General features: G+C 65.0%; 24 protein-coding genes. 9 read left to right on the top strand and 15 right to left on the bottom strand.

Translation table 11 applies throughout. From position 1 onward, the window contains the following. Window positions 1-104: 104 nt before the first annotated feature. The 4 genes from EYS42_RS16565 to EYS42_RS16550 all read right to left on the bottom strand — a co-directional run bounded on the left by EYS42_RS16565 (window position 105) and on the right by EYS42_RS16550 (window position 14353). On the bottom strand, window positions 105-698 hold the full coding sequence (locus EYS42_RS16565) for a hemagglutinin repeat-containing protein (protein ID WP_165456837.1): 594 nt from the start codon (window positions 696-698) through the stop codon (window positions 105-107). 541 nt (window positions 699-1239) lie between these two features. Further along, window positions 1240-2058 carry an Imm49 family immunity protein gene (locus EYS42_RS16560; RefSeq protein WP_130969314.1) on the bottom strand — a complete coding sequence of 273 codons (819 nt, stop codon included), beginning with the start codon at window positions 2056-2058 and terminating at the stop codon, window positions 1240-1242. Between the two features lie 4 nt (window positions 2059-2062). Beyond that, the gene (locus tag EYS42_RS16555) at window positions 2063-12565 is read right to left on the bottom strand and encodes a hemagglutinin repeat-containing protein (RefSeq protein ID WP_130969313.1); all 10503 of its coding nucleotides are present in this window, start codon (window positions 12563-12565) and stop codon (window positions 2063-2065) included. Window positions 12566-12616: 51 nt separating this feature from the next. Further along, a complete protein-coding gene (locus tag EYS42_RS16550; protein WP_245503687.1) occupies window positions 12617-14353 on the bottom strand; it encodes a ShlB/FhaC/HecB family hemolysin secretion/activation protein in 1737 nt (578 codons plus the stop codon). Between the two features lie 515 nt (window positions 14354-14868). Here EYS42_RS16550 and rpoB point away from each other — a divergent pair. From rpoB to EYS42_RS16535, 3 genes are all read left to right on the top strand, one after another. Beyond that, window positions 14869-18996 (top strand): DNA-directed RNA polymerase subunit beta, encoded by a 4128-nt coding sequence (gene rpoB / locus EYS42_RS16545; RefSeq protein WP_130969311.1) that lies wholly within the window; start codon window positions 14869-14871, stop codon window positions 18994-18996. 21 nt (window positions 18997-19017) lie between these two features. After that, a complete protein-coding gene (rpoC, locus tag EYS42_RS16540; protein ID WP_130969310.1) occupies window positions 19018-23256 on the top strand; it encodes a DNA-directed RNA polymerase subunit beta' in 4239 nt (1412 codons plus the stop codon). 76 nt (window positions 23257-23332) lie between these two features. Continuing rightward, window positions 23333-24166: a hypothetical protein gene (locus EYS42_RS16535; RefSeq protein WP_130969309.1), complete on the top strand. Its 834-nt coding sequence runs from the start codon at window positions 23333-23335 to the stop codon at window positions 24164-24166. On the opposite strand, the gene EYS42_RS16530 is transcribed toward EYS42_RS16535, so the two are convergent. The 10 genes from EYS42_RS16530 to EYS42_RS16490 all read right to left on the bottom strand — a co-directional run bounded on the left by EYS42_RS16530 (window position 24138) and on the right by EYS42_RS16490 (window position 35183). Continuing rightward, a complete protein-coding gene (locus EYS42_RS16530) occupies window positions 24138-24803 on the bottom strand; it encodes a hypothetical protein (RefSeq protein ID WP_130969308.1) in 666 nt (221 codons plus the stop codon). The genes EYS42_RS16535 and EYS42_RS16530 overlap by 29 nt on opposite strands. 118 nt (window positions 24804-24921) lie before the next feature. Beyond that, window positions 24922-26307 carry a multicopper oxidase family protein gene (locus tag EYS42_RS16525; RefSeq protein WP_130969307.1) on the bottom strand — a complete coding sequence of 462 codons (1386 nt, stop codon included), beginning with the start codon at window positions 26305-26307 and terminating at the stop codon, window positions 24922-24924. A gap of 15 nt (window positions 26308-26322) precedes the next feature. Continuing rightward, complete coding sequence (locus EYS42_RS16520; RefSeq protein WP_165456835.1) at window positions 26323-27750, bottom strand: TolC family protein; 1428 nt, start codon at window positions 27748-27750, stop codon at window positions 26323-26325. A gap of 242 nt (window positions 27751-27992) precedes the next feature. Next, window positions 27993-28799, bottom strand: coding sequence for a DODA-type extradiol aromatic ring-opening family dioxygenase (locus tag EYS42_RS16515; RefSeq protein ID WP_130969305.1), 807 nt, complete (start codon window positions 28797-28799; stop codon window positions 27993-27995). A gap of 48 nt (window positions 28800-28847) precedes the next feature. Next, window positions 28848-30338 carry a glutamate--cysteine ligase gene (gene gshA, locus EYS42_RS16510; RefSeq protein WP_130969322.1) on the bottom strand — a complete coding sequence of 497 codons (1491 nt, stop codon included), beginning with the start codon at window positions 30336-30338 and terminating at the stop codon, window positions 28848-28850. A 174-nt stretch (window positions 30339-30512) separates the two neighbouring features. Beyond that, window positions 30513-30665 carry a hypothetical protein gene (locus tag EYS42_RS17115; protein ID WP_165456834.1) on the bottom strand — a complete coding sequence of 51 codons (153 nt, stop codon included), beginning with the start codon at window positions 30663-30665 and terminating at the stop codon, window positions 30513-30515. Window positions 30666-30908: 243 nt separating this feature from the next. Then, a complete protein-coding gene (locus EYS42_RS16505) occupies window positions 30909-32243 on the bottom strand; it encodes an NAD(P)/FAD-dependent oxidoreductase (protein WP_130969304.1) in 1335 nt (444 codons plus the stop codon). A gap of 94 nt (window positions 32244-32337) precedes the next feature. After that, entirely contained in the window at window positions 32338-33087 is a 750-nt protein-coding gene (locus EYS42_RS16500) for a DUF6748 domain-containing protein (RefSeq protein WP_130969303.1), read from the bottom strand. A 78-nt stretch (window positions 33088-33165) separates the two neighbouring features. Further along, entirely contained in the window at window positions 33166-33897 is a 732-nt protein-coding gene (locus EYS42_RS16495) for a 5'-methylthioadenosine/adenosylhomocysteine nucleosidase (RefSeq protein WP_130969302.1), read from the bottom strand. Further along, window positions 33894-35183: an MFS transporter gene (locus EYS42_RS16490; RefSeq protein ID WP_130969301.1), complete on the bottom strand. Its 1290-nt coding sequence runs from the start codon at window positions 35181-35183 to the stop codon at window positions 33894-33896. The genes EYS42_RS16495 and EYS42_RS16490 overlap by 4 nt, the downstream gene beginning before the upstream one ends. A gap of 46 nt (window positions 35184-35229) precedes the next feature. Here EYS42_RS16490 and EYS42_RS16485 point away from each other — a divergent pair, with 46 nt between their 5' ends. From EYS42_RS16485 to EYS42_RS16470, 4 genes are all read left to right on the top strand, one after another. Next, window positions 35230-35865, top strand: a complete 636-nt coding sequence (locus EYS42_RS16485) for an LON peptidase substrate-binding domain-containing protein (RefSeq protein ID WP_130969300.1) — start codon at window positions 35230-35232, stop codon at window positions 35863-35865. A gap of 180 nt (window positions 35866-36045) precedes the next feature. Next, a complete protein-coding gene (locus EYS42_RS16480; RefSeq protein WP_130969299.1) occupies window positions 36046-37293 on the top strand; it encodes a glycosyltransferase family 4 protein in 1248 nt (415 codons plus the stop codon). Next, the gene (locus EYS42_RS16475; protein ID WP_245503685.1) at window positions 37290-38558 is read left to right on the top strand and encodes a glycosyltransferase; all 1269 of its coding nucleotides are present in this window, start codon (window positions 37290-37292) and stop codon (window positions 38556-38558) included. Before EYS42_RS16480 ends, EYS42_RS16475 begins: the two co-directional genes overlap by 4 nt. A gap of 81 nt (window positions 38559-38639) precedes the next feature. Beyond that, complete coding sequence (locus EYS42_RS16470) at window positions 38640-39455, top strand: UDP-2,3-diacylglucosamine diphosphatase (RefSeq protein WP_130969298.1); 816 nt, start codon at window positions 38640-38642, stop codon at window positions 39453-39455. On the opposite strand, the gene EYS42_RS16465 is transcribed toward EYS42_RS16470, so the two are convergent. Then, complete coding sequence (locus EYS42_RS16465; RefSeq protein WP_130969297.1) at window positions 39394-39861, bottom strand: acyl-CoA thioesterase; 468 nt, start codon at window positions 39859-39861, stop codon at window positions 39394-39396. The genes EYS42_RS16470 and EYS42_RS16465 overlap by 62 nt on opposite strands. Before the next feature lie 105 nt (window positions 39862-39966). Between EYS42_RS16465 and EYS42_RS16460 the strand changes: the two genes are divergently transcribed. Further along, window positions 39967-40326 (top strand): HNH endonuclease, encoded by a 360-nt coding sequence (locus EYS42_RS16460; protein WP_130969296.1) that lies wholly within the window; start codon window positions 39967-39969, stop codon window positions 40324-40326. Window positions 40327-40346: 20 nt separating this feature from the next. Then, complete coding sequence (locus EYS42_RS16455; RefSeq protein ID WP_130969295.1) at window positions 40347-41309, top strand: alpha/beta fold hydrolase; 963 nt, start codon at window positions 40347-40349, stop codon at window positions 41307-41309. Window positions 41310-41324 lie beyond the last annotated feature (15 nt).

Genomic DNA, 41324 nt, shown 5'->3' with positions numbered 1-41324 from the left:
TAGCAAAACACCCAAAGGAGCCGACCAGACAGTAGACTTATCCACATCCGAGCAGTCCGCTTCTTCGTCAACCTAGTGGCTCAGTTTTGGACGTGACGCCTGGCTCAGTTTTGCTCGTGATTCAACACCTGCGCCTTGCAGGCCGCTTCATTGAGCAGGTCTTGCGTGCTCAGGCCCTGGGTGTTGAACTGGTTCGCGCCGTCTTGCACAGCCTTGTCGGTGCTGGCGACAACAGCGCCGATGAGCTCGGTGCTGCCGGCCACGTTCACCTGGAAGCCCTGGTCACCGGCCTCGATGGCGGTGCGCTGGCCCACGCTGGTGAAGGTGCTGTCGATGCGCGTTTGGCCGTGGCTGGCGTTCACGCTGGAGGTGCCCTTACACAGCGGCGGGACGCACACCGTCAGCCCAGCGCCCATGCGGGTTGACTTGCTGTCGTAAGTGCTGGTGTCTTGCAGGCTTTGCAGGCTGAGCTGGCCACCGGTGTTGACCACCACCTGCTGGCCCTGGGCCACGGCGCCTTGCAGCGTGGTGTCCAGCCCGGAGGTGATGCTGAGCTGCTGGCCGGCCAGCACCTGGCTGTTGGCCCAGGTGGTGTCGGTGCCGTCGCCCCGGCCCCAGCCTTTGTGGGCCGACGCGCTGAAGGTCAGCCCCGTACATTCGCTGTTGAATTGGATGCCCACCGTGTGGGTGGGTGCCACGCCGGCAGCGATTTGGATGTCGTTGTCGTGCTTCTTACTATTGGCGGCGATATCCGTTCGACTGGTTCTTCACAGTCCGATGTTCTTGTGTACCACGTGTCGGCTGATGCTTGGATTTGCTTGGCGGCTTTGATGCGAACGACAACACCAGCTTGCGGAAGTGTGAGGCGAGAGTTCAGTTGCGGCGTTTGCGACGGTTACGCACATACAGCGCGATACTAACTAAAATGCCAGGCAGGCAAATACTCGTTGACCACATTCGTCGCCAACTGATTTTGCCCATTGAATCGATGTCGTGCGGCCCCCATCCCATGACGCTGTCCACCCACGGACCAATGATATGTGCGTACCAGGCAAAAGCCCAGCATGCACCGAACAAACAGATGCTAAAAATCAGGGAGCCGAAAGTATCTACATTTGCTATGCGCTCCATAAATCTACTGTATCCATCATTCGCACGGCTCATCCGCTCGTAAATTAGACGAAACATGATCAGTCCTTCTGGGGTATTGGCCGTGAGGCCTGTACCCATCGCCACAAATTACACAATGCTCCATGAACGCATAAATTCGTATGGATCCAAGTAGGCAGGCAGCGGGCTGACGGGAAGCCATTCCTTCGGGATCAACGCGGTGTCGACGTCCAACTCGAAGCCATAACGGCGAGCTGCCTTGGCATATAGACAGGCGAAGGGCGAGACAAACTGGCTGGGCACCACCAGTTCAAACACCTCGTTGCGCACCTTTGCAACCTTGGGGCTGGTGAGTTCGGCCAACGCAGACTCCATCCCTGCTTTGTCCTGCTGCGCTAAGGCCAGGTAAAAGCGCATGTCGGGTGCGTACTTTTTCATCTTGGCTGGCACGTCCTGCAGGAACATCTCCGCTCTGCTCCCCAGATCGTTCCATTGGCCATTTAGCGCCAGGGTCAACTGGTAGTAGCGGTATTCGTTCTGGGTTGGGTTGACCATTCTTTGCTTGAACAGCGTGGAATGTGGGGACTGTTGCATCATCCAGCGGATGACAGGTTCGTGGTCGCTGAGCAATGCGTAGAAATATTCAGCTTCACGCATCACACCTTCTTCACTTGTGGCCTTCGCGATCATGTACAAAAACTTAGCCGACAGATAACTCTGCAGCTTGAAGGTTGCCAAATCTCGATTGCCGAACCATGCGTAATTAGCGATATCTTCATGGAGTCGCTTTAAATTGCTGAGGCAGCCATCGAAGCTGCCTTCTCCTCGATCAATCATGGCAACTTGACGAGGTAAATGCCCTATATATTCCCAGTCATTGATGCGTTCCTTGCGTTCCTTAAGGAAGCGAATTTGCTCAGGGGAGTAATGTGACAACACGATTGTCATTCCTTTATCTCGTAGGCACGGTGATGGGCAACACGACCAACTCACCAGATGCTCTGTTGACGCCACCTACAGCGGTCACCAAGGTGTTGCTTTCTCGCGCAGCCTCAACCGCCTTGTATGCTGCGGAGGTCTTATCGAGCCTGTTAAGCACCGCTTCTACCCAGGCCATGGAATTCTGCGTAGCCCCGCCAGCGGAGTTTGCGCTGAGCGAGAACGCCCCCGAAGGCAACATCTGCTTGCCATCCATCACCACTGTCACCGTGCCATCGGCATTTTTAAGCACCAGATCAAAGCCATTGTTGGCGCCATATTTTCCACCAGTCAGCACTGTTGAGCCGGTGCGCGTGGCCACTGACTCCAGCAATTGCTCAGTAAGTTTCCCGCCCTTGTCTTGCCCCGCTTGAATCTGGACCAAGATTGCTTGCTCGCTCTTGCTCAGACCAACGACGGCGCAGCCTGACTCACACACCTTGGCGGCATTGACGAAGCCTCCAGCGGTGGCCTTGGCTGCCTGACCGCTCACCGCTTCGCTCATCGTTGTGACCGCTTTCATGCCACCAGCGCTGAGCATGGGCGCCAAGGTCGCTGGGGTGACGGCACCACTTGTAATGGCCGCAGCTGTCTCTGCCGTGATGATGCCCGTACTGCTGGCCGCAAGAGGGTTGGTCAGGGCCCAACTCAAAGCGGCGGGGGCCAAGGCTGTGAGGTTTAACGTTGCCGATGCTGCCAGGGCCGTCTTCGTGGCCAATCCTAGATTGGCACGAATGCCTGCATCACGTTGTGCTGCAGTCTGCAATTCGTTCAAGGTAGGCTGTTTGAGGCCGTTCTTGGCGTAAAAGTCTGCGTTCTTGATTGCAGAATCGAGATACATCGTCGCATCGGCCCTTTGATCCGGTCTGGCATAGAAGAGGTATCCGCCATTGGGCAAGCTTTGTGTACCAGCAGTCTTTAGAAATGCTTGAGCATCTGCATCCCAGGCTATTGCACCGCCTTCCGCACCAAACTGCACTTGTCTGAAAGCCTGTTCAGCCAGAAGTTTTTCTGCTGCCTGTGGACTGATACCTCTCAGGGCTGCATAGCGTTTGGCATTTTCTTTGATCCATTGAATTTCGGTCGGATGCAACTGCCGATTGTTCATGTCCTGGTTGAACCCCGCAGCGGCGCCTGCGCTGCCTCCCACCGCAGCACCAAGCGAGGCGGCGGTCAGCCCGGTGGTCACGCTGGCGATGCCCTTGGCTGCAGTTTCAGGAAGCCCGGCTTGTTGCAGGCTGCTTTGCAGTTGGGTTTGCAGCGCTTGCAGGTCAGGGGCCGCGGCTGCGCTCACGCCTGCGCCCAGTGCGCCAGCGGCATCGCCGCTCAAGCCTCCCACCAAGGCATGCAGGGCCACACGATAGCCACCGCCTTCGCCCCACTGCTTGGCCTCGTCCTGCAAGGCCTTTTGCTTGTCGGGGTCTGTTTCTGCCATGGCCTGCGCTGTCAGGGTCTCGGCCTTGCCTTGTGCGTAATCCCCCACCGCCTTGGCCGCCGCCTGCCCAAACGCCTGCGTGATGGCCACTTGCGCCCCCACGTCTTGCTTGACGCGTTCGGCATCGAACACCTGCCCGATGCCTTGCTGCGTGTCGCCGGTGCGCACGGCGGCATCGCCCGCCAGGCCCGACACCCCGGCGGTGGTGGTGCTGGTGGCATGGCCGCTGTCGCGCCCAAAGCCTGCGCTGCTTTGGCCCTGGCCAGTGCCCACGCTCACGCTGAAAGCCTGGGCCTTGTAGGCCGCTTCATTGAGCAGGTCTTGCGTGCTCAGGCCCTGGGTGTTGAACTGGTTCGTGCCGTCTTGCACAGCCTTGTCGGTGCTGGCGACCACGGCGCCGATGAGCTCGGTGCTGCCGGCCACGTTCACCTGGAAGCCCTGGTCACCGGCCTCGATGGCGGTGCGCTGGCCCACGCTGGTGAAGGTGCTGTCGATGCGCGTTTGGCCGTAGCTGGCGTTCATGCTGGAGGTGCCACCACACAGCGGCGGGACGCACACCGTCAGCCCAGCGCCCATGCGGGTTGACTTGCTGTCGTAGGTGCTGGTGTCTTGCAGGCTTTGCAGGCTGAGCTGGCCACCGGTGTTGACCACCACCTGCTGGCCCTGGGCCACGGCGCCTTGCAGCGTGGTATCCAGCCCGGAGGTGATGCTGAGCTGCTGGCCGGCCAGCACCTGGCTGTTGGCCCAGGTGGTGTCGGTGCCGTCGCCCCGGCCCCAGCCTTTGTTGGCCGAGGCGTTGAAGGTCAGGCCCCATGTGTCGCCTTTGAACTGAATGCCCACCCCCAGCGAGGCACTGCTGCTGCTGTCGCTGCTGTGCAGGGTGCTGGTTTGCTGGGCTGCGCGCAGGCTGAGGTCGCCCTCGGCCTGCAAGGCCACGTTGCCCACCGCCTGCAGCTGGCTGCCCACCACCGTGAGGGTGGAGTCTTGCTGGGCTCCGGTGGCCTGCAGCACGATGTTCTGGCCCGCTTGCACAGTGCTGGCGCGCGCGGTGGTGCTGCTTTGCGTGGTCTGGCTCTGGTTGCGGCTGTTGCCCACCGACACGCTGATGTTGACCCCGCCAGCGGTGGCCGGGTCTTTCATGACCTCGTTGTAGGCGTTGGCGGTGGCCAGGGCCGTGGTCATGGCCGCCAGGGCCTTCATGCGGCTGTCTTGGGTCTGGCTGGCCGCCTTTTGCATCTGGTCGGCCTTTTGCACGGCGTCAACCACCGGGTTGCTCAGGCTGACGGTCAGGCCGCTTTGCTTGAACTGGCTGGTCTGCTGGCTGCTGTGGGTGTCTTGCGCCGCTTCAATCTGCAGTTGCTGGGCGGTCACCAACACGCTGCCTTGCGGGGTGAGCACGTCGCTGCCGCTTTGGCGGTATTGCTGGCCCGCGCTGATGGTCACATCGCCCAGCAGGCTGGCCACAGTGCTGGCGGCGGCGGTGGTGCTGCTTTGCTCGACCGTGCTGGACTGGCTGCGTTTGCCAACCGTGAAGCCCACGCCACCGCTGCCCATCAGGCCGCTGCGCCGTGTGCTGCTGCTCTGGCTGCTGGTGTCGGTGTTTTGGGCGGCTTCGAGCACCACGTTCTGCCCAGCGGTCAGGGTGGTCTGGGTGTCGCTGATCGCCTGGCTGCCTTGCAGCTTGATGTCCTGGCCGGCCGTGACCTGAACGGCTGCGCCGCTCAGGGTGCTGCCTTGGGCCGTGGTGCTGGTGGCTTCACTGCGCGAGGTGGTGGTCTTGCTGCTGAAGGTGCTCTTTTTCTTGCGGTATTCCTCTTGCAGTTGTTGGCTGGCCAGTGTCACGGTGGTCAATTGCACCTGCCCTTGGGCCGTCACGTTCACGTTGCCATTGGCGCTTTGTACCAACATGCCTTGCAGCAGCACGTCACCCAAAGTGCCTTGCGCCAACACCCGAACGCCTTGATCGCCACTCAGCAGCCCTCCGGTGGTGTGCTGCTCACTGCTTTGGCTGCTGCGGCTCCAGCGTTTGCCTGAAGCGATGTCCATGCGGGTGTCGGTGTCCACTGCGGCCGTCAGGTCGACGCTGTTGGCCACCAGCAGTGCTTCGCCGCTGGCTTGCAGTGTGGCCCCCACGCCGCTGAGTTCGTTGCCAGCGATCACGGTCACGTTTTGCCCAGTCAGCTGCACCCCTTGGCTGGTCTCATCGGTGCTTTCGGTCTGGCTGCGATTGCGCAGTTTTCGGCCCGACGCGCGTGAGGTGCTTTCCTTGTCAACTTCTGTCACCGCCAGCAGTTGCACATTGTTTTGTGCCTGCACCAGCACTTGGCCCTGCTCGGCGGAGGCCTGTACACCCGTCAAAGCCACGTTGTGAGTGGCTTGAACCGACAGGTTCTGACCGGCAGACAAGGTGCCGCCGACCGTGTCCTGGTCTTGCGTCGTGCGGGCTTCCTGCAACCGGCGCGCTGAGACAGTGCTGACGCTGCTGTCGGTGGCCATTTGTGTGCTCACCGACACGCTTGCCCCGCTGAGCAAGAGGTCTTGCTCGGCGCGGATGTCGGTGCCTTGCAGGCTGATGTCACCGCCCCCCGATCGAATGCTGACGTTGGCGCCGCTCAAGCTGCCGGCTTCGATCTGCTGGTCGGTGCCTGCCTCCGTTTCAGTGCGGTTGTGCTTGGCCTTTCTGCCTACGAATTCGGCCACACGGCCCAGGCTGTCCACGGCCATCAGTGCGCCCAACTCCACGCCGTCATGCCCCAAGATGCTCAGGTCGCCAGCCTGCGCATTGAGCTGGGCGCTTTGGCCTGTCACTTTGCCTTCATCTGAACTGATCGCGATGCCGTCTGCCGTGATGGCCGTCGAGGTCACGCTTTGATCCACCGTGTGCAAGGTGGTGGTCCATCCCCCGGCCTGTTGGGTGGTGCGCGTTTCGGTCTGCACAAGATTGGCCTTCAGGTCCACTCCTTGCCTGCCATACAGGGTGGCGCTGCCGCCGGCTTCCATCAGGGTGCTGTTGGCCTGCACCTTGCCTGCGGCGCCCAGGATCAGGTCGCCTTGTGCTTGCAGGTGCCCTCGTTCCAGTGAAATGTTGCCGCCATTGACCACTTGTTGAGCCAGCAGGTTGATGTTGCCGCCCGATGAGAACAAGGCCAGGTCACCGCCGCTGACGATGTGCTGTGCTGCCACATCCAGATCGCCTTGGCTGCGCAGTGTCAGGCCACCGTCTGCTGCATTCAGGGCGCCAGCAAGGCTGCGGTCCAGTGTCAGGTTACCGGCCGACTGAACCAGCACGCTGTGCCCACTCAGCCGCGTGCCACTGAGCAGCAGGCTGTTGCTGGGGTCAGCAGGTGAGCCTGTGCTCAGCACGCTCAAGGCGCCACTGGCCTGGATCTGGTTGGTCACTTCGCGCTCCATCACGGTCGATGCGCGCACGGTGCGACGGCTGCGATCCAGTGTGCTGACCAGTTCGCTTTCCATTCGACGGGTCTCTTTGCCGGCTTGCAGGTTCACCGCATCGCCTTGCAGTGTCACATCACCTGACGAAGCCAGTTGGGTGCCCTGGACCGACAGCTTGCCTCCGGTCAGCAGCTGCACGCCGGCACCACTCAAGTCATTGAGCACAGCCGTTTCTTCAATGGTTTGCCGCGTGAGCTGATGCGTCAATTCTCGGCGCTGTGCCTGCGAGGTTGGATCGCCGACCCAGTCGCTGCCTTGTGCGGTCTCAGTGCGTGCGGTCTCAGTGCGTGCGGTGCGTTGTGCCTGCGTGCTCAGCGTGAGCCCCTGTTTGCCTTGCAGCAACAGGACTCCACTTTGGGCAGACAAGGCCACACCGCTGGCTTCAAGCGCGCCTTCCGTGGCCACCAGTGAGATGCCTTGCCCGTCGATCTGCGTGCGCGCACCGTCTGCGCCTGAGCGGGTTTGCAGGCTCACTTGAGCCCCTTGCATGTGCACCGAACCATCGGCATGGGTGCGTGCGCCCTCGAGTTGCAGGCGCTGCCCGGCGCGCACATCGACCGTGTTGGCGACCGATGAGCCGCCTTGAAGCATGACGTTCTGATCGGCCTCGACGCGCAGTTGCCGTGCCTGCAGGGTGCTGTCGCGTGTCACCACGGAGCCCGCAGCCGTCTGAATGTCAAGTGCTCCGCGACCCTTGAGGAGGTTGTCTTCCAGCGTGATGTCTGACTTTGCACTCAGCCACAGGTTGTGGCCTTCGAGCTGACTGTGCCCAATGGACAGTTGCCGGCCTGCCATCAGCATCAGGTCGTTCTGGCTGCTGAGCACTGCGTTGTTCAGCCGGATGTCTTGTTGGGCCAGCAGAGCCATCTGGCGCGCCATGAAACTGCCATGGTCTGCGCTGATGCCATCGGCTTGGAGTGCCATGACATCGGCCATCAGCGTGCCGCTGTTGCTGATCTGGCCTTGCGTGTCGAGGTCAATCACCTTGGCCGACACCAACGCCCCGTTGCGCTGGACGCTGTTGCCGTCAAGTTTCGCGTACACCTGAGGCACCAGCACCTTGACCCGACGCATGGTGTGGCGTGCGTCGGGTAGGTCGATGGTGCGCTCCACCAGCCAGACGATGTCCGTGGTGAGCATGGCCACTTGTTCGGCGGTCAGGGCAAGGCCGACGCGCAAGTTCAGCGGTGATGCCACCGAGGCGGCTGCCTCCATCAGGTGCTTGAACTGTGCTTCGTCGTTCGTGAAGTCGCCAAGGAACCGACGCCCGGTCAACTGGGCCACCTGCTCTCGCACCAGTTGCTGCTCGTAGAAGCCGTCGCCCAGCCGTTTGGCAATGGCCGATGGATCGAAGGTGGTGGCCGAGGCCTGGCTGGATGCGACGGGTGTTGGAGTCCCGGTCGCAGGTGGGGTGCCGAGCTGCCCCAAGAGGTAATCGGACGACAGCCAAGGCTTGCCGTTCAGGAACCGAGGGTCGGTTTCGACCAGGTAGGGGCGGCCTGCGTCCGGCACGGCTTGGTACAGGCCGCCGCTGGGCCATTGGAGCCCGGGTGTTCCAATGCCGACTGACGTGCCCCCAGGGCCAGGCAAACTGCGCGATGGCTCGCTGTAGCCTGCGACCGACTGTGCCGGCTCTGGCTGAGGCAGGGGGGCAGGGGAGGGGATGCTGGTGACAGGCAGCGTACTGCCGGCTTGTGTGGTCACAGTTGGCCGCACCAATTCGCGCGCTGTGGTGGAGAACGATTGCGTCAGGCCTGTCACGTCCAGCGCCACCTGGCCCACGACGATGTCCCCCAGCTGCCACTGACTGGTTTGCTCGATCAATGGGTAACTCTGGTTGTTCAGGCTGGCATCACTGAACAGGAAGTTGCCCACGACGATGCTGGCCATCGTGTTGGTGATGGCCTGTCCACGCAAGGTCAGATCGCCGCCCACACTGATGGTGGCGGCCGTGCGAGGGGTCAGTCGGGCAATCTGGTCGTACCCCACTTGCCACTGGTCTGTGCTTGAACCGTCGGGCAGGGTCAGCGTGATCGCGCTGCCCCGAGGCATGTCGTACAGGGTGTGCCATTGCATGTGGTTGATCGGCGTGCGGGTGCCATCGACCACCGTGCTCAGGCTGACCTGGTCGGCGCTGTGACGCACACCGTCTGACAGCGCAGCAAACCACCAGATGTTTTGCTCCGATCGGGTGGCTGCTGAAGGCTGCCATTCACCGTTGAACCAGTGACCACTCTGGTTGTGTGTCTGATTCACTTGCATCGACAAGCTGCCTGACACCAGGATCTGGCTGTCATGGTTCACCAGCTTTTGAGCTGCGTCGCCAACGTGGTAGCCCTGCAGCACAGCATCTCCCAGGCTGATGATCTGCGAGCCTTCCTGATTGCTCAGGTGGTCGAACCCCATGTGCAGGTGCTGCCGGGCAGCGATCAGGCCAGCCCCAGGCAAGCGGGCGATGTTGTCTTCCACCATGTCGCCAGGCAAGCCGTTGACCACTTCGCTCGCGCGAATACTCACCCGGTCACCGTACACCCGGCCACGCGCATTCACGAAAGATGATCCAGGGAAGTCCCCGTAGCCCGCCGAGGCCTGTGCCAGATCGACCTGACCCTCGGTCAGGTCAATGCGCACCTCGGGTGCCTCCAGGGTGCCGGAGTTTCTGAACCAGTGGCCCGTGATGTCGATGCGTTCTCCGGCAGTGATGTCTGCCGAGCTGGAGAAGCCTTTGTCCACCACGTCTTCTGCCCGAAGGAAGGGGTTGACTTCAGCGCTGAGCGAAGCGGGACTGAGTGCCCCGATCGACACGGTGATGCGTCGGTTGGCTTTCAATGTGCCTTCCAGATTGGTGCCCCAACCTTGCGCATCTGCGGCGGTCTCGCCGATCCCCAGTGGGTCATGCGGTGCGAACGTGAAGGGCCGACGCCATGCTTGTCCTTCTCCAATGGTGAAATCAGCGCGATGGCTCATGGCGCCACGCCCCACTGAATCCAGCAGCTCCAGGGTGATGTCACCCAGGCTCAGCATCGTGGCACCAGAATCCATCGAGCCTGTTTTGACCCACAGGTGGTGACCGGCCATGAATCGCCCTTCCAGCGTCAAGTGCGTGCTGGCATCCGTATGCACCTTCAGGTCACGACCCGCCTTGACTTGTCCGTTCTGGTTGTCGATGGCACCGATGGTCAGGTCGCGTCCTGCCAGCAGCAGCCCCCCCGCTTGGTTCTGCACGGTCCATCCGTCGATGTGCAGGTCGTGGGTGGTGCTGTAGACAATGCCAGCGTCTCGGTTGTCAAATACATCGTGCCTTGGCGAATCCCATGCCAGGGGTTGCAACCCTCGCATGCGTTCGGATTGCACCTCAAAAAAATAAGGGGAGCCGACCGACTGCCGCGTGATGCTGACAGGACCTTCTGCCGTGATGAGCCCTTGGTGGTTGATCAGGCTGGCGGTGCGGATACCCAGGCCCCCCCCCGCCACGATGCCTGTGGTTTTGGCCGAAACCGCTGATGCTTCCCCGGAAGTGCGTGGCGCCTGCTGTGCCGCGAGGCGCAATGCCTGACGTTGGGCAGGTGACAGGCGCATCAACTCGCGCCATGTCAGCGATGCGTAGGCACCACTGGCATTCATCAGCATGCCCCCTTGTGTGTCGAGGTCTATCTGGCCGCCGGCCTGGATCAGGCCTTGGTTGTTGTCGATCGAGCCGCTGCGCACTTGAAGGTCTTGCGTCGCAGAGATCAGGCCGCCTTGGCTGTTGTCGAGGTTGGCCGTCGCGGGTTTGGGCACGAACACCCACAAGCGACCTTCCTTGTCGATCACGCTGTGGTTGCCGCTGACTGTGGGCAACCCCATGGACGGCTGCACCCACTGACCGTTGGGCGTGTCAAAGACCGACGCGTCGATGAATGCCGAAGAAATCAGCTCGGCAGGGGGGGCATCGGTTGCGATGCCATCGCCTGGCAGGGTCAACTTCACAGTCCCACCCAGCAGCTCTCCGCCATGGCTGTTGTCGAGCTGGCGTGCCGTGACTGCCAGAGCTCCAGCGGCCGAGATCAAACCGCCGCGGTTGTCTACCGCCTGCTGAGTGTTCAGATTCACTGCGCCCGACAGCGCACCGATGGTGCCTTCACGGTTGTTCAGCGAGCCTGCGGAGATCTCCAGGCCTTGGGCTGCCACCAGCTTGGCGCCGTGGGTGCTCAAGTGCCCGGGTGTCTGCAGCACCACATGGGCCGCCGAGAGGTCAGTGCCGGCCAGTTGCAGTGACTGTGCCGAGGCGCGCATTTGGCCACTGGCACGCAGATGTCCTCGGTCAAGCCATTCATCGGCTGCGGCCAGGGTCAGGTTGGCGGCCCCAGACAGCACCCCTGAAACATTCAGCCCCGCAGCCATCCAGCCCGTGTTGCTGGCAGAGCCGGTTTGCACGACCATGTGCTGCCCTGCGGCCATCAGCCCCTTGTTGGTGGCGGCCTCAGCGACCTGTGCTTGCAGATCGCCCTGCGCATAAAGGCTGCCCTGTTCTGCGTTCTCAAGAGATTGCAGGCTCAGGTTCATGGCCCCTGCTGACAGCGTGGCCCCCCGGTTCTCAAGCCTGCCGTTGTGGTGCAGCACCAGCCCCTGCGTTCCGGCCTGGATGCTGCCCTCTTGGCGCACCCCGACACCCCACTCGGTACCCACCAGACGAATCTTGCCGGCGTACATGCCGCCCAACTGGCTGACATCGATGGCAAAAGCGGGCGTGCTGGCACGTTCATGGCCTGTGATGGGCTGGACCTTGGTCAGGTTGCTGTCGACTTCGTTGCGGCCAGTGATCAGGTGCAACTGGTCGGCCCAGACGGCCGCATTCAACCGAACACTGCGAGCCAGCAAGGCGGCGAAATCCAGGCCACGGGCATCCATCCCCTTGCCTTGGATCTCGATGTGTCCGCCGGTCACCCGATAGCCGTCCAGGCCACCCATGGCGTTGATCAGTGGTGTGCCGGTGGTCAGGGTGACCTGGCTGGCGTTGATGAATCCGCAGCCCGAACAGGTGATGCCGGACGGGTTGGCCAACACCAGCGCGGCTTTCTGCCCAGCCACTTCGATGGCACCTGCCAGCTGGCTGGCATGGGGTGAATTGACTTCATTCAGGATGACCTTGGCCGCTCCCTGGGTCAGCATGGGATTGGCTTGCACCCAGCCCGCCAGCCGAGTCTGTGCTTCAACCGTGGCGTTGTTCAGGATCACGCCGCGCTCTGGCACATCGAAGCGCTGGTACACATTGCGTGACACGCCTGCGGCGCTGGGTGCTTGAATGTGGACCATGCTGGTGCCGTTGGGCGCCGTGCTGACCTGTGGTTGCAGGTTTGCTGCGGCCTGACTGTCGGCCTGCACCGTGGCCGAGTTGAGAGCGGTCTGGCTGTTCACCAGCGCGGGCGTGCAGAACAGCGAGGCCATCAGCGCGTTCACGGGCCATGCTGGCGGCGTGTGCCACCTTGGCTTGCGCAAGGGCTTGTGGGTCGCCCCGTTGCCCTGGGTCTGGCTGCAAGCTGTTTCTGCCACGGCCATCAACTGGCCGCGGGTGCGGCTGAACACAATGCGAAAGCATGAGCGGTTCATGGTGCGTTCCCTGAATGAGTGTGGCGGGCTGTCGATGCCTGCGCTTTGTGATCAGTAACTGACGTTCAGGCTGAAGCCGCCTGTCAGCCCCCCGGTGGGCATGTTGCTTGGCTGACGCAAGGGGTGTCCTGCAAAGAGGTCATAGCCGATGGTGCCCATCAGTTGGCCCCGCAAGCCCAGTGCGCCGCCGGCCAGCGTGCGGCCTGCTCCCACGCCATGGCTGGCCGGGCCTGAGACCATGCCGGCGTCCAGAGCGCCGTAAGCTTGTGCTTGCCAACCACTCACAGGAATCGACACTTCGTTGCGCGTGATCACGCCGCTGTCGCCTGTGAGGGTGTGCGTCCCGTCAAAGCCACGCACGGTGTGTCGGCCACCGATGGCGAACCGTTCTGGCGAAGGCAGCCGCGAGCCATGAACCTGCAACTTCCAGTGACTTCTGAATTGCACGTTGGTGTGCGCGATGCGCCAAGGCGTAGAAACCTGAATCTGTGCGGTGAGCACCTGGAAGCGCGAGCTCCCGTCGCCGTTCGGTTCTTCGGGCGCAGCCAGCGAAGCGCTGGCGCCAGTGCCTCGGCGAAATTCCGCATTTCCTCTGAGCTGCAAAGAGTCTGTTGCCGTCTGGGCGTCCAGCCCGATCAACCAGCCTGCCGTGCGCCTGCGCTGGAGTTCGATTTCTGTGTCATTGATGAAGTTGCGTGCACTCTTGAACCAGAAGCCCCCCGCCACGGACACCTTGGTGCGGGCATCGCGGTAGATCATTCGATCTGCCCTGGCTTCGGTCTGGCTGGACTGCCCAGCATAAAGGGCTCCGGGCGCGATGGCCTGACGGTATCTGCTGCTGCTGTGTGTGGCTGTGAACAGCCACCACCGGTGCGGCAGCGAGTAGTGCACGGTGTGCCCCCTGGTGCCGGTGGCATCGCCTGGCACCTCACCGAGGGAGTGGTTCAGACTGAGGTAAAGCAGGTCATTGAGTTGCAGGGGGGCGTCGTAAGACACTGTGGTGCTGCCTTGCAGCTTGCCAGTTGGCTCGCTGCCGGAATCGTCCGCAAAAGTTGACAGCCGCCATGGCCGAACGCTGTGCAGCGTGACGACCAGGTTGCTGTCGCCGGCCTGACTCCCGGGCCCGCTGGCAGGTTCGATCTGGAGGTCTGCTTCTTGGCTGGGCACCCGTTTGAGGTTTTCCAGGGCCTGCTCGATGGCCCGCAGGTTCAGCAGTTCACCAGGCTGCAAAGGCAGCGCGTGTTTCACCATGGCGGGTACAGGCTTGCCGTCTGCCATCCGGATGGCCTGTAAGCGCCCCGGGACGATTTGCAGTGTCAGCTGCCCATTCGAGAGGTCTTGATCTGGGACCACCACGCGGGTGGTGATCCAGCCTTGGTCGATCAGCGCGTTTTGCATCCGTGCCTGCACCTGATTGATCCCTTGAGGGCCCAGGCACTGGCCGTTCAGGGCCCCAGGCCCGGTGTTCAACATTTCTGGCAACCACGCGAATGCGGTCCGAGCATCGCCCGTCAGCACCACTTCTCGGATGGGAAAGCATGGCGTTTCAACAGGCCAACGCGAAGGGGTGTCTGCGAGCGCGGCAGAGGGCAGCCTGACGTCAGGCCGTGGCACGTTCAAGCGGTTCAAGGCCTCTTCGCGCTCTTTCCGCTGTTGGGCTTCACGTTGCTCAATGTCACCGATCGCGACTGGGCCGGTGCTGCTTTGACCATGCGTGGCCAGGGTAATGCCCCACAAGACGCCGCAGATGGCCCACGTGCGGTACCGGCCGACAATGCCGCGGCCCATGCTGTTTCTCATGCCCAACCCTGATTCTGATGCTTTGTTTGAACTTGCCAGCGGCATGACGCGAAGCGTTCAAGCTTGACTGTTCCGGCGCCGCGAGCATAGGAGGGGATGTCGCCAAGGGAAATCCCTTTCTCGGGGGGCCTCATTGACGCGTGCAGGCGAGTTGCTGGCCAAGCGACGGCTTTCAGAGTCCACACAAAAAGTCAATACCCTCTGCCCCCACTTGGGTGTTTTTGTGGTAAGCTGATCGGTTCGAGTGTTCTCTGAACCGACTGCAGAGAACCGGTTTGGTCGGACCGAGTGCATGGCTTGGGCAGCAGCAAGATGTTTTGCAGCGGCCGCCAGCGCCACCCGGTTGTCCGCCAGCGGTTGGTAGTGGCCAACCACCAAGCCTCGGGCCCGCTTCAGCGGTCCGACCGGCCAGTCGCCGAACCATGCCCAGTGTCCTGGCCCGACATTGGCGCACATTCCTTCGACATACCGAACTGATCATCGGTATTCGCCACGGAGAGTTTATGGCGCAAGCAAACCCCTACAGCTACACAGAGCGCAAGCGGATCCGCAAGAGCTTTGGCAAGCGCGGCAGCGTGCTGAAAGTCCCTTATCTGCTGACCATGCAGAAGGAAGCCTATGTGGCCTTCCTGCAAAAGGACCTCGCACCTTCGAAGCGCAAACCCGAAGGCCTGCAGGCCGCTTTCCTGTCCGCGTTCCCGATTGTTTCGCACAACGGGTTCGTGGAGATGAAGTTCATCGAGTACAACATTGCCAAGCCGGCCTTCGATGAGCGCGAGTGTCAGCAGCGGGGTCTGACCTTTGCCGCCGCCGTGCGCGCCAAGCTTCAGATGATCATCTATGACCGCGAAACTTCGACCCCGCAGTCGAAGGTGGTCAAGGAAATCAAGGAACAAGAGGTCTACATGGGCGAAGTGCCCCTGATGACCGACTACGGCTCCTTCATCATCAACGGCACCGAGCGTGTCATCGTCTCGCAGCTGCACCGCTCGCCTGGCGTGTTCTTCGAGCACGACAAGGGCAAGACCCACAGCTCGGGCAAGCTGCTGTTCAGCGCCCGCATCATTCCTTACCGCGGTTCGTGGCTCGACTTCGAGTTCGACCCCAAGGACCTGCTGTACTTCCGCGTGGACCGTCGCCGCAAGATGCCGGTGACGACCCTGCTGAAGGCCATCGGCATGAACAACGAGCAGATCCTGGCGACCTTCTTCGCCAACGACTCGTTCAAGCTGATGGATTCGGGCGCGCTGATGGCTTTCGTGCCTGAGCGTCTGAAGGGCGAAGTGGCCCGCTACGACGTGACCGATGCCTCCGGCACCGTGATCGTCGAAAAGGACAAGCGCATCACCGCGCGTCACACCCGCCAGCTGGAGCAATCGGGCACCACGCACATCAGCGTGCCCGAAGACATCCTGCTGGGCCGCGTGCTGGCCAAGAACCAGATCGACCCGGACACCGGCGAGATCATCGCCAAGGCCAACGAAGAGCTGACCGAGTCGCTGCTCAAGAAGCTGCGCAGCGCCGGCATCAAGGAAATCGAGTGCATTTTCACCAATGAACTCGACCAGGGTGCCTACATCTCGCAGACCCTGGCCACCGACGAAACCGCCGACGACCTGGCCGCCCGCATCGCGATCTACCGCATGATGCGCCCCGGCGAGCCGCCGACCGAAGACGCCGTGCAGGCCCTGTTCCAGCGCCTGTTCTATTCGGAAGACACGTACGACCTGTCGCGCGTGGGCCGCATGAAGTTCAACGCCCGCGTGGGCCGCGACGGTGGCACCGGCCCGATGACCCTGTCGAACGACGACATCCTGGCCGTCGTGAAGATCCTGGTCGAGCTGCGCAATGGCCGTGGCGAAGTCGACGACATCGACCACCTGGGCAACCGCCGCGTGCGTTGCGTGGGCGAACTGGCCGAAAACCAGTACCGCTCGGGTCTGGCCCGCATCGAAAAGGCCGTCAAGGAGCGTCTGGGCCAGGCCGAGACCGAAGCCCTGATGCCGCACGACCTGATCAACTCCAAGCCGATTTCTGCGGCCCTCAAGGAGTTCTTCGGTGCGTCGCAGCTGTCGCAGTTCATGGACCAGACCAACCCCCTGTCCGAGATCACGCACAAGCGTCGCGTCTCGGCCCTGGGCCCGGGCGGTCTGACCCGCGAACGTGCCGGCTTCGAAGTGCGCGACGTGCACCCGACCCACTACGGCCGTGTGTGCCCGATCGAAACGCCTGAAGGCCCGAACATCGGTCTGATCAACTCGCTGGCCCTGTACGCCCGCCTGAACGAATACGGCTTCATCGAGACGCCGTACCGTCGCGTGGTCGATGGCAAGACGACCGACCAGATCGACTACCTGTCGGCCATCGAAGAAAGCAAGTACGTCATCGCCCAGGCCAACGCCGGTCTGGACGCCGAAGGCCGTCTGATCGACGAGCTGGTGTCGGCCCGCGAAAAGGGTGAATCCGTGCTGCTGTCGCCCGAGCGCGTGCAGTACATGGACGTGTCGCCCTCGCAGATCGTGTCGGTGGCCGCCTCGCTGGTGCCCTTCCTGGAGCACGACGACGCGAACCGCGCACTGATGGGCGCCAACATGCAGCGTCAGGCTGTGCCCACCCTGCGTCCTGAAAAGGCCATGGTCGGTACCGGCGTGGAGCGCGTGGCGGCGGTCGACTCGGGCACCGTGGTGGTGGCCAAGCGTGGCGGCATCGTCGATTACGTCGACACCAACCGCGTGGTGATCCGTGTGAACGACGCGGAAACCGTGGCCGGTGAAGTCGGCGTCGACATCTACAACCTGATCAAGTACCAGCGTTCCAACCAGAACACCAACATCCACCAGCGCGCCATCGTGCGCCGTGGTGACGTGGTGGCCGCTGGCGACGTGGTGGCCGACGGTGCATCGACCGACCTGGGCGAACTGGCCCTGGGTCAGAACATGCTCGTGGCCTTCATGCCCTGGAACGGCTACAACTTCGAAGACTCGATCCTGATCAGCGAACGCGTCGTGGCCGAAGACCGCTACACCTCGATCCACATCGAGGAACTGACGGTCATGGCCCGTGACACCAAGCTGGGCTCGGAAGAAATCACGCGCGACATCCCCAACCTGTCCGAGCAGCAACTGGCTCGCCTGGACGAGTCGGGCATCGTGTACATCGGTGCCGAAGTCGGCCCCGGCGACGTGCTGGTCGGCAAGGTCACGCCCAAGGGCGAAACCACCCTCACGCCTGAAGAGAAGCTGCTGCGCGCCATCTTCGGCGAGAAGGCTTCCGACGTGAAGGACACCTCGCTGCGTGTGGACCAGGGCACTTCGGGCACCGTGATCGACGTGCAGGTGTTCACCCGCGAAGGCATCCAGCGTGACAAGCGCGCCCAGCAGATCATCGACGATGAACTCAAGCGCTTCCGCCTGGACCTGAACGACCAGCTGCGCATCGTGGAAGCCGACGCCTTCGACCGGATCCGCAAGCTGCTGATCGGCAAGGTGGCCAATGGCGGCCCGAACAAGCTGGCCAAGGGCACCGTGCTGGACGAGGCGTACCTGAACTCGGTGGACAAGTTCCACTGGTTCGACATCCGTCCGGAAGATGGCGATCTGGCCAACCAGCTGGAAAGCATCAAGAACTCGCTGGAGCAGACCCGCCACAGTTTCGACCTGGCTTTTGAAGAAAAGCGCAAGAAGCTGACCCAGGGCGACGAGCTGCCCGCTGGCGTGCTCAAGATGGTCAAGGTTCACCTGGCCGTCAAGCGTCGCCTACAGCCTGGCGACAAGATGGCCGGCCGTCACGGCAACAAGGGTGTGGTCTCCAAGATCGTTCCGATCGAAGACATGCCTTACATGGCCGACGGCACCCCCGCCGACATCGTGCTGAACCCCCTGGGCGTTCCGTCGCGGATGAACGTGGGTCAGGTGCTGGAAGTGCACCTGGGCTGGGCCGGCAAGGGCATCGGCCAGCGCATTGGCAACATGCTGCAAGCCGAAGCTGGCGTGGCCGAACTGCGCAAGTTCCTGGACGAGTTCTACAACAAGACCGGCGGTCGCCCGGAAGACGTGAGCCAGCTCACCGACGCCGAGGTGATCAACATGTCGCGTGAACTGTCCAAGGGCGCCACCTTCGCCACCCCGGTGTTCGACGGTGCCAAGGAAGAAGAGATCCGCGGCATGCTGCAACTGGCCTACCCGGCCGACATCGCCAAGGCCAAGGGCCTGACGCCGACCCGCACCCAAGCCACGCTGTACGACGGCCGCACCGGCGACGCATTCGAGCGTCCGGTCACCGTGGGCTACATGCACGTGCTGAAGCTGCACCACTTGGTCGACGACAAGATGCACGCCCGCTCGACCGGTCCGTACTCGCTCGTCACGCAGCAGCCGCTGGGTGGTAAGGCGCAGTTCGGTGGTCAGCGCTTCGGTGAAATGGAAGTGTGGGCCCTGGAAGCGTACGGTGCCTCGTACGTGCTGCAGGAAATGCTCACCGTCAAGTCCGACGACGTCAATGGCCGTACCAAGGTGTACGAGAACATCGTCAAGGGCGAGCACTCCATCGAAGCCGGCATGCCCGAATCGTTCAATGTGCTGGTCAAGGAAATCCGTTCCTTGGGCATCGACATTGAACTGGAACGTAACTGATCTAAGGAATAGGAGCGCCCCATGAAAGGTTTGCTGGACCTGTTCAAGCAATTCACCCCCGATGAGCATTTCGATGCCATCAAGATCGGCCTGGCTTCTCCGGAGAAGATCCGCAGCTGGTCGTTCGGCGAGGTGAAGAAGCCCGAGACCATCAACTACCGCACGTTCAAGCCCGAGCGTGACGGCCTGTTCTGCGCCAAGATCTTTGGCCCGATCAAGGACTACGAGTGCCTGTGCGGCAAGTACAAGCGCCTGAAGCACCGCGGCGTGATCTGCGAAAAGTGCGGCGTCGAAGTGACCCAGACCAAGGTCCGCCGTGACCGCATGGGCCACATCGAACTGGCTGCACCGTGCGCGCACATCTGGTTCCTGAAGTCGCTGCCGTCTCGTCTGGGCCTGGTGCTCGACATGACCCTGCGCGACATCGAACGCGTGCTGTACTTCGAAGCCTACGTGGTGGTGGACCCCGGCATGACCCCGCTGAAGAAGTTCAGCATCATGTCCGAGGACGACTACGACGCCAAGCGCGCCGAGTTCGGTGACGAGTTCGAAGCCCTGATGGGCGCCGAAGGCGTTCAGAAGTTGCTGGCCGAGATGGATCTCGACGTCGAGATCGACAAGCTGCGCAACGACATGACCGGCTCGGAGCTGAAGGTCAAGAAGAATTCCAAGCGCCTGAAGGTGATGGAAGCCTTCAAGAAGTCGGGCATCAAGCCCAACTGGATGGTGATGGAAGTGCTGCCCGTGCTGCCGCCGGACCTGCGTCCGCTGGTGCCGCTGGACGGTGGCCGTTTCGCCACCTCCGACCTGAACGACCTGTACCGCCGCGTCATCAACCGGAACAACCGTCTGGCCCGTCTGCTGGAGCTGAAGGCTCCGGAGATCATCGTGCGCAACGAAAAGCGCATGCTGCAAGAGGCTGTGGACTCGCTGCTGGACAACGGTCGCCGTGGCAAGGCCATGACGGGCGCCAACAAGCGTGCCTTGAAGTCGCTGGCCGACATGATCAAGGGCAAGAGCGGTCGCTTCCGTCAGAACCTGCTGGGCAAGCGCGTCGACTACTCTGGTCGTTCCGTGATCACCGTGGGCCCGACCCTGAAGCTGCACCAGTGCGGTCTGCCCAAGCTGATGGCCCTGGAGCTGTTCAAGCCCTTCATCTTCGCCAAGCTCGAAGCCATGGGCATCGCGACCACCATCAAGGCCGCGAAGAAGGAAGTCGAATCGGGCACGCCCGTGGTCTGGGACATCCTGGAAGAGGTCATCAAGGAGCACCCGGTTCTGCTGAACCGTGCGCCCACGCTGCACCGTCTGGGCATCCAGGCTTTCGAGCCCATGCTGATCGAAGGCAAGGCCATTCAGCTGCACCCGCTGGTGTGCGCGGCCTTCAACGCCGACTTCGACGGTGACCAGATGGCCGTTCACGTGCCGCTGTCGATCGAAGCACAAATGGAAGCCCGCACCCTGATGCTGGCCTCCAACAACGTGCTGTTCCCCGCTTCGGGCGAACCGTCGATCGTGCCGTCGCAAGACGTGGTGCTGGGCCTGTACTACGCCACCCGCGAGCGCATCAACGGCAAGGGCGAAGGCATGGTCTTCTCCGACATGGCCGAGCTGCAACGCGCGCTGGACAACGGCGTGGTGGAAATCACCGCCCGCATCAGCGTGCGCATGATGCAGTGGACCAAGAACAAGGAAACCGGCGAGTTCGACGGTCAGCTCAAGCTGGTCTCGACCACCGTAGGCCGTGCCTTGCTGTCGGAAATCCTGCCCAAGGGCCTGCCCTTCTCGAACATCGACAAGGCGCTGAAGAAGAAAGAAATTTCTCGCCTGATCAACACCTCCTTCCGCAAGTGCGGCCTGAAGGAAACCGTGGTGCTGGCGGACAAGCTGCTGCAAAACGGCTTCCGTCTGGCCACGCGCGCCGGCATCTCCATCGCGGTGGACGACATGCTGGTGCCCAAGGAAAAGGTGGGCCTGATCGAGCGCGCCGAAAAGGAAGTCAAGGAAATCGAGCAGCAGTACGTCTCGGGTCTGGTGACCGCCGGTGAACGCTACAACAAGGTGGTGGACATCTGGGGCAAGACCGGTGACGAAGTCGGCAAGGTCATGATGACCCAGCTGGCCAAGCAGAAGGTGATCGACCGCAACGGCAATGAAGTGGACCAGGAGTCGTTCAACTCCATCTACATGATGGCCGACTCGGGCGCTCGCGGTTCTGCCGCTCAGATCCGTCAGCTCTCCGGCATGCGCGGCCTGATGGCCAAGCCTGACGGCTCGATCATCGAGACCCCCATCACGGCGAACTTCCGTGAAGGTCTGAACGTGTTGCAGTACTTCATCTCCACCCACGGTGCCCGTAAGGGCCTGGCGGACACGGCGCTGAAGACCGCGAACTCGGGCTACCTGACCCGCCGTCTGGTGGACGTGACCCAGGATCTGGTCGTCACCGAAACCGATTGCGGCACGGATCAAGGCATTGCCACCCGCGCCCTGGTCGAAGGTGGTGAAGTGATCGAATCGCTGCGTGACCGCATCCTGGGTCGCGTGGCCGCCATCGATGTGCTGCACCCCGAAACCCAGCAGGTGCTGGTGACGGCCGGCACCATGCTGGACGAAGACATCCTGGACGAAGTCGAAGCCGCTGGCGTCGACGAAGTCAAGGTGCGCACCCCGCTGACTTGCGGCACCCGCTACGGCCTGTGCGCCAAGTGCTATGGCCGCGACCTGGGCCGCGGTGGCCTGGTGAACACCGGTGAAGCCGTGGGCGTGATCGCTGCGCAGTCGATCGGTGAACCCGGCACGCAGCTGACCATGCGGACCTTCCACATCGGTGGTGCCGCTTCGCGCGCTGCCATTGCGTCGAGCGTGGAAGCCAAGTCGGACGGCATCATCGGCTTCAATGCCACGATGCGTTACGTCACGAACGGCAAGGGCGACCTGGTGGTGATTTCGCGTTCCGGCGAAATCGTCATCTCCGACCAGCACGGCCGTGAGCGCGAGCGTCACAAGGTGCCGTACGGCGCGACCCTGAACGTCAAGGCCGACCAGACCATCAAGGCTGGCCTGGTGCTGGCGACCTGGGACCCGCTGACCCGTCCGATCATCACCGAATTCGCCGGCCAGGCCCGCTTCGAGAACGTCGAAGAAGGCGTGACCGTGGCCAAGCAGGTGGACGAAGTGACCGGTCTGTCGACCCTGGTCGTGATCGACCCGAAGCGCCGTGGTGCCACCAAGGTGGTGCGCCCGCAGGTCAAGCTGCTGGACGCCAACGGCCAGGAAGTGAAGATCCCGGGCACCGACCACTCGGTGACCATCGGCTTCCAGGTGGGCGCGCTGATCCAGATCCGCGACGGTCAGGAACTGCACCCCGGTGAAGTGCTGGCCCGCATCCCCATCGAAGGTCAGAAGACCCGCGACATCACCGGCGGTCTGCCGCGTGTGGCCGAGCTGTTCGAAGCCCGTTCGCCCAAGGACAAGGGCGCGCTGGCCGAGATCACTGGCACCGTGTCGTTCGGCAAGGAGACCAAGGGCAAGGTTCGCCTGCAGATCACCGACCCCGAAGGCAAGGTCTGGGAAGAGCTGGTGCCCAAGGAAAAGAACATCCTGGTGCACGAAGGCCAGGTGGTCAACCGCGGCGAACTGATCGTCGACGGCGCAGCCGATCCGCAGGACATCCTGCGTCTGCTGGGCATCGAAGAGCTGGCCCGCTACATCGTCGACGAAGTGCAGGACGTGTACCGTCTGCAGGGCGTGAAGATCAACGACAAGCACATCCAGGTGATCGTTCGCCAGATGCTGCGCCGCGTTCAGATCGTCAACCCGGGCGACACGCACTACATCGCCAACGAGCAGGTCGAGCGTTCGGAGATGCTGGACACCAACGACAAGATGCGCGCCGAAGGCAAGATCCCCGCGACGTACAGCGATGTGCTGCTGGGCATCACCAAGGCTTCGCTGTCGACCGACTCCTTCATCTCGGCCGCTTCCTTCCAGGAAACGACCCGCGTGCTGACCGAGGCTGCCATCATGGGCAAGCGCGACGAGCTGCGTGGCCTGAAGGAAAACGTGATCGTGGGCCGTCTGATCCCCGCCGGTACCGGCCTGGCTTACCACCAGGCTCGCCGCGCCAAGGACGAGATGGACGAGACCGAACGCCGCGCCATCGCCATGCAGGAAGCGCAAGAGCGCGCTGCCATGGAGCTGGCTGCGCTGGACGGTGACGACGCACCGGCCGCCGAAGGCGAAACCACGGCAGAGTGATCCTCACCTGCTGACGCACAAGGGCCCTTCGGGGCCCTTTTTCATGGGCGCTCGGCGCGTGCCCGACAATGGCGCGATGAGCCTTGACCCGATGCTGGCCCTGCAGGCCAATCAACGCCCGCTGCCCGATGCACTCGCCCCGGTGGGCCACTGGCGGCGCGCCGGTGTGCTGCTGCTGGGGGGCGGCGGCACGCTGGGCGCGGCGGTGTTGCAGCGCCTGCTGGGCGCTGGCGGCTTTGCCCAGGTGAATGTGCGGGTGACCCAACCCCTGGCGGCCCGCCCGCGCGGGCTGCATGACTGCGTGCTGCCTGAGGGGGGCGACTGGGCCGACCTGCGCACCTCGGCGGCTGTGGCCGTGATGGTGTTTGACGTGGCCAAGGCGCGAGAGGGGGCGATATGGATGCCCCAGCCAGACGACGTGCTGCCGGCAGCCCGGCGTTTGAAGGCCTTGAGCGTGCGCTGCCTGGTCCTGGTGATGCCGCATGCGCCCCACCGCCTGCCCGCGGCGTTGCGCGAGGGCCTATGGGGGATGGACGAGCAGGCCCTGGTGACCATGGGCTTCGAGCACCTGGTGCTGCTGCGCCCGGCAGCGGGGGCGTCGGGCTCGGCGGGGCCAGCCCGCACCCCTGGGTGGCAGGGCTGGGGTGAGCGCCTGGCGGGCTGGATGCTGTCGAACCTGCGCTTCATGGTGCCCACGCGGCAGCTGCCGGTGCGGCCCGACAGCATCGCAGCGCTGGTGGTGGCCCTGGTGCATGCCCTGGAAAAGCAAACGCCCGCCGAGGGGGCGGGCGCTTCACGCACCTGGGTGGTGCCGGCCGAAACCGTGTGGGCGGCAGCTCAGCCCGAGGGCTTGCACCGCACGGTGCAGGCGCTGGTTCAGTTCAATTCTGGCGGCTGCGACGCAGCTTGAGGGCCACCATGCCGGCCAGGCCCAGTCCCAGCAGCAGGTTGGTGGGCGCTTCTGGAACGGCAGAAACGGCATCCACCTTCAGGCCGGCCAGCCGGAATGACGACAGCGAGCCTTCTGCAGACAGCAGGAAGAAGCGACCACCGGGAACGGAGGCGCTGCCCATGCTGAAAGTGGTCACGCCCAAGGCGTTGTCGCTCAGGGCGTTGCCCAGGGAAAACTGCTGGCCTGCAGTGGTGATCGACGCCTTGTCGATGGGCAGCAGCCCACCGTCCCACAAAGACAACCCAACGCTGTTGAGCGTGACCGCCTGGCTGAACGTCAGCAGCAAGCCTTCGCCAGAGCCCAGCAGGCCGCCGTTCAGGTCACCGATGTCGAGAAGGCCACTGCTGACGCCCAGCCCCTTGCCGTTGGCAGCCACTTTGACGTTGCTGCCCGAGGCGACGGGCGTGACGGTCAGGCCAATGCCGCCCACGTTGAACGACAAAGAGGTGCTGGTTTTGTCCAGCAAGTTGAACAGCGAAGGGTCGTAGAAGTCGAAGTAGGTGCCTGCGCCCTTGGTGTCAGAGCTGATGTTGGCCTGGGCCATGAGCGGGGCCGTCAGGGCCAGGGCGGCAAAAAGCGATACAGCGTGGCGCATGGGCATGGCCTCTTGTGAGTGAAGTGTTTTCATTATGGGCATGCACCTGGTTGGATGCATGGCGCCAAACTTGACAAACCGGTAATCGTCAACACCCACCCCACCCTGACTGAGGGGGTCAATGGCCGTGCCGTGAGGGTTTTCTCGCCTCCCAGGAGGAGGGGGCGGCTGCGGGTTTGGCCGAGGTGTTGGTTTCTGGCAGGGGCCCAGTCCACGGGCGGGCCACAGTGCCAGGCGGGTGCTTGAAGGGCCCTGGGTCGCGGTAATCGTTGGCCGCCAGCCCTTTGCGCACCTTGAGGGTCGAGAACATGCCCCCCATGCCGATGGCTCCGAAAGGCCCCTGGCCGGTCATCATGGGCAGGGTGTTGGGCGGCAGTTCCATGTCCATCTCGGCCATCTCGTGCATGCCGTGCTCGCCCATGGCCATGTAGCCAGGCACCAGCTGGTTGATGCGCTTGGCCAGGTCCTGCTGGGCCACCCCGATCATGTTGGGCACGCCATGGCCCATGGCGTTCATGGTGTGGTGGCTCTTGTGGCAGTGGAAGGCCCAATCGCCCTCTTCGTTGGCCAGGAATTCGATCTGCCGCATCTGGCCCACGGCGATGTCGGTGGTGACCTCCGGCCAGCGCGCGGTGGGAGGCACCGGGCCGCCGTCGGTGCCCGTGACCTCGAACTCGTGCCCATGCAGGTGGATGGGGTGGTTGGTCATGGTCAGGTTGCCCACCCGGATGCGCACCCGGTCGTTGTGCCGTACCACCAGCGGGTCGATGCCGGGGAAGACGCGGCTGTTCCAGGTCCAGAGGTTGAAGTCGAGCATGGTGTTGACCTGGGGCGTGGCCGCGCCGGGCTCGATGTCGTAGGCGCCCAGCAGGAAGGCGAAATCACGCTGCACGCTGGCGATGTGCGGGTGCGTGCCTTTGGGGTGGGTGATCCACAGGCCCATCATGCCCATGGCCATCTGGGTCATTTCGTCGGCATGGGGGTGGTACATGAAGGTGCCGGGGCGCCGGGCTTCGAACTCGTACACCCAGGTTTCGCCCACGCCGATGGGGGGCTGCGTGAGGCCGGTGACGCCGTCCATGCCGCAGGGCAGGCGCTGGCCGTGCCAGTGCACGCTGGTGACTTCGGGCAGGCGGTTCGTCACGAAGATGCGCACGCGGTCGCCTTCGACCACCTCGATGGTGGGGCCGGGCGACTGGCCGTTGTAGCCCCACAGGCGGGCGGTCATGCCGGGGGCGAGTTCGCGCAGCACGGGTTCGGCCACCAGGTGGAACTCTTTGACGCCCTGGTTCATGCGCCAGGGCAGGGTCCAGCCGTTGAGGGTGACCACCGGCTGGTAGGGGCGGCCAGTGGGCGGGTGCAGGGGCGCCTGCGTGAGCGGCGAGGCCTGCAGCACGGGTTCGGGCAGGCGGGCCAGCGCGACGCGGGGCACAGTGCCAGCGGCCACCGCCGAAGTGAGGCCGGCCAGGCCAGCGCTGCGCAGGAAGGTGCGACGAGGGTTCATGGCAAGGCTTTCAGGTCAGTCGTGGGCGGCCGCGCTGCTGCGGGCGACGGGTGCAGGTGCGCCACTGGCGCCCGCCGAGGGGGCGGTGGTCAGGGCCAGCTCGAAACGGGCGTGGGCGGCCCAGGCGGCCTGGTCCAGTGCGATGGCCAGTTGCACGGCCTGCTGCTGTTCGCGGGCGTCGGCCAGCAGGTCGAACACGCTGGCCAGCATGCCGTTGTAGCGCAGCAGCAGCTGCTCGGCCATGCGCTGACGGCGGGGCAGCACTTCTTCGCGCTGTTGCCGGGCGCGGGCCTCGGCCAGCTGCCAGTGGCGCCAGGCTTCGCGCACCTGCGACTGGGCGTCGAGCGCCACGCCGCGGGTGTCGGCCAGGGCCTGGCGGTGGCGAGCCTCGGCCTGGTGCACGCGGCTTTGGCCCAGGTCGAACAGGGGCAATTCGAGCGTGACCCCGATGCCGCGCTTGCGGGGCTCGTCGGTGGCCGATTCGTTGAAGCCTTCCACCTCCAGCACATTGATGAAGCGGGTGCTGCGGCTCAGGCTCAGGGCACGGGCCTGCTGCTCCACCCGGGCCTTGGCGGCACGCACGTCCAGGCGCTGGTCCAGGGCTTGTTGCACCCAGGGTTGCAGGCCATCGGCACCTTCTTCGCGGCGTGGCGGGGTGACCGGCGGGGGCAGGTGGTCGGGCAGGGTGAACGCCTCGGGCCGCTCGAAGCCCAGCAACCGGGTCAGGTGTTCGCGCGTGCTCACTTCCTGCGCCTGGGCCGCGTGCAGGGCCTGTTCGGCGTCGGCGCGGAAGGCGGCCTGCTGGTCGCGGCGCAGGGCGCTCCAGTGGCCGGCCTGCTGCATGCGGTCGGCCAGAGTACGGGCGGCGTCGGCGGCATCCAGGCCGCGTTCGGCCTGCACCCGGGCAGCGCGCGCAGCCACGGCATCGACCCAGGCCACGCGCACATCGTGCGCCAGCCGCAGCACGGCCTGCGCGGTGTCGAGGCGGGTCTGGGTCAGTTGCTGTTGCTGCACCTCGCGCAGCACGGGCCAGCTCAGCAGGTCGATGAGGTGCACGCCGATGCTGCGCTCGAAGGACACGGTCTCGCCTTGGCGGCTGCGTGAAAAGCCCAGGCTGGGGTTGGGCAGGCGGCTGGCGGCCAGCCGGTCGGCTTCGGCCACGCCCAGGGCCTCGAAGCGCTGCTGCCAGCGGGGCGATTGCAGCCAGGCGATCTGCACCGCGGTGTCGGCTGTCAGGGGTTGGGCGGCGAGGGCCTGCAGGGTGTGGGTGCGTTCCTGGGCCACCTGGGGGGCGGTGAGGGCTTGGGCGAGGTGGGGCGCAGTGAGGGCCTGCACGGGCTGCAGGCCGCCGTCGGGGGGCAGGCTGGCGCAGCCGCCCAGCATGAGCGCGGCAACGGCCAGTGCCCCGGACGAGGCGCAGCGCGCCAGGACGGGTGGTGTCATGGGAGGGTTCCTGGGTGCAAGAGGAATGCAGCAGGGCATGTCGGTCGAGGCCGGGTGCTGCGGGCCGGAGGCAGCCGGGGGGCCAGCTCAGGCCTGGCGTCGGGGTGGGCGATCGAGACCGCTGGACAGGGAACTGGGGGCCGGTGCTGGGGCCACCACGGGCATGAACTCAGTTTAGCGCGGCCCGGCAGGGCCTGCACAGCGGGGCGGCCTGGGGCTGAGCCAGGTCAAGCCTGAACGGTTCAACCCAGCCGGAAGCTGGACACCGTCAGCCCACCGAAGAAGTCGGTCTGGTGGTAGGGGCAGGTGGCGGTGTCGTGCTCTGCGGCGCCCACGGCCACCATCAGCGGGATCAGGTGTTCGGCGCGCGGGTGGGCCTGGCGGGCTGAGGGGGCCTCGGTCCAGCGCAGCAAGGCGTCGCTGCGGGCCGTGCCGCTCAGGGCCAGGGTGGCCTGCAACCAGGCATCGAACTGCTGTGAGGGGCGTGCGCCCTCGGGCCCGAACATGCGCAGGTTGTGGTAACTCAGCCCGCTGCCGATGATGAGCACGCCCTCGTCGCGCAGGGGGGCCAGGGCGCGGCCCAGGGCCAGGTGCACGTCGGCCTGCTCGCCCAGTTGCAGGCTGAGCTGCACCATGGGCACCTGCGCCTGCGGGTACATCACGGCCATGGGCACGAAGGCGCCATGGTCGAAGCCCTGGGCCGGGTTGGGCGAGCACGGCAGGTTGGCCTCGGCCAGCAACTGCTGCACGCGCGCGGCCAGTTCAGGCGAGCCTGGGGCCGGGTAGACCACGCTGTAGGTGTGGGCCGGAAAGCCGCCGTAGTCGTAGACCATGCCAGGCTGCGGGCTGGACATCACTTCGAAGCCGCCTGGCGTCTCCCAATGGCCCGAGACCATCAGCACGGCCTTGGGGGGCTCGGGCAGCTGGCCGGGCATGGCCTGCAAGGCCGCTTCCAGCGGGCCGAAGTGGTGGCGGAACGGGCCGTCCATGTAGGGCCAGGGGCCGCCGCCATGCGAGAGGAACCAGGTGGGTTGGCGCTTGGGGCTCATGGGCGTCCTCCAGTGGGCGGGTGGCCGCTTCAGGTGTCGGTGATGGGGTCAGTCGCAGCTGGCCTTGCCGGGCAGGCCCAGCCGGCGCACGTCCAGGTAGGCCTGCCGGTACTGCTCGAAGGGCAGGCTGTCGTGGGCTTCGATGCGGGCCTGCTCGGCATGCGAGGCCTCGGCCTGCTGGCCCAGTGTGGCGAGTTGCTGTGCGCGCTCGGGGCCCACCGGCAGGGCCCGCGTGGCTTCACGCGTGGCCTGCGATTGCGCCAGGGTGAAGGCGCGGTGGCTGTGCCCATGTGCGGCCAGGGCCTGCAGCACACGGGCCGAGGGCAGGCTGTCAGGCGATTGCAGGTGGGCGATGGCCTGCTGCAGCGCCTCGGCATGGGCGGTGCCACCGAGGGCCTGGTCGAGCGCCTGTGCGTGCGGCTGGCAGCCCTGCAGCACTTCCAGCGCCCAGTCGGTCAGCGGCACCTGCTGGCCACGGCGCTCCAGCATCAGGCCAGGCTCGCGCCCGCGGGAGGCCGTGAGGTGCTGGTTGCGCGACAGCTCGGCGATCTCTTCCGGGGTGTCGGGCGGGCTGGCGCTGTGCAGGCAGTGCAGCAGGAAGGTGTCGAGCAGGCGCACGGTGGGCGCGTCGATGCCTTCTGGCAGGAAGGGGTTGAGGTCCATGCAGCGCACCTCGACGTACTCCACGCCGCGTTCGCGCAGGGCGTGCAGGGGGCGCTCGCCCTGGAAGATCACGCGCTTGGGCCGGATGGTGCCGTAGAACTCGTTTTCGATCTGCAGCAACGAGGTGCTTAGTTGTTGGTAGACGCCGTTCGCATCGCGGATGCCGATGGCTTCGTAGGGCGCGTGCGAGCCGGTCAGTGCCCCTTGCAGCGAGTGGCCATAGCTGTCCAGGCAGTTGTAGCTCACGCACAGGGCGGTCTGGGCGTCGCTCTGGTAGCCCAGCCGGCCCATGCGCAGCGAGGTGGCGTGTGGCAGGTAAAAGGTGTCGTGGCTCAGGCGCTGCAGGCCGTGGTCCAGGCCTTCCACGAAAGCGGCGTCAACCGCTGGCGAGGCACCGAACAGCATCAGCAGCACGAAGCTGTGGCGCCGGAAGTTGCGGATCAGGCCGAAGTAGTCGGCGTTGCTGCAGCCTGGCAGCGACCAGTTGTAGTGGATGCCGGAGATGGTCTGCATGCGCGGGCCGTACCGGTTGGCCAGGCCGCGGCGGTAGATGGTCTTGGCCTGCCCCACATTGGCGTGGCCGTACTGGCCCAGCGGGATGCTGGCGTCGGCGGGCAGCTGCCCGGGCATGGACGACACCCACATCAGCTCGTCGCCAATGTGCTGGAAGGTGTACTGGTGGATGGCCTGCAGTTCGGCCAGCGCGTCTTCGGCGCGGGCATGCACGCCTGTGACCAGCTCCAGCTGCGATTCGCTGAAGTCGGTCGTGATGTGCGGGTGCGTCAGCGCCGAGCCCAGCGCGGCCGGATGCGGGGTCAGCGCATAGCGGCCGTCGGGCAGCACGCGCAGGCTTTCTTTTTCAAGGCCGCGCTGCATGCCGCGCAAGGTGCTGGCGTCGATCAAACCCTGTCTCCTGTCCCGTTCGCTGAGGGGCGAAACTTACCAGAAGCAGACGGCTTGTGTGGTGACGGTTGTCAGGGTGCCCCGTGCACAGGGGCTTGGGTTCGGGCGTTTGACAAAACCTGAAAAACGCGTGTGCAGACCTGGGACTCAGCGGGTGGTGTCGCCATCGTCCTGACCGGTGGACTCGATGTCGTCGTCCAGCTCAACGCCCTGGGTCTGCCAGCCGAGCTTTTCCCAGCCGCCGGCGTGCATGCAGTGTTGCGACAGTTGCAGGGGTTGGGCGTTCAGTTGGGGGTTCATGCGGTCACCTTTCAAAGCGAGTTGCGGTGAGGTCATGGTGCGCTTGAGAGGCGTGTGGCAGGGGTGGGCCAACCCGCAGGGCCAGGCGGTGCCGCCCTGGGTTCGTGACGTATTCACGGCCCCTTCCCCCCGCGTTTGAAGGGCGGCAGGGGCGGGCTGACCCGAGGTCGGGAGACCGCTTAAGGGGCGGCCCCGAGGGCGGTGGCCCACGGGCGTCGCCACGGCATGAGGCGTGTCGGGCCCTCAGATGGCCAGCTTGTCGCGCAGGTCGTAGTACCAGGCGCCCAGGGCCGTGAGGGGCACGCGCAGCAGACGCCCGCCAGGGAAGGGCAGGTGGGGCAGCTGGGCAAAGGCGTCGAAGCGGGTGGCCTGCCCATGGATGGCTTCGCTCAGCAGGCGGCCGGCCAGGTGGGTGAAGGTGACGCCGTGGCCCGAGCAGCCCTGCGAGTAGTACAGGTTGGGGGCCAGGCGGCCCATCTGCGGCAGGCGCGACAGGGTGAGCAGGAAGTTGCCCGTCCACGCGAAATCGATGCGCACGCCCTTGAGCTGCGGGAAGGTCTTCTCGAGCTTGGGCCGGATCACCTGCTCGATGTGGGCGGGCTCGCGCGCGCCATAGACCACGTCGCCACCGTACAGCAGGCGTTTGTCGGCGCTCAGGCGGAAGTAGTCGAGCAGGAAGTTGCTGTCTTCCACGCAGTGGTCGTGCGGCAGGATGTCGCGCCAGCGTTCGCCCAGGGGTTCGGTGGCCACCACCTGCGTGCCGCAAGGCATGGACTTGCTGGCCAGTTGCGGTTCGAGCGAGCCCAGGTAGGCGTTGCCGGCCAGCACCACGAAGCGGGCGCGCACCTGGCCCTGGGCCGTGTGCACGGTGGCGGGGTCGCCCCGGTCGATGCGCAGTGCGGCGCTGTGTTCGTGGATGATGCCGCCCAGGCTTTCCAGGGCCATGGCCTCGCCCTGGGCCAGGCGCAGGGGGTGGATGTGCCCGGCGCTGTCGTCGACCAGGGTGGCCAGATAGCGTTCGGTGCCCACGATGCCACGGCTTTCGGTGGCATCGAGCAGGCGCAGCTGGGTGTGGCCAAAGCGCTCCCACAGGGCCTTGTGGTGCTCGAGCTGTCGCACTTGCCGGCTGTTGAGCGCGGCGAACACGCCGCCCGGCTTGAAGTGGCAGTCGATGCCGTATTGAGCGATGCGTTCTTGGATGACGCGTGCGCCTTCGAAGGCCATGCTGCCCAGCGCGCGGGCCGTGTGGGCGCCATGGCGAGCCTCGATGACGTCGAGGTCACGGGAGTAGCTGTGCACCAGCTGGCCGCCATTGCGGCCGGAGGCGCCCCAGCCCACGCGGGCGGCTTCCAGCACCACCACCTTCAGGCCGCGCTCGGCCAGGTGCAGCGCCGCCGACAGGCCGGTGTAGCCCGCCCCCACCACGCACACATCGGCACTGTGCGCACCCTGCAGCGGTGGGCGCTCAGGCTGGGGCAGCGCCGAGGCGGCGTAGTACGAACCGGTGTGCTCCAGGGCACCCGGCGCCTGGGAGGAGGCAGCCGGCCCGGAGGCGGCCGCAGGCAGGGCAGTGCTCATGTGAAGCCATCATGGCATGGGCCACCAGACGCGTCCAGAGCGCGGGCGCGACAGCGGGCTGCCGCCCTCAATGAACCGACGTCGCGTGCCGCGCTCAGGGCTTGGCAGGCAGGTAGAACTCTGTGGCGACCAGCTGGTTCACCTTCACCGTGCGTCCGTCGAAGGTGCTCGTGGTGGTGGGTGCCACGGTGCCGGCCACCAGCACGCCGGTGGCGCCCAGGGCCGGACCAGAGGCGGCCACTTGTTCGTCGGTGGCGCCTGATGCACTCAGGTTCAGCTCGGTGTTGAAGGGGGCTTTGCGGCTGTTGAGCAGGCGGGCCTCCAGCGAGGGGCACGGCGCCACGATGCACCGGATGCCGGTGTCGCGCACGCTGTAGACGCTGCCCTTGGCCTGTTTGCCGACCTGGCCCTGCCAGGCACTGCTCACGGTCAGCACATTGGCTTTCACGCCCTGCACCTCCGTGAGCGCCAACTGGCCTTGCACCAGGGCCTGGCCCTGGCCCCAGGGCTCATTGAAGCTGGCTTGCTGGTCGACGCTCCAGCCCAGGGCTGCGGTGTCGAGCGTGACCGCATGGCAGCGCGTGGCCCACTTGCCGTCGGCGCAGCGGGTCAGCGCCTGGTTCACGGCCTTGACGTAATACCCGCCGCAAAAGGGGAAGGCGCACTTGCGGAAGTCCTGGCCCACGACCTGGTAGGTGGTGAGGGCGCTGCCGGTGGGCTCCGCAGGGGCCTGGGTCTGGGCCCAGGCGGCAGGGCTCAGCCCGCCCATCACGAGCGTGGTCAGTGCGCTGGCCACCGCCAGCCAGGGTGTGCGGCGTGCAGCGAGCAGGTTCAAGGCAGACATGGGCTCTCCTGTCATGGTGGTGACGTTGTGGCCCGCAATGTAGGCCATGCCACGCCTCGCGTCACCCTGGGGCGAACCTCAGATCGTGTCCGTCGGTGACAGGTGTTGCAGCACCGAATCGACCATGGCCACCGCATGGGGGCTGGCCACCTCGGCCACGAACTGCAGGAAGTCCACGTGGGCGTCGTCGTCTGCCCGGTCGGAAATGCTGCGCACCACGCCAAAGGGCACCCCGAAGTCCAGGCACACCTGGGCGATCGCGGCGCCTTCCATTTCCACCGCCAGGGCGTCGGGCAACTCGGCTTGCAGCGCCTGCACCTCGGCCCGGCTGGAGACGAAGCGGTCACCGCTGACGATCAGGCCGGTGTGCACGCGCTGACCCTGCGTCACGCCCAGGGTGTGCTGCGCGGCCTGTTGCAGCGCGTGGGTCAGCGCCGGGCTGGTGGCGATGCGGCTGATGCCGCGGCCGGGCAGTTCGTGGCGCGGGAACAGGGGCGAGGCGTCCATGTCGTGTTGCAGCAGCTCGGTGGCCACCACGATGTCACCCACGGCCACCCCGGGCCCGATGCCGCCGGCCACCCCCGTGAACAGCAGGCGCCCAACCCCGAACCGAGCGATCAGCAGCGTGGCCGTGATGCTGGCGGCCACCTTGCCGATGCCCGACAGTGCGGCCACCACCTCATGCCCGCGCCAGTGACCCACCCACACCTCGCGGCCGCCGATGCGTTGCAGGTGTTCGTCGGGCATGGCCTGCAGGAAGGCCTGCAGCTCTTGCGGCATGGCGGCGATGATGCCCAGGCGTGTGCTCATGCCGTGGCCCCTGCGCGGGTGCGCTGTGTCTGCTGGTGCAGGCGCAGCCCCACCAGGGCCGCGCTGGCAATGCCCAGGCCCATGGCAAGCGCCGAGCCCTGGAACACTTGCGCGTGCAGGGCGTGGTCCATGAGGTAGCCGAAGGCGGGTGAGGCCACGGCAAAGCCCAGGTCCAGGCCTGAATACACCGTGCCGTACACCCGGCCGGTGGCACCTGGTGGGGCCGCGCGCTTGATCAGCATGTCGCGCGAGGGGCCGGCCAGGCCCGTGCCCAGGCCGGCAGCGGCGGTGGCCACGGCCGCCATCCAGCCGGGCAGCCAGCCCGAGCCCACCAGCAACAGCAGCAGCACCGACAGGGCCATGGCCAGTGCGATGGTGCGCTCCAGCCGCTGCACACGCTGCACCAGGAAGCCGCCCACCACCATGCCGCAGGCCCCGGTGACCATGTAGCCCGTGACCACGAAGGCCGTGCTGGCCAGTGGCAGCCCGTAGAGCTGGTGCAGCGCCGGGCTGGCAAAGCTCTGGATGGCGCTGAGCGCGGCCGTGGTCCAGAAGAAGAACGAGAAGCACAGCCACACCGAGGGCAATGCCAGGAAGGCCATCGGGTGCTCGGCGGGGCCTGCTGGCTGGGCGTGCGGCGCGGTGTGCGCCGCGTGGGGCACGGGCGTCTGGTGCACCGGCGTGTGCGCAATGGCAGCGCGGCGCCACCACAGCACGGCCATCACGCTCAGGCCAATGCCGGCAGCCGCCACATAGGCCCCGCGCCAGTCACCCACTGCGTGGTGCAGGCCGATCAGGAACACCGGCGACAAGGCCCAGCCCAGGTTGCCGCTGATGCCATGCGCCGCAAACGCGTGGCCCAGACGCGCGGGGCTGACCCGCTGGTTCAGGATGCTGAAATCGACCGGGTGGAAGGGCGCGTTGCCGATGCCGGCCAGCACGGCGGCCAGCATCAGGCCCGGGTAGCCGGTGGCGGTGGCCGCGGCCAGACAGGCCGCCACGAAGCAGGCCAGGGCGGCGAACAGCACGGGCCGGGCGCCCACGCGGTCGACCAGGAAGCCCGACAGCGCCTGCCCGATGCCCGACAGCGTGAAGAACACCGTCATCAGCAGGCCCAGCTCGGCATAGCTGAGCCCGAATTCCCGGATGAACACCGGGAACATGGGCGGCAGCAGCATGTGGTGGAAATGCGAGGTGCCGTGGGCGAGGCCGATCAGCCCGATGGTTTCGGTGTCACGCGAGGGGGACAGGGTCTGGGCAGGGCCGGGGGCAGGTGCAGAAGCCATCACGGCATCGTGCCACAGGGCGTCGGGCCGAGCGCACAATGGGGCCATGGATCCGTTCGCATCCCCCCTGCCGCTGTTTCCTTTGCAGACCGTGCTGTTCCCCGGCGGGGTGCTGCCGCTGAAGATTTTCGAGGTGCGTTACCTCGACCTGATCGGCCGGTGCCACCGCGAAGGCACGCCCTTTGGCGTGGTCACCCTCAGCGAGGGCCAGGAAGTGCGCACGGCGCAATCGGGCAACGAAGTGTTTTTCGACGTGGGCACGCTGGCCACGGTCACGCGGTTTGATCGCCCGCAGGCGGGGCTGATGCAGATCGAGTGCCATGGCGGCCAGCGCTTTCGGGTCAAGGCCAGCCAGCGCCTGGGCCACGGCCTGTGGGTGGCCACCGAGACCGAGCCCCTGGCCGATGACACCCCGGCGCACGTGCCCGACGACCAGATGCACCTGGTGCGCTTGCTGGAGCAGGTGGCCCGCAGCATGAAAAGCGCCGAAGGCCGCGGCATGGACGAACTTTGGCGCCAGCCCCATCTTTGGGACGATGCCGGCTGGGTGGCCAACCGATGGTGCGAGCTGCTGCCCATCAAGGCCGAACTGCGCCAGCGCTGCATGGCCCTGACCCACCCGGTGCTGCGCCTGGAGCTGGTGGATGACATGCTGGACCGCCTGGGGGTCAAGTCTCATTGAACTTCTGGCGCGGGCCTCTGGAGGCTCAGCCATGGATACACCTCGATGCATTTCGCACATTTGAGGGAGTGCGTCGACCGGCTCACGTGCTCGACAATACAAACAGAAGTTCCAGGAGTGCCTTTCACATGGCGGCACCTGTGAAAACATCGAGGACATCAGGGACCCGCACGCGGCTGTATGAGGCTGGTTTTTTTCACCCACCCAGAGTTCATGCGCTCTCAGAGCATGCCCAGATTTGCGCGCATGCTCCAGCGGGCGTGCCTTGATCGTGGGCATCACGTCAGCGTCTGGGCGCCTCGCGATGGGTTGCATCGCTGGTTTGCCCACACCCGGCTGGCGAAATGGGCGGGCTATGTCGATCAGTACCTGATTTTCCCGTGGTGGGTGCGTCGCCAGCTGGCCCAAACGCCAGCCGACAGCTTGTTCGTGTTCTGCGATCAGGCCTTGGGGCCCTGGGTGCCCTTGGTGGCCCATCGGCCACATCTGGTGCATGCCCATGACCTGCTGGCCTTGCGTTCGGCGCTGGGGCAGATACCCGAGAACCCGACGCGCCTGACCGGCCGCCTGTACCAGCGATTCATTCGCCGAGGTTTTCGCCAGGCCAAGCATTTCATCGCCATTTCCGATCGCACCCGATCCGACCTGGTCACCCATGCCGGCATTGCTGCCGACCGGGTGGTCGTGATCCACAACAGCCAGAACCATGCGTATGCGCCCCTGCCGGTGAAAGCTGCGAGCGCTCGCTTGCTTGAAGCTGGCCTGCCGGCGCCTGGGCGGTTCTTGCTGCATGTCGGTGGCGGCCAGTGGTACAAGAACACCGAAGGCGTCATCCGCCTGTATGGTGCACTCGTGCGGCGCTGGGTCAGTCATCCGCCCACTGACGGTCATGCGGCGGCTCAGGGCATGCCGGCCTTGGTCATGGTCAGCCCTGAGCCGTGCGAGCGTCTCCAGACCTTGATCGGGGGCTTGCCGCCACAAGCGCGTGTGCTGTTCTGTCAGGGCGTGAGCACCGAAGTGCTTGAAGCGGCCTATTCGGGGTGTGTGGCGATGCTGTTTCCCAGCCTCGCCGAAGGCTTTGGGTGGCCCATCATCGAAGCCATGGCCTGCGGTGCGCCTGTGGTCACCAGCCTGGATGCGCCCATGACCGAAATCGGAGGGCCCCATGCGCTGTACCTGCCGGTTCTGACCCCTGCACAGTCGCCCGAGCAATGGGCTGCGCAAGGCGCAGACATGGTCGATGAGTGGCTGGCTGCGCCCACCCCGGTGCGGCAGACCCGGCAGGCGGCCGCTTTGCAATGGGTTCAGCAGTTCGAGCCTTCCCGCGTCAAGGCGGCCTACCTGGCTGAGTATGAGCGGGTGTTGCTTCAATGGCCGATGACGCAGCCCACAAAGGCCGCGTCGCCCAGACATGCCGAGGCGCCATGACCACCAGCCTGGCACGCGCTCGTCCCTTGAGGCTCTTGCATTGCATTGCGTCGGTTGACCCTGCGCAAGGCGGGCCCATTGAGGGCCTCAAGCAGCTGGCCTCGGTGTATCGCCTGCGCGGGCACACCCTGGAGGTGGTGTCTCTGGATGATCCCCAGGCTCCCTGGGTGGCCCAGGCGCCGTTTGTCGTGCACGCCCTGGGGCCAGGCAAGCTGGGGCAGTACGGCTACACCCCTCGGCTGTCGCAGTGGCTCAGGCAGCATGCCGTGCGATTTGATGTGGCCATCATCAACGGGATCTGGCAGTTCCATGCGCATGGCACAGCCCGCGTGCTGCGCGAAGTGGGTTTGCCTTACTTCGTTTTCACACACGGCATGCTGGACCCTTGGTTCAAGCGGCACTACCCCCTCAAGCACCTCAAAAAATGGCTGTTCTGGCCTTGGGCCGACTACCGGGTGCTGCGCGACGCTGCGGCCGTGCTCTTCACGTGCGAAGAAGAGCGCCTGCGGGCCCGTGAGTCGTTCTGGCTCTACAACGCGCGTGAGTTCGTGGTCGATTACGGCACCCGTGGCGTGCGTGGTGAAGCGCAGCAGCAGCGGGCGGCATTTCTGGCCCGTCACCCTGAACTGAAAGACCAGAGGGTGCTGCTCTTTCTGGGGCGCATGCACGAAAAGAAGGGCGCAGACCTCCTGCTTCATGCCTGGGCGCGCGTGTTGCGAGAGCGCCCTGATGCCTTGACGAACACGCGACTGGTCATGGCGGGCCCGGCTGACAACCCCTGTGGCCATGCGTTGAAGCAGCTGGCAGATCGTCTGGATCTTGCCGATCGCATCACCTGGACGGGCATGCTGCAGGGCGAGCTGAAATGGGGCGCGTTCAGGGTGGCGGATGCCTTCGTGCTGCCTTCGCACCAGGAGAACTTTGGCATCGCTGTGGCCGAGGCCTTGTCTTGTGGGGTCCCGGTGTTGGTCTCCGATCAAGTGAACATCTGGCGCGAAATCCACAACCGTGGGGCGGGCTGGGTGCAACCCGATACCGTTGACGGTACCTTGGCCTTGTTGCGTCAATGGCTTGAGACATCACCCTCCGACATGGTGAGCATGCGCACGCGTGCTCGCGCTTGTTTCGAACGCCACTTCCACATCGAGCGCACCGAGGCATCGATCATGGATGCGGTGGCTCGCTTCACGGCCCTGCGTGACCTCCCGGTGACACAACCTGCCCCGCTGGACGCGGCACTCGATCGGGTGGCCGCAGGCGGTTGACGCCCTTCCGACTGCACGGTTTCGCACGCTTGTCATCTGCGGTGACCAGCATCCCTCTTGCGTTCGCAAGGAGGGCTTGGCATGCACGTTCGAACCGTCTGGATCTCCGACATCCACCTGGGCACTCGAGACTGCCAGGCCGAGGCGTTGCTCGATTTCCTGCGCGAGGTGGACTGCGACACCTTGTACCTGGTGGGCGACATCGTGGACGGCTGGCAGCTGCGGCGCACCTGGTACTGGCCGCAAAGCCACAACGATGTGGTCCAGAAGCTGCTGCGCAAGGCCCGCAAAGGCACCCGTGTGATTTTCATCCCGGGCAACCACGACGAGTTCGCGCGACGCTACGTGGCCAGCAACTTCGGTGGCATCGAGGTGGCCGACGAATGGATCCACACCACAGCCAGCGGCCAGCGCCTGTGGGTCACGCACGGCGACCTGTACGACGGCGTGATCCAGTGCGCCCGCTGGCTGGCCCTGGTGGGCGATGTGGCCTACGAGTTCACGCTGAAGGTCAACCGCTGGTTCAACCAGGCCCGTGCGCGCCTGGGGCTGCCGTACTGGTCGCTTTCAAAGCACCTCAAGCTCAAGGTGAAGCGCGCGGTGAGCTACCTGGCCGATTTCGAAGAGGCCCTGGCCCGCGAGGCCCGGCACCGGGGTGTGCAGGGCGTGGTGTGCGGCCACATCCACCATGCCGAAATGCGCGACATCGGCGGTGTGCTGTACTGCAACGACGGCGACTGGGTGGAAAGCCTCACGGCCCTGGTGGAACACCCGTGCGGCCGGCTCGAGATCATCGACTGGGGCCAGCGGCTCAAGCGCCTGCGCCCGCCGGCGTTCAGCGTGGCGCGGCCGGCACCGGTGGCTGCACGAAGCCCTTCGCAGCCAGTCGCTCCATGAAGCTGGCCGGGGGCGGGGCCACCTTCTTGGTCTCACCCGCCAGGAACACCACGCCGGTCTTGCCACGTGCCACTTCGCGGCCGCTGTCCTTGTCCCGCAGGCGGAACACGAGGTCGAAACCGTACTTGTTGAAGTCGTCGGGCACCATGTGCACCTCCATGGTCTCGCCATAGAAGGCTTCCGACTTGTACTGCGCCAGCATGTCGCCCACCACGATGGACTGCCCGTCGATGTCGAGTTCACCGCGGTAACCCAGCCAGCGGAAAAAGCGCAGCCGCGCTTCCGAGACCAGGCTCAGCAACTGCGCGTTGTCCAGGTGCCCGCCCTGGTTCACGTGGCTGATGTAGATGGGGATGTCGGTGGAAAACAGGAACTGCTCGGGCAGCTGGAACTGGATGCGGGCCATGGGGTGCCGTGAGGAAACTGCTGACGCCCGATGATAGTTCAGGGTTAATACGGATGTCTGCCCTGTCGTGCACCTGTCCAGCCGAGGGTGAGGCAAGATGCCGGCATGGCAGGTCGCATCCGACGTCAACTCCTGGCCAGCAAGCTGGACGCCGTGGCACAGCAGGCCCAGGCCCGCCAGGCCACGCCCATCTGCCCGCTGTGCGAGCGGCCCATTCCGCCCAGCCAGGCCGACGCGCACCACCTGGTGCCCCGCTCGAAAGGTGGCAGGCACACCGCGTTGCTGCACCGCATCTGCCACCGGCAGATCCATGCCCTGCTGACCGAAGCCGAACTGGCCCGGGACCACTGCACGGTCGAAGCGCTGAAGGCGCACCCGGGTGTGGCGGCTTTTGTGCGATGGGTGCGCACCAAACCCCCGGAATTCATCGAGCGCACGCGCAAGAGCCAGCGACTGAAGGACTGACCCAGGCAGAATCGGGTGTGATGTCCAGCAGTTCATTTCCCTTGTCAGCGGCCCCGCTGCTTCAGGACGACGTTCGCGTGCCCGTGGACGGCGTCCACACCCTGTGCATGCGCCGCATCCGCCCGGCCGATGCCGCAGGCTTGCCGCTGCCGCCCGTGCTGATGGTGCACGGCATGATGTCCAACGGGCGCGTGTTCTATTCCCACAGCGGCAAGGGGCTGGCCCCCTGGCTGGCCCGCCAGGGCTTTGACGTGTTCGTGGCCGACCTGCGCGGCAAAGGGCAGAGCACGCCCCGCATCAGCCGCCATGCGCGCCACGGCCAGACCGAGATGATCCGCGACGACGTGCCCGCGCTGCACGCCGCCATCCGCGGCCTGACCGGGGGCCAGCCGGTGCACTGGGTGTCGCACTCGTGGGGTGGGGTGGTGCTCAACAGCGCGCTGCTGCGCCAGCCTGATCTGATTCCCCAGGTGGCGTCGCTGGTGCACTTCGCGGCCAAGCGCAGCGTGCAGGTGCGCAACCTCAGCAAGGCCATCGAGATCGACCTGATGTGGAACGTGGTGCTGCGTGGTGTCACGCGCAGCGTGGGCTACCTGCCCGCGCGCCAGCTCAATTTCGGGGCCGACAACGAGACCGACAAGACCCACCGCCAGATCAAGCGCTGGGCCAAGGCGCGCCCCTGGGTGGACAGCGACGACGGCTTCGATTACGGCGCGGCCGCTCGCCACACCACCTTGCCACCCGCGCTGTACCTGTCGGCGCGCAACGACCCCTGCCGCGGCCACCCGCTGGATGTGAAGCGCTTTCGCGACGAATCGGGCCCGCACCGTTCGTGCGTGCACCTGCTGTCGCGCCGCACCGGCCACTGGCACGACTACGACCATGTGACATTGCTCACACACCCCGATGCCGAGCGCGACCACTTCCCGCTGGTCAGGCGCTGGCTGCTGGGGTTCTACGACGAAGTGCCGGAAAACCATTGAAATCGTGTCAATGGC

It is taken from the genome of Aquabacterium lacunae (assembly GCF_004310865.1).
Classification (GTDB): domain Bacteria; phylum Pseudomonadota; class Gammaproteobacteria; order Burkholderiales; family Burkholderiaceae_C; genus Aquabacterium; species Aquabacterium lacunae.
The sequence above is the reverse complement of the archived record's forward strand: the minus strand, read 5'-3'. Positions and strand labels throughout refer to the sequence as shown.

Excerpts from the sequence above, each read along its gene's own strand:
- EYS42_RS16520 (WP_165456835.1), bottom strand. The coding sequence starts at position 27,750 with ATGACACCACCCGTCCTGGCGCGCTGCGCCTCGTCCGGGGCACTGGCC.
- EYS42_RS16550 (WP_245503687.1), bottom strand. The coding sequence starts at position 14,353 with ATGGGCCGCGGCATTGTCGGCCGGTACCGCACGTGGGCCATCTGCGGC.
- EYS42_RS16515 (WP_130969305.1), bottom strand. The coding sequence starts at position 28,799 with ATGAGCCCCAAGCGCCAACCCACCTGGTTCCTCTCGCATGGCGGCGGC.
- EYS42_RS16530 (WP_130969308.1), bottom strand. The coding sequence starts at position 24,803 with ATGCGCCACGCTGTATCGCTTTTTGCCGCCCTGGCCCTGACGGCCCCG.
- EYS42_RS16480 (WP_130969299.1), top strand. The coding sequence starts at position 36,046 with ATGAGGCTGGTTTTTTTCACCCACCCAGAGTTCATGCGCTCTCAGAGC.
- EYS42_RS16465 (WP_130969297.1), bottom strand. The coding sequence starts at position 39,861 with ATGGCCCGCATCCAGTTCCAGCTGCCCGAGCAGTTCCTGTTTTCCACC.
- EYS42_RS16455 (WP_130969295.1), top strand. The coding sequence starts at position 40,347 with ATGTCCAGCAGTTCATTTCCCTTGTCAGCGGCCCCGCTGCTTCAGGAC.
- EYS42_RS16485 (WP_130969300.1), top strand. The coding sequence starts at position 35,230 with ATGGATCCGTTCGCATCCCCCCTGCCGCTGTTTCCTTTGCAGACCGTG.
- EYS42_RS17115 (WP_165456834.1), bottom strand. The coding sequence starts at position 30,665 with ATGAACCCCCAACTGAACGCCCAACCCCTGCAACTGTCGCAACACTGC.
- EYS42_RS16475 (WP_245503685.1), top strand. The coding sequence starts at position 37,290 with ATGACCACCAGCCTGGCACGCGCTCGTCCCTTGAGGCTCTTGCATTGC.
- EYS42_RS16460 (WP_130969296.1), top strand. The coding sequence starts at position 39,967 with ATGGCAGGTCGCATCCGACGTCAACTCCTGGCCAGCAAGCTGGACGCC.
- EYS42_RS16525 (WP_130969307.1), bottom strand. The coding sequence starts at position 26,307 with ATGAACCCTCGTCGCACCTTCCTGCGCAGCGCTGGCCTGGCCGGCCTC.
- EYS42_RS16560 (WP_130969314.1), bottom strand. The coding sequence starts at position 2,058 with ATGACAATCGTGTTGTCACATTACTCCCCTGAGCAAATTCGCTTCCTT.
- EYS42_RS16495 (WP_130969302.1), bottom strand. The coding sequence starts at position 33,897 with ATGAGCACACGCCTGGGCATCATCGCCGCCATGCCGCAAGAGCTGCAG.
- rpoB (WP_130969311.1), top strand. The coding sequence starts at position 14,869 with ATGGCGCAAGCAAACCCCTACAGCTACACAGAGCGCAAGCGGATCCGC.
- gshA (WP_130969322.1), bottom strand. The coding sequence starts at position 30,338 with ATGCAGCGCGGCCTTGAAAAAGAAAGCCTGCGCGTGCTGCCCGACGGC.
- EYS42_RS16535 (WP_130969309.1), top strand. The coding sequence starts at position 23,333 with ATGAGCCTTGACCCGATGCTGGCCCTGCAGGCCAATCAACGCCCGCTG.
- EYS42_RS16470 (WP_130969298.1), top strand. The coding sequence starts at position 38,640 with ATGCACGTTCGAACCGTCTGGATCTCCGACATCCACCTGGGCACTCGA.
- rpoC (WP_130969310.1), top strand. The coding sequence starts at position 19,018 with ATGAAAGGTTTGCTGGACCTGTTCAAGCAATTCACCCCCGATGAGCAT.
- EYS42_RS16500 (WP_130969303.1), bottom strand. The coding sequence starts at position 33,087 with ATGTCTGCCTTGAACCTGCTCGCTGCACGCCGCACACCCTGGCTGGCG.
- EYS42_RS16505 (WP_130969304.1), bottom strand. The coding sequence starts at position 32,243 with ATGAGCACTGCCCTGCCTGCGGCCGCCTCCGGGCCGGCTGCCTCCTCC.
- EYS42_RS16555 (WP_130969313.1), bottom strand. The coding sequence starts at position 12,565 with ATGAACCGCTCATGCTTTCGCATTGTGTTCAGCCGCACCCGCGGCCAG.
- EYS42_RS16490 (WP_130969301.1), bottom strand. The coding sequence starts at position 35,183 with ATGGCTTCTGCACCTGCCCCCGGCCCTGCCCAGACCCTGTCCCCCTCG.